Here is a 56832-nt window from a genome sequence, read left to right as displayed (position 1 = left end):
TAACCGCGATTCCGGCGAAGGCCGGCAGATCACCCTGCGCGGCCTGGGGCCGGACTTCACCCGCACCCAGCTGAACGGCATGGAGGTGCTGGGCAACACGGCGTCGGGCATGGACAACCGCGGCGCCGTCAGCCGCACCCGCAGCTTCGATTACAGCCTGTTCGCCTCCGAGTTGTTCGACCGCGTGACGGTGGAAAAGTCCTACGCCGCCGAGCAGGATGAGGGCGGCATCGGCGGCACGGTGGGTCTCAGCACCGCCAAGCCCTTTGACTACGACGGCTTCAAGGCCGTGTTTTCCGCCAAAGGCCAGAACAACAGCAACACCGACAGCGTGACGCCCCGCATGGTGGGCCTGCTGTCCAACCGCTGGGGCGACTTCGGCGCGCTGGTGTCGGTGGCCTACAGCACCAACGACAGCAACGAGTATGGCTACCGCAACTGGGGCTGGAGCCAGATCAAGGTGAACCCGGCCAACATCGGCCCGGGCGTCAGCGCCGCCGACGCCGCCAAGATGGAGTCCGGCACCATCTACGCGCCACAGGCCGACACCTATTCCACCTGGTTCGACCACCGCACCCGCCTCGGCAGTACGCTGGCCCTGCAATATGAGCCGGAGAGCGGCCTGAAGCTGGGCTTTGACGCCCTGTATAGCCGCCTGACCAACGACCGCAAGGACTACGCCATGGCGGCGGGCGGCACCAACGCCCTGACCGGCAACGTGTCGGGCACCCAGGTGCTGCAGTCGGCCGTCATCCAGGGCAACACCCTGGTGGCCGCCAACTACACCGGCGTGGACATGCGCAACGAGTACAACACCGAAAGCGACAGCACCGACTTCTATCAGACGGTGCTGCACGGGTCCGACCAGATCACCGACCGGCTGCTGGTGAAGGGGATGGTGGGCTACTCCCGCTCCGACTACGAGCTGCCCTACTTCGACAAGGTGTTCCTGGAGGCGAAGAACCAGGGCATCGGCTTCGACGACCGCACCACCATGCCGGTCAACACCTACAGCTTCAACACCACCGACCCGTCGCTGTGGAACCTCATGCGCCTGGACACCCAGGCCAACAAGATCGTCAATTCCTACAAGAACGCCAAGCTGGACTTCGAATACGCGCTGAGCGACAGCTCCACCATCAAGACCGGCTTCGAATACAAGCGCTTCGAGGATGAAGGCGCGCAGTACAACAACAAGGTCTTCTACAACGTCCCGGCGGACAGGGCGGTCCCGGCCAGCACCAAGTATACGGTGCCCTACGACACCCTGGTGCCCTACGTCGTCGGCGACGTGGACGCCATCTACAAGCTGATCGGCCAGACGCGGGACATTGAAAACGCCAAGTTCCTGTCGCCGGGCTCGGACTACCATGTCACGGAAGACACCAAGGGCGGCTATATCCAGTACGACCTGGACACGGACGTCATGGAGCGGCGGCTGAAGGCCAATGTCGGCCTGCGCTACTACTCCACCGACCTGACCTCCGCCGGCTCGGTCAATTCCGGCGGCGTGCTGCAGCCGGTGACGGTGCCGCACACTTACAGTGGCGTCCTGCCGGCCGCCAACCTGGCTTATTTCGTGGAGCCCGATCTGGTGGCGCGCCTCAGCGCCAACCGCAACATCAGCCGCCCGGCCCTGTCCGACCTGCAGGCCGCCGGCACCATCACCACCGCCCCCTTCGGCGGCAGCCTGACCATCGGCAACCCGGACCTGAAGCCCTTCACCGCCGACGCGGTGGAAGGCGCGCTGGAATACTACGACGGCAAGGTCGGCTTCGTATCCATCGGCGCCTTTTACAAGAAGCTGAACTCCTTCATCAGCGCCACCACGGTGACGGAGCCGTATTCCGCCACCGGCTATCCGCTGTCCTTCCTGCTGCCGGGGCAGACGGGCGCCACGCCCTACAACGTTTCCCAGCCGGTGAACGTCTCCGGCGCCAGCATCAAGGGCGTGGAAGTGGCGGTTCAGCGCGACTTCGACTTTCTGCCGGCTCCCTTCAACCACCTGGGCATGGTCGCCAACGGCACCTTCGCCGACGGCAGTTCGCCCGCCATCATCAACGGCAAGTCATACGACCTGCCGCTGGTCAACCTGTCGCGCTTCTCGGCCAACGCCACGCTGTACTACGAGACCGAAACCTGGGGCGTGCGCATCTCAGAGGCCTACCGCAGCCAGTACCTGGACAGCATCGGCGGCAACGGCAACGTGGGTGAGGCCTATGAGCCGACCAACAACGTCGACTTCTCCGCCCACTACAACGTCACCCCGCACATCAAGGTGACGCTGGAGGGCCTGAACCTGACCGATGAGCACATCGTGCAGTTCACCGACCTGACCGCCCATCGCATCGAGGTGAACACTTCCAGCGGCCGCACCTTCCTGTGGGGCGTGACCTGCGAGTTCTAAACTCTGGAACCAATCTGGCAGTTTGGTTCATGAGGGGCGTCGGCGGGTAACCGCCGGCGTCCTTTTCCCGTCGCGCAGGGTGGCTTCGCGGCATCGGGGACACTTGCCGCCGCACCGGTCCCCCGGCACAGTGCGGGACATGACCGACCCCGCGCCCCTGCACCTGACGCTCGACGACGACGGCATCGCCTACGCCACGCTGGACGCGCCCGGCCGCGCCAACCTGCTGGATGACACCCTGATCGCGGCGCTGGACGAACTGGCCGCCGTCCTGGAGGACCGGGAGGAGGTGCGCGGCCTGGTCATCGCCTCGGCCAAGGGGCATTTCCTGCTGGGGCGGGAGCCGCTGGGCCTGCTGGCCCTGGCGGATGCGGCCCCTGGCCTGTCCGACGACGCGCTGCTGGCCGCGATCGCCCCCTATGGTGACGTCCTGCGGCGGCTGGAGGGGACGGCCAAGCCCATCGCGGCGGCGCTCAGCGGCTCCGCCCTGGGGCCCGGGCTGGAACTGGCGCTGGCCTGCGGCTACCGCGTGTCCACCGACCACCCCGCCGCGCAATTCGGCTTTCCCGACCAGCGCCTGGGCCTGATGCCCATGGCCGGCGGCACCCAGCGCCTGCCCCGCCTGCTGGGCTGGGTGGGGGCGCACGACCTGCTGTCCGGCGGCCATATGGTGACGGCGCCGGCGGCGCTGGAGTTGAAGCTGGTGAACGAAGTGGTTCCGGCCAGCCACGTGCGCAGCGCCGCCAAGGCGTGGGTGCGCGCCCGGCTGGGCAACGTGGTGGAGGCGCCCTTCATCGTCGGGCAGAAGCGCAAGCCCATCGCCGTGGCCTCCGCCACCGCCGCCATCGAGACGGCGGTCAGCCAGGGCCTGGGCCTGTCGCTCGACGAGGGCCTGGCCCTGGAGCGGGCGCTGGCCGCCGGCCTGCTGCGCCGGGGGGAGGTGGCGGCCCTGGTCCGCACCCTGGTGGTGGCGAAGGGGGAGGCGGACAAGGCCGCCTGGCGGCCGGCCCTGCCGGCGGCGGAATTGTCGCGCGTGGCCGTGCTGGGCCGGGGGCCGGCGGCCGACGCCGTGGCCCTGGCGGCCCGCCGCGCCGGACTGGACGTGCATGCCGTGGCCGATGCCGAAGGCTTGGACGACCTGACGCCCGCCAGGCTGGGTGAGCGCAAGATCGAAATTCTGTTCGACGCCAGCCGCGAGGATGTGGCGGCCAAGCGCGCCCTGCTGGCGAAGGCCGAGGCGGCGCTGGGCGAGGACGCGTTGCTGGTGCTGACCGGGCCGCGCCTGCGCGTCGGCGCCGTGGCGCAGGGCCTCGCCTGGCCCGACCGCCTAGTGGGCTTGTACCTGCCGGCCGATGGCGGGGTGGCGGAGGTGGTGGCGGGGCCCGCCACCTCGGCGCCCGCTCTGTCCATCGCCGTGGATGCCGCGCGGCGCCTGGGCCGCACGCCCTTCCGGGTGGAGGATGGCGAGGGCCGTTTCCTGGCCCGGCTGACCGCCGCCTATTTCCGCGCCGCCCTGGACGTCGGGCCCACGGTGGGGGCCGCCGACGTTGACGCCGCCGCCCGCGCCGCCGGCCTGGCGGAGGGCCCCTGGGCCCTGGCCCGTCGGCTGGGCTACGCCACGGTGACGAATCTTGTGGGGGAGGAGGGGGCCGTGGGCGTGCTGGCGGCCCTGAAGCGTCCGCCCGACGATCCCGCCCCGGCGGACACGGGCCCGCGCCTAATGGCGGCCGTACGGACCGCCATGGTGACGGCCTTGGCCGAGGGCGTGGTGAACGACGCCGTCGCCGCCGACCTGATGGCCGTGCTGGGCTTCGGCTGGCCCGCCGCCACCGGCGGCCCCCTGGGCAGCTTCGCCCGGCGTTAATCAATCCCCTCAAGAAACAGGAAGGGCCGAGCGAACGTGTCACCCGGCCCCGCTTGTTCAGCCTTTGGCCCGGCGCTTACGCGGCGCGGCGGCGGCTGTAGAGGAAATAGACGAAGAAGCCGATGACCATCCAGATGACCAGACGCAGCCAGGTGTCGCCGGGCAGGCCATACATCAGGTAGCCGCAAACCAGCACGCCCAGGGGGCAGACCAGCCAGAAGAGCGGTGTCTTGAACGGACGCGCCATGGCCGGCTGGGTGATGCGCAGCACCAGCACGCAGCCGCAGACGATGGCGAAGGCCAGCAGCGTGCCGATGGAAACCAGCTCACCCAGGATGTCGATGGGGAACAGGCCGGCCAGCAGGGCGGCCAGCACGCCGGTCACCACCGTGGCCACGTGCGGTGTGCGGTAGGTGGGGTGCACCTTGCTCAGCACCGGCGGCAGCAGCTTGTCGCGCGACATGGCGTACAGCACGCGGCTTTGGCCCAGCATCATGACCAGCATGACGGTGGTCAGGCCGGCCACGGCGCCGATGTCCACCGGCAGGGCCAGCCAATGCAACTGCCGCACCGCCTCGATGGCGATGACCACGGGGTGTGGCACGTTCAGCTCGGTGTAGGGCACCAGGCCGGTCAGCACCAGCGACATCAGGATGTACAGCACGGTGCAGAACGCCAGGGATCCCAGGATGCCGATAGGCATGTCCCGCTGCGGCCGCACCGCTTCCTGCGCGGTGGTGGAAACGGCGTCGAAGCCGATGTAGGCGAAGAAGATCACGCCGGCGCCACGCAGCACGCCGCCCCAGCCGTAGTGGGCGCCCTTGTCGTCGACCACCTCGGCCGGGATCAGGGGCGACCAGTGGGCGGGCACCACGTAGAACAGGCCGAAGCCGATGACCAGGAACACCACCAGCAGCTTCAGCAGGACGATGATGCCGTTGACCCGGGCGGAATTGCGGATGCCGACGTAGAGCAGCAGGGTGATGAGGCCAACCATGAGCACGGCCGGCAGGTTCAGCACGGCGCCCGTGGTCTGGAAATGGAAGCCGTCCTTCACCGTCAGCGGGGCGGAGGTCAGCGCCTCCGGTATGACGATGCCCACCTGTTTCAGCAGGTTGACGAAATAGCCCGACCATCCGACGGCCACGGTGCCCGACGCGAACAGGTATTCCAGCGCCAGGTCCCAGCCGATGATCCAGGCCAGGAACTGGCCTACCGTGACATAGGCGTAGGTGTAGGCGCTGCCGGCCACCGGCACCATGGCCGAGAACTCGGCATAGCACAGGCCGGCGAACAGGCAGGCGGTGGCCGCCAGCACGAAGGACAGGACGATGCCGGGGCCGGCGTACTGGGCGGCGGCGGAGCCGGTCAGGACGAAGATGCCGGCGCCGATGATGGCGCCGATGCCCAGCGCGGTCAGGTTCCAGGCGTTCAGGCTGCGTGCCAGGGTCGGGCGGCTTTCATCGCCGTCACCGTCGGCGCTGGCCTCCTCGATAGTCTTTTTCGTCCAAAGGCTCAAAACCACCTCTCCCGTATCTCTGCCCGACCGGCCGGCGGGCGGTTGGCGCCCAGGCACGACCGGCATGATGTGATGCCCCGCGTATTGCTTGCCCGCGCGTCGCTTGCCGCGCATTGCTTGCATGTCGATGTACCGCGCTGGCGGGGGCGCTGTCACCTTAAACGGCGGCCAAAAATGTTGATGGGCTAAGCTTTTCCGGAAGCGGCCCTCCGCCGACAGGTTTATGCGCGTTCCCGACCCTGGTGGACGGGTTCGCCATCTCCTGTCCAGGTGGCCTAGTCATTTCGTGCGCATCGGCGCACCAACGGGATGGGTTCGGTTTCGAAACAATTTCCGCGAATTGACACCCGGGGCCCCGCCGCCGGAAGATCACCCCCGCCTGTACCGGTCCACGCTCCCGCCCGGCGGTCGCCTTGTCCGTCCCGCCTTCTCCCCGAGTCCCCTGTGGAAGGGGGCCCCCCTGACCCTATGCGGATGCGCGCCTTATAGGTTTGGGAAGGCCTGGGTACGCCTGATACCATCCCTGGTGCCGGACGGTGTTCCGGGCCCCGCCTTCTGGAGTTTCCCTGTCTTGCGTGCCGACGCGCCCAATCCTTGGAAGAAGCAGCCCGACAAGGGCCAGCTCTATACCCGCATCATCGGGGACATCCGCCAGCTGGAGCAGTCGGTGGCGGCGCTGCAGCGCACCTGCCAGATGGTGGCGCAGACCAAGGAGCTGAACGCCTTCCGCAAGCTGTGGGTGGAGGTGGGCGACACCCTGTCCTTCATCACCGTGCTGGCGTCGCGCGGCGAAAGCCTGGATGAGAGCAAGCGCCCCGCCACCCTGATCCGTCTGGCCCAATTGCGCCAGACGGTGACGGAACTGCACATCCGCTCGGTCGAGCCCGTGCTGCAGGCCATGGTCGACAAGGCGGAGCCCATGGGCCTGGGCACCGGCTACGTCATGGAAAAGTGGGTGACCCACATGGACATGACGGCGCAGGACGTGGCGCAGGCGGTCGCCGATCTGGAGCGGCTGCACGTCGATGTGCGTCACGCCGCCGAATTGGCCGAGGCCGTGCCGGCGGGGGAGGCGGCGACCCCCTTGCTGAAGCTGGACGCGGTGGAGGCTTCCTATGAGGCGGCCATGGCCGGCTATGGCCGCCTGACCGGCGCCATCGCCCGGTCGCGCGCGCTGGCACAAATCATCGTCCAGTCGGCTCCGGTCCTGCGCGACTTCACGAACGACAGGCAGGAACAGACGGTGAGGGCCTATCTGCGCGGTCCCGGCGATGTCGGCGCCCTGCCGGCGCCTGGCGGCGGGCCGGCGACCGGCACGCTGTACCTGACCCGCAAGGAAGGGAAGCTGTACGTCGATCCCGACCTGTCGTCGGACGCGGTGAAGTCATTGCGGGGCGGTGGCTATATGGAAGACCTGTCCAAACGCGTTGATCTGCCGCGCCACAAGCTGACCACCCTGCTGGCCGGCCGCGACGGCATCAATTTCACCTTCCTGTCCAAGCTGAAGGCGGGGGTCGAGGGCGTCACCGGCGCCAACGGCGTGAAGGTCGAGGTCCTGCAGGCCTGAAATCAGCGGGGGACGGCGCGACGCTTCCCCCATTGCCATCGCCGTCCAGGTCTGCCCCTATGCCAGGGCACCGTGAGGTACCGATGGCGAAACCCGTGAGCGTCCCTTTCTCCACCAGCGACACCGATCCCCTGGCCGGCGTGGACAACCCGCTGGCCTTGGACCGGCAGCTGTGCTTCGCCCTCTATCAGGCGACCAACCGCATCACCCGCGCCTACCGCCCCCTGCTGGAGGCGCTGGGCCTGACCTATCCGCAGTATCTGGCGCTGATGGTGCTGTGGGAGGGGGCGCCCATGACGGTGGGGGACATGGGCGGCCGCCTGGATCTGGACTCCGGCACCCTGACGCCCCTGCTGAAGCGCATGGAGGCGGCGGGCCTGGTGGCGCGGCGGCGCGACCAGGCGGACGAGCGCCGCGTGCTGGTCGACCTGACCCCCGCCGCCTGGGCGCTGCGTGACAAGGCGCTGTCCATCCCCGGCGCCATGCTGTGCCGTTTCCCCGTGCCGCTGGACGAGGTGGCGGACCTGCGCGACCGCCTGCATCAGCTTGCCGCCGCCCTGGGCGAGGGCTGAAGACTTATACGCGCGGCATTTGATCGTGACCACTCAAACGCCCCCCAGGTGCCGGGCGCCAGCATCCGCTGGCTCGTGTCTTGGCTATCCTCGCTCCGCTCCCGCGGTGCTCGCTCCGGCGGACGCGGTCGCGTCCTACAACGGCACGAGTCACAATCCCGTGCCGTTGTATTACGTCACGGGGACCAACCTGATCTCGAACAGCTTGGGCCAGCGCTTGCCGGTCACGAACAGCCGGTCGCCCTTGGCGTCGTAGGCGATACCGTTCAGCACGTTGTCGATGTTCTGTGTCCGGCCCGAGAGGGACTCCAGCGGGGCCAGGTCGATCCAGCCGGTGACGGCGCCGGTGGCCGGGTTGATGCGGGCGATCAGGTTGGTCTGCCAGATGTTGGCCAGGATCTCGCCCTTCACGAACTCCAGCTCATTCAGGTTGCGGATGGGATAGCCGTTGTCGGTGACGGTGATGCGCCCCGTTTCCGCCAGCGTCTCCGGGTCCAGGAAGCGCAGCTCCGGCGTGCCGTCGCTCATGATCAGGCGGTGGCCGTCCTGGGTCAGGGCCCAGCCTTCGCCCCGGTAATGGAACTCCTGCCGCGCCTTGAAATCGCCCAGGCCATAGACGAAGCCGATTTCCGTGCGATAGGTCAGCTGCACCAGCCGGTCCTTCCAGTTGACGATGCCCTCGCCGAAGTACTGGGGGTTCAGCTCCCGGCTCTGCACCACCTTGCCGGTGACGAGATCCACCTTGCGGATGGTGGAGTGCTGTTCCAGCCCCGTGCTCTCGTAGAGGAAACCGTCGAGGTAGAAGAGGCCTTCGGTGAAGGCCTGCGGATCGTGCGGGTAGGTGTGCACAACCTCCACCCCGTATTTCCGCGGCGCCTGTTGGGCGTGCGCGGTGAGCGGCAGGACGGCCAGGACAAGACCCGACAGCAGGGCGCGAAAACGGGGCAGGGGCATGGGACTCGGGCTCACGCGGCGGGCGGGGAAGCTTTATAACGGATGGGGCCGGGTTGGTCGGCGGTCACGGCGCCGCAGGCTCGTCGGAATTCGTCGCTTCGGCCAGCGGATCCGGCGGTTCTTCCGACGGGGTCTCGCCATCGGCGGGGGTTTCCGGCTTCAAACCCTGGCCCGTGACCTCGATGCCCCATTCCTCCACCAGGGCCTGGCGCTGCTCGTCCAGCTCCCGGATCCTGGCCTGGTCGCGGGCCACGGCCCAGCCGGCCACCAGGGGCGGGATGCCGAAATACAGCAGCCAGCCCACGCCGGCGGCTGAATACATGACCAGCCAGGTCACCGGCTGCACCAACAGGCTGGCGGCATAGTCCATGGTGTGGCCGTGCTGCCAAAGCTGGATGCAGAAGGGCATGACGCCGCAGAGGTTCAGGCCCCCGACGGTGACCGCCGCCGGCCGGTCCGGATCGCGGTCGACGATCCAGGCCACGAGGGTGGGCACCATGCCGATGACGGTCAGCACCGAGGTCGGCAGGACCAACGCGCCCAGGGGCAGCAGCAGCACGGCGGCGGCCAGCAGGCCGCCATAGCTGCGGCGACGGGGGGATGAGGCGCTGTTCATGACACCACCCTGGCTCACTTCACGCCCGCCATCAAGGTGACGATCAAGGCCAGGCCGGCGAGGGAGATGCCGCTGGCCACCATGGCGGCCACCCGCTTGCCCCGGCCGACCGCCACGTCGCTGCGGTCGCCCAGCGTCTCCTCGATCTTGTTGATGCGGGCCGTCAGGCTTTCATGCCGGCGCATGGCGTCCAGAAAGCCGTGATGGTCCTGGGTCAGGGCCTTGGGGTCGTCGACGATGCTGAGCAAGGCGTCCAGCACGCCCTCGCGCGCCGCCTTCTGCGCCGCCACGCGTACCTCCTCGCGCTTTTTCAGGTTGCGGAAGCGCTTGAACGACGGGTCCAGGATGCCGGTCATCCACAGGGCCAGGCCCGGTACCTTGGGCGGGCCCGCCCGGCGCTGGGTGTCGGCCAGGATGGCCAGCACGCCCACCGGCCGCCGCGCCGTCTCCGCCGCCAGCGTGGCCAGCAGGCGCTCGTTCAGCTTGGGATTGCGGGTGGCGATGAAGGCGGCGACGTGCCGGTCCATGGGGTCGCGCCCCGGCCCCGCGCTGGCCCCGGCGGCGTCCAGCGCCGCCATAAGGTCGCCCAGGGTGAGGGGATAATGGTCGGCAACCGCCGGGCTGAGGCAGGGCGCCACCGGGTTCAAGCCGTAGAGCGCCCGCTCGATACCGAATCCGGGGCTGGTGTTCTCCAGCACGGCGCGGACGGCGTCGAACTGCTGGATCATCAGCACCTGCTCGGCCTTGTATTCGGACTGCACGCTGATCCAGAAGGCCGGCAGCTGGCCCACGATCATTTCCGCCAGGGCTTGCCCGCCCTCGCCGGTGGCCAGCGCTTCCGCCAGCGCGGTGCCGAATCCGTCGGGCATGATGGCCCGGCCCTTGTAGCGCAACGGACCGGGCGGATCGAGGGCGGTGCAGACACGCGCCACCAGCCGTTCCTCCACGTTCGAGGCGCGGCCGCCGGACGTGGCGCTGCGCACGGCGTTGGCCACCGCCTCCGCCCGGGGCTCGTCGTTCAGGGAACGGCGCAGCCAGCGGTCCAGCTCCCCCGCTCGATCACCTGGGCGGCGGCGATGGGCGACTTGGAAAAGGCCCAGGCGGCGCCGCGCACGTGCCAGATCTCCCGGCCCTGGAACTCCATGGGCCGGGGGGCGCGCTTGGGCAGCTGCGCCTGCTTGGGGCTGAGGCGCCGGCCCTGCATCCACATGTCCAGGTCGTTCAGGGTCCAGCGCTGGCGGGCGTCGTCGGTGATGAGGCCGCGCAGCGGCTCCACCAGCGACTGGGGGATGCGCGTGCCGCTGGTCAGGGCCGAATAGGTGCCCTTGTCCATGCGGGCCTGCAGCAGCGTCTGGTCGTCCAGCCCCCGGCCAGGCGTGCGGCCCAGATAGAGCGACAGCAGGGTGACGCCCAGGGCGTAGAGGTCGTCGGCGATGGTGCCGTTACCCCGGCCGGAGCGGTCGGCCAGGGCCCGGTCCAGCGGCTCGAACACCAGGGGCTGGGCATAGCCGGGCGGCAGGCTGACGCAATCGCCCAGCACGACGGCGGCGGCGGCGGACTCGCGGATGAACAGGTTGGTGGGGTTGAGGGCGCCGCAGCTCAGGCTGCGCTGGGCGATGTCACGCAGCACGGCGGTCAGCTGCGGCAGGACCACCCGCACCAGGGCGTCGTCGGCGATGCCCTCGATGACATCGTCCAGCCGCTCCATGATGCGGCGGCCGGACGGGCGCTCGAAGACGCAGACGAAGCGCCGGCGGTGCTCCGGCGACCAGTCGACCACCCCCCAATCCATGAGATGCAGCAGGTTGTTGTTCTCGATGGCACGAAAGCTGCTCATCGCCTCGATGCGGGGCGGCACCGGCTGCTCGCAGACGATGGCGAACAGTTCCGTCTTCTTCTCCCGCACGCGGTGGGCCAGGTAGGCGCGGCCGCCGGGCGTGTCGAAGGCGGGCAGGGGCGCGCTGGGCTGGATCTCCGCCCGTCCCCCAGATCGACGGGGCCCAGGTCAGGAACCGGGAACTCTCTGTCTGCCGCCGCCATAACACCCCGTCCGGCCGGCGCCCCGCCGGCCCTGTCATCCCGGCCGCGTGCACGACCCCATCCTGGTGATCATGCCCGATCGGGGTGGGGGCGAACAAGACGGCCGGCCGGAATAGACAATCGGATCAAAGCGATTGGCCAGATGGTTGCGGAAATCTAGGCGGAATGGCAATTCAAGGTGTGGGGCGGGACGGCCTGGGCGCCGGGTCGCGGTTCCGCCCGGCGCGCCCAAGGATTGCGATGGATCAATCCGCCGGGCCTGGCGCCTGGCGCATGATGTCTGGCATGTATCGTCCGGTGGCAACATCGTTGCCTTGGCGAATCGCGGTATTGATTTCCGCCCACATGGCCGCAGAATTGGGGCCTTATTGATCAGGATGCCTTTCGATGCTTTTTTCAAGCGATGAGTTCCCCGGCGACGCGCCGGCCCCGTCGGGCCCAGGCGCTTTCGCCGTGGAACGTCGCTGGGCGCCGTTGGTGCTGGTGGTCGCGCTGGCCGGCCTGTCGTTCGCGGGACTGTTCGCGGCCGGCCTGGGCCGGGAATCCGGCATGGGCACCCCCATGGTCATGGCCCTGGGCGCCCTGGGCATAGTCGCCGGCCTGACGCTGGCGGCCCTGGTGCACGGCCGGGTGCGCCGGCATGAGTCCCTGCGTAGCCTGGTGCGCCAGCGGACCTGGGAGCTGGAGCAGGCCCGCACCCTGGCGGAGGAGCAGGCGGCCGCCCTGGCGCTCAGCAATCGCGACCTGCGCGTGGCCGCCCGGGTGATCGAGCACAGCGTCGACGGCATCATCGTCACCGACGCCGGGAACCGCATCATCCTGGTCAACCGCGCCTTCACCGACATCTCGGGCTACAGCGCCGAAGAGGTCCTGGGCCAGGATCCGGGCCTGCTGAATTCCGGCCGCCAGGGCCCGGAATTCTACCGCGTCATGTGGCGGGCGCTGCGGGATGAGGGCGCCTGGGCCGGGGAGATCTGGAACCGCCGCAAGGACGGCACCGTCTACCCGGAATGGCTGCGCATCACCCTGTTGCGGGACGAGGATGGCGCCGTCAGCCACCATATCGCCGTCTTCAGCGACCTGACCGCCAAGAAGGAGGCGGAGGAGCGGAACCGCCATCTGGCCTTCCATGACGCGTTGACGGGCCTGGCCAACCGAGCCCTGCTGATCGGACGGGTGCGCCTGGCGCTGGCCAACGCCAAGCGGACGGGGGAGCCGGTGGCCCTGCTGCTGCTGGATCTGGACCATTTCAAGCTGCTGAACGACACCCGCGGCCACCCCACCGGCGACGCCGCCATCGTGGCGGCGGGGAACGTATCCGCCGCACCGTGCGGCCGGGAGACACCGTGGCCCGGCTGGGCGGGGATGAGTTCGCCGTCATCCTCACCGGCGCCTCCCTGGCCGGCCCGGCGCTGACCGGTTCCGACGCGCGGGAGGAGGCGCGGGCCGCCGTGGCCCAGGTGGCGGGCCGGCTGGTGACCGCCTTCCAGCATCCCCTGACGCTTGAAGGGAGGGGCGGGGGCGAGGTGCGCCTGGCCTGTTCCGTTGGCGTGGCCTTGGCCCCAGGCGACGGCGACACCTGGGAGGCGCTGCTGCGCCATGCCGACGTGGCGCTCTATGCCGCCAAGCATGCCGGCCGCGACCGCTATCACTTCTTCACGCCGGAGATCGGCGACCGGGTGCGTGACCGCACCTGGATCGAGGAGGGCTTGCGCGTTTCCCTGGGCGTGGCCACCGGGGCGGGCGGCGAGGGCGTCGTGGAGGGCTTCACCTTGGCTTTCCAGCCGCAGTACCGCCCGGCGCCGGCCGGTGTGGGCGGGACCCTGATGGGGGCGGAGGCGCTGGTGCGCTGGAACCATCCGGAGGATTTGAGCCCCGTCTCGCCCGCCCGCTTCATCCCGGTGGCGGAGGAGACGGGCCTGATCGTGCCGCTGGGCGACTGGGTGTTCCGCACCGCCTGCCGCACCGCGCGCAGGGTGCGGGAACAGGGCGTCGCCGGTTTCAAGATGGCGGTCAACCTGTCGGCCGTGCAGCTGCGCGACAAGGGCTGCGGCGACCGCCTGCTGCAGATACTGACGGAGGAGGGCTGCGCCCCCGGCGACATCGCGCTGGAGATCACGGAAAGCGCCCTGATGGGCGATGCCGAGGGCAACCTCCAGGCGGTGCACGACCTGCGCGCCAACGGATTCCGCTTCGCCATCGACGATTTCGGGACCGGCTATTCCTCGCTGGCCTACCTGCGCAAGTTCGCGGCGGCCTATGTGAAGATCGACAAGTCCTTCGTCGATGGGCTGCCCGACGACGACGCCAGCCGCCAGATCGTGGCCGCCGTCATCGCCATGGCCCACCACCTGGGCCTGGAAACCATCGCCGAAGGCATCGAGACCGAGGCCCAGCTGGATTGCCTGCGCGAACTGGGCTGCGACATCATCCAGGGCTATCTGCTGGGCCGCCCTATGCCGGAGGCGCAGCTTATGGCCCTGCTGGAGCCGGTGGCGGTGCCGGCCTAATTCGCGAGATCCACGCCCGCCTTCCAGTCCGTGCCCGCCTTGTAGATGCCCAGGCGCTTCATCTCGGTGGTGAAGCTGTCCCATCGGGCGGCGGTCATGCGGCCGATGGCGTCGGCGGCGGCCGGTGTGCCCTCCACGATGCCGTCGTCCAGCAGGGCCTTGCGGCCATAGGCCAGGGTCTCGGCGTCCATGTCGGGGTTGGATTTGCGGATCAGGGCGTCGGCGGCGTCCGCGTCGCCGTGCAGGTAACGGCGCCAGCCTTCCGCCGTGGCGGCGACGAAGGCCTTCACCGCCGCCGGATGCTGGTCGATATAGGCCTGGTTGAACATCACCAGGCCGCTGTAGCCGTCATAGCCCTGGTCGGCCAGCAGGAAGACCTTCACGTCCGCGCCGGCCTTCTTCGCGATCAGCGGCTCGCTGGTGGCGTAGCCCTGGGCCGCCGCGGCGGGGGTGGTGAGGAAGGGCGCCAGGTTGCCGGTGTAGCGGCGGATCTGGCTGTCCTCGAACGGGTACTTGCTCTTCAGCCAGCGCCACAGGGTGTTGATGCTGGGGTCGCCCAGGAAGACGGGGCGACCCTTCAGGTCCGCCAGGCTGCTGGTGTTCCGGGCGTGGGCCATAAGGATCGTGGGGTCCTTCTGGAACATGGAGGCCACCGCCTTCACCTTGGCGCCGGCCTCCACCAGGTTCAGCACGTAGAAGGCGTTGGAGCCGATGGTGCCGTCGATCTTGCCGGCGGCCAGCATCTGCTGCGCGCTCATCACCGGGCCGCCAGGCACGATGGTCACGTCCAGCCCGGCCTTCTGGTACAGGCCCTCGGCCACCGCCTGGAAATAGCCGCCGTGCTCCGCCTCCGCCTGCCAATCCAGCATGAACACCAGCTTCTCCGCGGCACGGGCCGGGTGGCTCAGGGCCGGGGCGGTCAGCAGGGCGGCCAGCGCCAGGCCGGCCTTCAGGAAAGCGCGGCGGACGGGACGGGCAGGCATGGAGGTTCCCTCATCGTCTGGGGATTGGTTAACGGGGCAGAGCATACCCACAGCGCCCGGAGGACGGAAGCGTGGGCGGCGGCAATGGATGTTGCGCGGGGGGAAGGGGGACCTATAAGACTCAAAGGACCGTTTCAACGTATCGCCGGAAAGCCGTTCCCGCCCATGCCGTGCCGCCTGTTCCACCCCCTGGTCGCCCCCTTCCGTGCCGGTGTCCGGTCATGAGCCGCTGGCTGCTGGTGACGGGTGGGGCCAAGCGCCTGGGGCGCCTCATTGCGCTGACGGCGGCGGGGGCGGGCTGGGATGTGGCCCTGCACTGCAACGCCTCGGTGGACGCCGCGACGGCCACGGCGGAGGAGGTGCGGGCGCTGGGCCGCCAGGCCCTGGTGGTGCGGGCCGATCTGGCCGACCCCGCCCAGGTGGAAACCCTGGTGGCGCGCACGGCCGCCGCCGCCGGCCGGCCCTTGCAGGGCTTGGTCAACTCCGCCTCCCTCTTCGAATGGGACGATGCCGCCAGCCTGACGGCGCAGGGTTTCCTAGCGCACCAGACGGTCAACACCCTGGCGCCGGTGCTGCTGATCCGCGCCCTGCACCAGGGGTTGTCCCATGGGCACGAGGTGGGGCAGCGGGGGGCGGTGGTCAATATCCTGGATTTCAAGCTGGCGAATCCCAACCCGGACCACCTGTCCTACACCCTGTCCAAATACGCCCTGGCCGGCGCCTCACGCCTGCTGGCGCGGTCCCTGGCACCCACGGTGCGGGTCAACACCGTGTCCCCCGGCTACGTCCTGCCGGCCCCCGGCCAGGATGAGGCGGAATTCCAGCGCCTGAGCCGCCGCAATCCCCTGGACCGCGTGCCTGACGCGCAGCAGGTGGCCGACGCCGTGGTCTTCCTGCTGAACCATGACACCATCACCGACCAGGACATCGCGGTCGACTGCGGCCTGCGCTTCCTGAACCTGGCGCGCGACGTCGGCCTGGCCTGAGGGCCGCCGATCACCGAACCGACATGCTTTGGAGAGGAGGACGGATGGTGGGCGCGGTAGGGATTGAACCTACGACCCCCGCCGTGTGAAGGCGATGCTCTCCCGCTGAGCTACGCGCCCATCCGTTCAACTGTAAGCAACATCAGTGCGTTACGGGGCGGGGTATAGAGGGATCGGGCCGCCGACACAAGCGTTTTTCGATGTTCACTGTGACATAGGTGTGACGCGCTGGGGGCATCGTTGCGACCGTCGCCTTGCAAGCCATTGGAACACCAGGAAAGGCAGGCGTAGGGCCGCTGATGGGGCCGAACACCACAACCGCAGGGAGGGTGCTTTTAGCAGCCTCACGGGGGCCTCCGCCGGACGGCACTGTGACAAAAGGGCGAAACGGTCGCACGGCGGGGGTCGTTTATGGCGCGAGACGCTTGCCCCGCAGTTGGGCCACACCAAGCCGCCCAAGGTCATGAGCGGCCATTGTTGGGGGTAACGAAACGTTATCCCATGGCACGCGCTGGTGCCCGCCTTGACGACGATGAAAAGATGACCCTCGACAATACCGAGGGTTTCGCAGCCGCCCAGCTAGGCGACGCCAACCCTGGAAAGGCTGTCCGGGATCACTGCTAGGGTGGTCTAAAACGGACCCCCCTTCAGGCCCCTTGCGGGCCCGTCTGGACGACGTCGAAAAAGATGGCGTCGCTTTAACCGACACCCTAGGCGTCCTTAAGGTGAGCACCACGTTCGCCGAGGAACTTCCCGCCAATGTCTGACCTAATACCCTTCAATTTCGAGGACCACCTGGTTCGCGTGATCAAGCGCGAGGGGGAGCCTTGGTTTGTCCTGGCGGATGTCTGCCGGGTCCTGGAAATTGCCAACCCGTCCCACGCAGCCACGCGGCTGGACGACGACGAAAAGACGACCCTAGCTAATAGCGAGGGTCGGGCCGGAAGCGGCGCCCAGGCGTTCACCATCATCAACGAAAGCGGCCTCTACAGCCTGGTGCTGACCAGCCGCAAGCCCGCCGCCAAACGCTTCAAGAAGTGGGCCACCGGCGAGGTTTTCCCCGCGATCCGCAAGACCGGCGGGTACATGGTCGCGGCGCCTGAGGAAACCCCGGAACAGCTTGCCTTGAGGGCCTTGACGGTCCTTCAAGCCACCGTCGAGAGGCAGAAAGCCGAACTGGCGGCGGCCCTGCCCAAGGTCGAGGTTCACGACCGCATCATTGAGGCGGACGGTAGCCTGACCGTGACGGAGGCCGCGAAGGCGCTTCAGGTGGCCCCCAGGGGGTCGTGAAACGCTACCCCCTTTAAGGTCGTCGCCAGCGGGGCGAGTATGTGAAGGTGGCCCAGCGTCGCTAGGGCATCCGCCCATCCAACGGGTCCCCAGGGGCGCCGCTAGGCCACTTCGTCCAACTCGGAAGGCATCTTGGCAAATCCCGTGGTGCGGGTGCCTCTGCCCCCGGCCTCAGTGACGCCCCATTCTCTCAAGCGGGCGATGACCTTGGGATGCTGCCGGACCTTGCTGTGGAACGATCTGGGGGGATAGCCGATGGCCCGGGCTATCGCGGTGTAGGGAAGCAAACCTCCCGGGGCGCCGTTATCCAGCCAATCCCGGATGACCTGAAGCGCCTCCCCGGCCTTGCCACCGATTTCCAAGGTGCTGGGATACCATTGCCGGATATCGACACCGGGGAAGGTCCGCCGCAGGTTGCCGACCACATCGCCCTTCTTGGCGATTACATAAGCCGTGCAGGGTGGACACGCGCCGTTGTCGTTCCGTCTGACCACAGCCCGGCAGAGGGCCTGTAGCACCATATGCCTGTACTCGCCCTCCTCGACAGCCGCCCGGTCATCTTCAGGGCACCGTTGGCGGTTCGGCGGAATATCGGCACAGGCATGCCAGCGGCCTTCATAATCCATGTCCCGTTGGTACATGGCGCCGACCAGGATCACGTTACGGATGTGCCCATACCTGTTGGTGCCGTGGTGGCGACCCCAGGTTAGAAACTCGACTCTGTCGGGCTTGTCCAAGGTCACCCGGATGGCCTCCGCGAAGTCGAAGCCGTCTTCTTCCTTGTGGTGGACCACCAACCAATCCTCATCCGGGCGGCTGTTGATCACAGACGCCACGGCATCGGCATAGGTGGGCACGTCGGCCTTGATGGTTTCCCGGCCGCCACCCTTGGGCCAGTGATGAATGGTCAGGTGACCATAATCCTTGGCGGCCCCTTCAAGGCGCTTCAGGTTGCCTCGGTGGCGCTCCCAAAGGGCATAGGTTTCACGCACACGCCCGGAAGCGTCCAGTATGACCACGGGGGCGATGTCGGCGGGAATTGGTGTGGCCTTCCCCAGCAGGAAGCGCTTGTTCTGGTGATGGCGGACCACGCAGTGTTGCCCTGAAAGGGCCGTCAACTGCTGAAGGATATCCCGGTCATCGCTGGACAACCGATGCCCATGTCGTCGCAGGATGTCCTTCAGCGCCAGCCCGAAGGGCGATGCCAGGTCCGGGACGGGGTAGACGGTGCCGTCATCTAGTCTCTTGGCGACATCCCGCAAGTCGTCCAGGGCATCGGTCGTGTCGGCGCTGCGGTCCCGCAAGGTCTTTAGGACGCGCGCGATGGCGTCCAGGTCCACGGCCAGGCCTTCAGCAACGTCGAAGGTCTCATCCCAGATGCGGACTTGGCGGGGGTGGCCCTGATAGTGAAAGTCGGAAACCTCCCCAAAGGAGGCCTGACCGGCACACCGCACCCTGACCATGGCTTGAGTCGTGAACAGCACACGGGCCTGATGCGGGGGTGTTGGGCTCAGGTCGTCCAGGTCCACCCAATCAGCGGCCCTCGGGCCTTCCGGGGCCTTGCCAGCAAGCACCGCGAAACTCTCAGGCGGTAGACCGGCATCCTTCAGGATATCGCGGATTTCCTCCCGGCGGGCCATGCAGACCAGCGCGGCCACCCCTGGGTGCTGGTTACTGGCACACAGCGCTTGCAGGAAGGACACAACGGCTGTGGTCTTCCCAAGACCAGGATCAAGGGAGGATAGATAATAGCATGACGATGAAATCCCGTTCGCCATATCCACCATGGTATCCATGAGGTCGTGAAGGGCGTTCGCCTGGTCAAGGGAGGGGGATTGGCCGTACCGGGACAGGGTGTCCTGAAGGTTCTTCCGGGCCTGCACGCGCAACGGACTATCGACCGCCAAAATTAGACTCCCTATTTTCTATAGAATCATAGGTAACGGGGTGTCTAATGGCCCGGGCGCGACTGTCCCCAGGGGGCCAAAAGACGGTATTTGCAGGAGTGTCGCCAAAGGGGGGCGCTTTTAGCATGCCGCCAGCGATGCCCACAACGACCATGGGCAGTCCCCTGGTTACCTATAGGTTTACAGGCGGCAAAGGGCTTATTTGGGCGATGGTAGAGCGGTGAAGATGACGCCAAGTGTCACGCCATCGGACGTTTAACCATTCCGGTAAAGGCCCTTTGAGGTCATGACGGCAACCTAAATGCCATGATCTTCTATTGTCATGGTGTGTGTGTTTTCCCCGAATGGGGTGTGTTTTAACACCCCTTCATTGAGGGTTGGCCTTCAGTATCGTCGTGTTACGGCGTAAGGCCTTCATGGATATCACGACCATGCTTGGGGGCCTTGTGTTATGGACGCTGGCGAGTGACTGGCTTTGGCCCCTTAGGCTTCTTCAAGTGCCCGATAAACGCTGGCGCGACTGATCCCAAGGGTCTTGGCTATATCGCTTCCCCCCATACCTTCAGCTTTCAGGCGGCGGACCTGATCCGCCTTGGCCATGGCGGTGGGTTTGCGCCCCTTGTATTTCCCGGCATCCTTGGCCTTGGCGATGCCTTCGCGCTGGCGCTCAAGCATGATGGAGCGTTCAAATTCCGCAACACCCCCCAGGACCGTCAGCATGAGTTTGCCCGTAGCCGTGCTGGTGTCTATGCCCATGGAAAGCACACGCAGGGCCGCGCCCTTCTTCGTGAGGGTCGCCACGATTTCCATGAGGTGGGCGACCGAACGCGCTAGACGGTCCAGCTTGGTGACCACCAACACGTCACCGTCCCGCACGTAGTCCAAGGCCTGCGCCAGTTGTTCGCGGGCGGTGACATCCACGGATGACACCTGTTCAACAAACACCCGCTCACACCCCACCGCCTGAAGGTCCCGCTGCTGGGCTTCAAGTCCGGCGGTCTGGTCCAAGGTCGAAGTACGTGCGTAACCGATCAACATCCCCAAGCCCCATGTCTCAATAGGTTCTAGGAGATGTCTACATCACCGTCTCAGAATTGACAATACCACTTATATGAGACACCACAACGCCACCGCCGCAACGTCTCACATGGGCTTGCCTCAATGAGACTGTGTGTCCGGCATAACGTGCCCGCCGAAAATCCAAAACTGGCCCCCAGGGGGTTCGGGAAAATCCTCTTTCAAACTTCCTTCGGAGTTTACCGAGATTGTTGTTGTTTCTCCCTAGCCGAGTTGATGTCTGGTCATCTGGATGACCAAGTGCCTTTCTTGTGCTTGACGGGGTTCGAGATACTGAGAATGGGAAAATTTCTGGCAGTCTTGCTCCGCGATCATTTCGAGGTCACTTGGGAGTTGACTTGCCCATTCAAGCTGGAGGAGCATTGCATGCCCCCCTTTAAGGGGGCGTTGCGGGATAGTCGACCGAATGTACACGGCTTATTTTGACAAGTCAGGACAGCATGACGAAGCTGGCCATATGGTTCGGATTTCGGTGGCGGGCTGTATAGCATCAGATGAACAGTGGGCCGCTCTTTCGTCCCAATGGGCATCAGCTATCAGCCACTGCGGCATTTCCATGTTTCATATGGCGGAATTTGAGTCGGGACGGGGAGAGTTCTCGGGAAAAATCAACGGTAGGACTGGAGAAGGGAAGGCGCTGCTCGGGCAGTTGCTCGACATAATGGTGGAGCATGTCCCTCTATTCGTCGGTACTTTCCGGGACTTCGAGAAGGTTGGTGGGCCAATTCACGCCGAATATAGGAAAGGCGTGTCGGATATCCTCAAGACACTCGCGCTGAACTCCGAAGTACGTAGTGGCTATCCGATAAGGGTCGTATTCGCCAAGCATCAAGCCTATTCCGCTGGTGATGTCAGCAGCTTCCGCGCGACGATTGATCACGAGAAAGTACGATTCAGCGATGTCGGGGTGGGTGAGCCTCGGGATACGGTCCCCCTACAGGCAGCCGACATATTCGCTTATGAGTTCAGTAGACATGTCCGGTATAGTGATCGGCCAATGAGATTCCCTTTTAGTTATATAATCACAGGAGCTCGGGCTAAGGGCGGGAAGGTAATGATGGAGCTCTATCCCTAACTCTTAGAGTTTCGCGGCCATCCGCGTTTTTGCTTGGTACCTGGGGCAGGCTATTCCCACCCCAGGAACACCGTGCAGCTTGCTAGCTAAAGCTGCATTCCGCCCGCATGAGGGCCGACTTCTGAAACGTGCCACCGGCCCGCGCCGCAGACCATAGGACTTCCCCCCGCTTATCCGGCCCGATCCTGAAGGTGTAGACCTCGACGGTTTCAGAACCGCTGTAGAAGGCCTGGACGATCACAATGCGGTTGAGGGTGTTGGCCGCAAGGATGCTCACGATGGCCCCGTCTTGGATGGCACTGCGGGTGCCGTAGCTGTCCTTAAAGATCAGGTCCGGCTTATCCTCTATGGCGCCTGGTTTGTCGGCCAGCATGACCAGGGACACCGCCCCGCCGTCTATGCCGTCATCATGCCAGCCGGTGTCCGGGCCCTTCATCTGGGGGCTGGGGAAGAAGTAGGCGGTGCCCTTCGATGGTCCACAGGTGGCGATCACCGTTGCCGCTTGGGCGGGGTAGGTTGCCAGGGATGCCCATAGCGCCGCTGCGGTGGCCGCCAGATAGGTTCCGCGCATCACCGGGCACCTCCGGCCGTCTCCAAGCCCATGAGCTTGTCGGCCAGCGTTTCGGGCCGTAGGTGGGTGTAACGCAGCAGCATGCGCGGGTCGCGGTGTCCGCTGATGGCGGCAACCTCGGGCATCGTCAGGCCCTTCTCAAAGAACCGCGAGATGGCCTCGTGGCGCAGGTCGTGGAATCGCAGGTCCTTCACCCGGGCGCGCTTGCGGACACGTTCCCAGGCCAGTCGGACGGCGTTCGCGGACAGGGGGAAGGGGCCTGGGCCACCGTTGGCCTTTAGGGCGTTCAGGATGCGCAGGGCGCCAGCGGACAGGGGGATGGTGCGGGGCATGCCGGTCTTGGTCACTGGAATGTGTAGCGTGCGGCCTTGGACGTGTTCCCAGCGGATCGCCAGGATTTCCGACCGACGCATGCCGGTTTCCATGGCGAAGCGGATGACCTGGGGGATCAGGGGATTGCGACAGCCCGCGAAGGCGTCTTCCAGGCGCTTTGCTTCGCCCGCACCCGCCAAGCGTCGTGTCCGCGCATCGGCCACCTTGGGGCGCCGGATGAGGGCCACGGGATTTTCCGCGATGGGGTGGTCCCAGTCCCGCCGGGCAACCTCTAGGACGTGGCTGAGGATGTTCAGTTCGCGGTTGATGGTGGATGCGCTGACGGCCTTCTGGCGGCCCTCCACATAGTTCCGAATGTCGATGTGGGACAGCTTCACCAGGGTCAGCTTGCCCAGCGCCGTGGCCTCCAGGGCCTTCAGCCGGGCGGCTTCCTGCGGGGCCCCACGCTTGGCCGGTGTGATTTCCTCACAATACCGCCGCATGAGCATTCCGAAGGTCACCGTGGTCAGCGGTGTGGGGTCCTGGGGAAGGTCGTTGCCATCCGCCTTGACTTCCATTTGCCGGGCCCAGGCCTCAGCATGCGATTTCAACTTGAAGGTTTTGGAAAGGGGACGCTGGTCCTGCCGCCGAATTTGGGCTTGCCAGCCGTCGCCGCGCTTACGAATAGTCGCCATGATCGCCTCACGGGTGTGACACCAGTGTGACGCGCTGACGTTGCCGAGGGGGTTTCCTAGGGTCGGGACATCAAGCTAACCGCTTGATAAGCCTAGAGAAAACGGATGGTGGGCGCGGTAGGGATTGAACCTACGACCCCCGCCGTGTGAAGGCGATGCTCTCCCGCTGAGCTACGCGCCCATCCGTCGTGGGGGCGGTTTGTAGAGGGACGGGGGGCCTGTGTCAATATGCTTGTTCGGGGCGGATGATAAATCCATTCTGGGGCCTAGCCGCCGCCCCGACGGGCCGGCGGCGTCGGTTTCCAAGGGAAGGGATGGGTATGCGCGTCGCCTTGTGCCTGAGCGGCCAGCCGCGGACCTGGCGCCACTGCGTCGACAGTCTCCACCGCTTCGTGGCCGGCCACGAGGTCACCACCTTCCTGCACCTGTGGGACGAGGTGCCGGAAGCGGAGCGGACGGAGATGCTGGCGGCCTACAGGCCCGCGGCCCATCTGGTGACGGCCCGCCCGCCCTTCGCGGCTGAGAAGCGGCGCATGGCCGAGCGTTGGCACTACCGCCCGCCCTTTTCGATCTTCGACATGTTCCATGCGGTCAGCCTCAGCCTGAACCTGGCGCTCGGATACAAAGGACCCGACGGCAAGACGGCGCCCTTCGACGCCATCCTGCGCGTGCGCTACGACAGCCGTTTCGACGAGACGCTGCCCGAGGACTGGTTCCGCACGCCGGGGCTGGTCACACCGGCCAGCTGGACGCCGGAGGACGGCTACAACGACCAGTTCGCCTTCGGACGCCCCGCGTTCATGCGCCTCTACGCCGCCTTCGCCACCTGGCTGCCCCGGGGGATGGAGGGCCATGACCGGGCGATGTTTCAGCCGGAGGCGGCGCTGCGCCAGTATCTGGACAAGGTTGCCATGGTGCCGGTGCGCCAGGCGCCCCTGCGCATCACCCTGGTGCGTGAAGGGCAGGAGGATCTGCCCTTCGACAGGCTGACGGACCTGCCCATGGTGCACGCCCAGAAGGCGGCGGCGTGGAAGCGGTACGCGATGGCCGACCTGCCAGCCGACCTGGTGGAAAAGCTGGACTTTTCCCACTACGCCGAGGCGCCGCTGGTGGTGGACCAGCAGTTGACGGACATGCTGGCGCCCATGGACGAGGCCGCCCGCCACGCCCTGCTGCGCGCCCCCTGGGCGGAACGCATCCTGGCCGTGGACGCCTTCCTGGCCGGCCAGGTGTCGCAGCGCTCCGGCAACGGCACCCTGACGGGGGAGGAGTATGAACGGCTGCGCCTGCTGTGCGCCGGCCTGATCTACCGTATGCCGCCGGATGGCACGATGGACGCCGACAGCGCCATCCTGCACGTCCTGTCCTGCAACGTGGTGGATGCCACCCGGGTTGCCGATTGGCTGAAGGTGGTGGGCGATCCCGGGCGGGAAGCCTTTCAGCGGCGGCTGGGGCGGCTGACCATCCTGGCGGCGGCCATCGCCCATGCCGACCCTTTCCAGCAGGATTTCCGTCTGGGATGGCGGCTGAACTGATCCTCAGGCCACCGGTTCCAAGGCCCGCAGCGCGGCCAGGGCGCCGGGCGTATCCACGTCCAGGTGCACGCCGCCGTCGGCCGGCACCTCCACCACCCGGTCGGCATGGGCCGCCAGCAGGCCGCGGGCACCCTGGTCGCCGGTGATGGCGGCCATGGCGGGGATCAGGTCGGCCGGCCACAGCACCGGGTTGCCCCGGCGCCCCTCCGCCACGGGAACGACGATGGCCTGGCCCGCCGCCTCATCGAAGCGGGCCAGCAGGCGGCGGTGCGTGTCCGCCGTGACGCGTGGCATGTCGCCCAGGCAGACCAGCACCCCCGCGCCGCCGCCGGCCACGCCGGCGAGGCCGGCCTTGAGGGAGGCGCTGAGGCCCTGGGCATGGTCCGCCGCCTCGATGAAGCGCACGTCCAGGCCACGTAGGGCGGCGCGCACCTCCGCCGCCTGGTGGCCCAGCACCACGGTGACCCGGCCGGGGTTGGCCGCCAGCGCCGCGATCACCGCGTGGCGCACCAGGGGCTGGCTGGCATAATCCGCCAACAGCTTGTTGGCGCCCATGCGCCGGGCGGATCCGGCGGCCAGCACCAGCGTGGTGACGGGACGTTCCGCAGGCGCCGGTACGGCGCGCTGCCGGGGCAGGGGGCGGCTGGGGATATCGGCCAGCAGACCGCCCACGCCCATGTCCATGATGTCGCCGGGCGTGACTGCCAGCCCCGCGGCCACGCGCTGCAGGATCCAGTCGAAGCCGTTGACGCGGGGCGACCGCGCGCAGCCCGGCAGGCCCAGCACCGGCACGTCACCCAGGCGGGCCAGCAGCATGAGGTTACCCGGATCCACCGGCATGCCGAAATGCAGCACCTGGCCGCCCGCCCGCTCGATGCCCGTGGGCAGCACGTCGCGCCGGTCGGTGATGGCCGAGGCGCCGATGACCAGAGCCAAGTCCAGGTTCAGGGCTGACAGTTCCGCCAGAGCCTCGGCCACGGCGGCGGAATCGTGGGCCGTGCGCCGTTCCGCCGCCAGGACGCCCCCCACCTGGGCCAAGCGGGCCCCGGTGACGCTCGTCGTCTTATCCAGGGTGGCGACCTTCAGGCCCGGCAGGCGGGTCTGCACCAGCCCGGCCCGGATGCCGCGCCAGCGGGCCAGGCGTAGGGCGGGGGCATCACCCTTTGCCGCCTGTTCCACACGGATCGCCAGATCCTCGGGAATGGCGAAGGGAATGATCTTGATGGTGGCGGCCATGGCGCCCCGGTCGAGGGGGGAGAAGGCCGCCACCGTGGCGACGGTGACCGCCTCATCCACATGGTTCAGATGAGTCAGGCGGCTGGAATTGATCACCAGCAGGCCGGGGGCCTCCGCCATCAGATTCACCCGGCCGGTCGCCGCCGGAGTCAGGGACAGGCCGGGGCCGGCGATGGCGCGCGCCACACGGGTCGCGGCCGCGTCCTCCGCCATGTCGCCCGCGTCCAGCCGCACGGCGACCACCTCCGTCACGCCGGCGGCGGCCAGGTCGGCCAAGTCGGCGGCCGCCAGCCGGCGGCCCTTGGGATAGCGCAACGCGCCGACCTTCAGGCTGTGGGCCAGCACGGCCCCCTCGGCATCGGCGACGGGCAGCGGGCCGAAGCGCATGGCGTCAGTGCCCCGGCGCCTGGCACGGGCGCTTGGCGGCCTTGGCGCCCCGCAGGGCCAGGGTCATCTCCGCCAGGATGGACACGGCGATCTCCGCCGGGGTCAGGGCGCCGATGTCCAGGCCCACGGGGCCGTGGATGCGCTCCAGCGCCGTGGGCCCGAAGTCGGCCATCCGTTCCAGGCGGCGCTGGTGGGTCTTGCGGCTGCCCAGCGCGCCTATGAAGAAGGCGTCGCTTTCCAGGGCGGCGCGCAGGCCGGGCTCATCCAGCTTGGCGTCGTGGGTCAGGGTGACGACGGCCGTGCGCCGGTCGGGCGCCAGGGCGGCCACGGCGTCGTCCGGCCATTCCCGCACCAGGGTGACGCCATCGCCGGCGGGGAAGCGGGCGGCGCTGGCGAAGGCGGCGCGCGGATCGATCACGGTCACCTCGTAGCCCGCCAGCCGCGCCATGGGCGTCAGCGCCTGGGCGATGTGCACGGCGCCCACCAGGATCAGCCGCAGGGGCGGGTTCCACACCTGGGCGAACCACTCACCGTCGACCTCCTCCGGCGTGATCAGGGCGAACCGGTCCTGGACCAGGGCCTCCAGCACCCGCGCGCGCACCGCCTCCGGCAGGGCGCTTTCGCCTTGCTGCCGCTCCGCGTCCACCAGGGTCTGCTGCCCGGTGGCGAGATCGGTCACCAGGGCCGCCGGCCGCTTGGCGTCGGCCGCCGCCAGCAGGGCCGATAGCAGCCGGCGGCGCGAGGCGCCGTGCCCCGGGCCTATGGGCGCCACATAGATGCGCACGGTGCCGCCGCAGGCCAGCCCCACCTCCCACGCCCGCTCATCCGGCACACCGAAGGTCAGCAGCCGCGGCTCACCGTCCTCCAGGGCGCGCAAGGCCTCTTCGACCACCGCCCCCTCCACGCAGCCGCCGGAGACGGAGCCTATCATGCCGCCCCGGGCGTCCACGGCCAGCTTGCTGCCCACCGGGCGGGGGGAGGAGCCCCAGGTGGCGATGACCGTGGCGATGGCCGCCGCCTGGCCCTGGGCCAGCCAACCCTCCACCGTTCTCAGGATGGACAGCTCATCCACCGGGGCGCTGACCCGCGCGGCGTCCTGGGGCAGGGCCGGTGACGAGGAGGGGGAAGGGGAGTTGATGGTCATGGATTACCAACGCGGTTTTGGGGGCGCGATTCAGGGCCCCTCCCAAATAGGACGCATGTCCCCGAATTGCCAGCCTGGGCGATGGCGACAGGGGCTGGGATGGTATCGTCGGTGAGGTCGGCTCAGCGGATCAGCACGATCAGCAGCAGCAGGACCAGCACCAGGATGGGGATCCAGATCATGGGGCGCAGGCCCGCGTGGCCGACCGGATGCGCCATGGTCGGGGCCGGCTGCGCGGCATCCGCCGGAGGTTCGGGGGCGGCGGGCTCCGGCGGGAGGGAGATGCCGGCGGATCCCAGGGCTTCGGCCTCCGTCGGCCGCACCTGGTGCTCGATGGCCCGGGCATGGGTCTCCGGTTCCAGTGGCAGGGTGGCCGGTTCTGGCGTTCGCGCGGCCTGTTCGTCGCGCGCGGCGCCGTCCTGGGCCGCCGCGACCAGGGTCGGCGCCATGGCCTCCGCCAGGGGGGCCAGTTCGACCAGGGGAATGGATTCGGCGGGCGCTGGCTGGTTGGGGAACGGTGCCTCGGCCGGAGCCGGTTCCGTTTTCGGTTTCCGGGTGCGCTTTGGGAGCGTTTCCGCCCCGGCCACCGTGACGTCGGCCGCCTTCTTGGCGCGGGTGCGCTTGGGCTTGGCGTCGGCCTCCGGTACCGCTTCGGCGATGGCGGCGGCGTCCACGGCGGGCTCCGCCAGCGCCACATCGGCGATCAGCGCGGGGTTGACGGCGGCGGCGGTGGCCAGCAGGTCGGCCAGACGGGCGAAAAAGGCGCGCGTGTCGGCTTCGGCGCCCGCGTCGATGGCGGCGTTGACGATCAGGCGGGTTTGGCCCTCCCCGGTGTCCATCAGGCGCACGGCGGCCTGCTGGCCGTCGCCGTGCAGGACGCAGCCATGCGGCGGCTCCAGGTCGGACAGGGTGATGGTGCTGTCATAGCCCGGCGGCACGCTTCGCCGCAGCACGTCGGCGTTGTTCAACGCCGCCCACACCAGGTCCTGCGGGGCCGCGACCAAGTATTCGCCGGTGAAGTCCATCCTGGACGTCCTTGTTCTGCCGTTTCCCGCGACCGTACTGGGCATGGGCCCTGGGGGCAAGCCTCCGTCCGGTCTGGCGCCAGCCCCTTGGGCGGCCACCCGGGGCAGAGGCTCGGCCCGCGTGACCCGTCAACTTTCATCCGGGGCGGCGGGTTCCCCCAAGGGCCGGTGGCTCATTACTGCGGGGTCTGAACCCATCTCGGGTACCTCCAATGGATATAGGCTTCCCGCCGGCCGTTTCCGGGAAATGGAGAGATGGGATTTCTGCGTTAAAGCCGAGGGTCTTTCACGAAAGTCAGTAACGGTATGGCCGATATTGACGGAATTCGGCTGTAAACATGATCATCTACTGAGGGTGCCGCAGCCTTCTCTTGAGGGGGCGCCCGATTCGCTGTACCGTGAAGGCATCATGATCGTCGCACCTGTGCCCGTTCTGGACCTCGGTCCCGCCCAGCCGCCGGCGGCGACGCTGCATGTCGACCGCGTGGGCGCGGTGCAGGAGCGGGAGGCGCGGCAGCGTGACCGCCGCCGCCGCCAAACTCCGGAGGAGGGGCGGCGCCACGGCCGCTCCCTGTTCGACGACATCGTGGATGAGGCCGACCCCACCGGCGCGCTGGAGCCGGATCATGAGGAACGGCTGCGCCAGAACCTGCGGGGCCTGGTGCGCAGCGGGACGCGTGTGGCGCCGCCCGCCGCCGGCCAGGAACTGGCCCACGTGGTGGACCACCTCGCTCCGCAACATGCCGGCCTCAGCGACGCGGAGCGGCTGGAAAACGCCCGGTTGGCCGATGCCTTGCGCCAGTGTCTGGCGGTGCATAGTGACGGGGCCCGCAAGATTTCCACCTACCTGCAGGCCCTCATGGCCCAGAGCGGTGAGATCCACCATGTGGAACTCACCGTCTGAGGGCGGCTATCAGGCTGCTTGGCGGCTGACGCTGTCGCGCCGACCAGGAGGCCTCCGTCTCCTCACGCGGCCGTCGCGCGGGTCAGGGTGATGGCGTGTTCCGGGCAGGCGCTGACGCACAGACCGCAGGCGCGGCACTGGTCGGCCCGCACGGCGAAGGCCTGATGGTAGCCGTGGAAGAAGCCTTTCACCCGACCGCGCAGGCTCAGCTCCCCACGATCCGCCGCCGGCAGCACGCCGATCTCGAACACGTCATAGGGGCAGACGCGCACGCAATCGTCCTTTCCCTCGCAGCGGTTGCGATCGATGCGCGGGACGATGACACCAGGGGCCTGCTTGCAAGAGGCGTTGTCGGCCAAGGCGCTTCTCCATAAACACGAGTGATTGCTCGCATCATTGTACGGGGCCGTCCCGTGCCCGAAAACTCGCGTCCGGAATGTCTCCCGCCGGGGCGCCCGATCCCAAGGGAACAGCCGCGCCAGGCCCGGTCGCGCACACCGGTGGACGCCATCCTGGACGCGACCGCTCGCGTTCCGGTACGCGACGGCCACGCCGCCCCGACCACCAACGCGGTGGCGGTGATGGCCTATCTGGGGGGCGTGGGCGGGCTTCGCCTCGGATAGCAATACATCAGGATATCTATGCGGAGGATGGGGCGGCACCCACCATAACCTTGTAGTCCCGCGAGGATGCCCCGGCCGGCGCCGGCGCCGGCGGGACCGGGGGAGGGGTCTGGTGTCCGCCATGCTGAAATCCGTGCGCATCGCCGTGCTGTTGAACGCCGTTCTGGGTATCCTGTTGGCCGTGCTGGTGGTGGTGCTGGGCATCGCCACGGAGGGCGCCTATGCCGACTATCGCCGCGCCGTGCGGACGGCCCGCATGGGCGACGCGGTCGGGGACGTCTTCCGCGCCCTGCAGAACACCCGGCTGGAACGCGGCGCCTTCAAGCGCCTGATCCCGGAAAAGACCACGGCGTCGCCCGCCGCCTTGGCCGAGGTGTCAGCCTTGCGCGCCAAGTCCAATCCCGCCATGGACAAGGTGCTGGCGGAATGCGCCGACCTGGATTGCGGCGCAGGCGCCAGCGCCGCCGAGTTGACGGCCGCGCGCCAAACCCTGAACGACGTGCGCGCCGTGGCCGACAACGCCGTGACCCAGCCGCAGGACCAGCGTCCGGCCGATCTGTTCAAGACCTGGAACGCGGCCGCCGACGGCCTGGTCGCCAAGCTGGAGGCGGTGGGCACCGCCCTGGGCGCCCGCATCAGCCACGAAAGCCCGGCCTTCGCCAGCCTGATCGCGTTGAAGGACGCCTCCTACGTCACGCGCGACGCCGCCGGTCTGGAACGCAACATCCTGATGTTCGTGCTGCAGGGCCAGACCTACACCCCGGCCATGCAGATCCAGTCCGCCGGTTTGCGCGGTCAACTGGACGCGGGCTGGCGCCTGACCAAGGCGCTGAGCCTGCGCGAGGACGTACCTGACAGCGTGCGCCAGGCCATGACGGCGGCCGAGGCGGCCTACTTCAAGGAGGTCATGAGCCTACACGAGCAGATCGAGAAGGCGGTGCTGGCCGGCACGCCGTCGCCCGTCTCGCTGGACCAATGGATGGAGCGCAGCAACGCCTCGTTCGAGGTGCTGGCCGCGGTGCCCATGGCGGCGCTGGACGCCGCCCGCGATCTGGCCCGGCATGAGGGCAAGGCGGCCCTGCGCCGGCTGATCGTCGACGGGGTGCTGCTGCTCCTGTGCCTGGGCCTGGGCGCCGGTGGTGTGATCATGGTGGCCCGGCGCGTGACCCGGCCCATGACGGCCATGACCGGCGTCATGCTGCGCGTGGCCCGTGGCGACCTGGAGGCGGAAATACCCTACGCCGACAACCAGGATGAGATCGGCGACCTGGCCGGCGCCCTGGGCACCTTCCGCGCCAACGCGCTGGAGCGCCAGCGGCTGGAGGACGCGCAGCGGGCGGAACAGGCGGGGCGCGAGCGTCGTGCCCGCGCCGTGGACGCCCTGGTGGGCGAGTTCGACGCCCAGGTGCGCGAAGTCCTGCAATCGGTCGAGGCCTCGTCCCACCAGCTGACCCAGATCGCCGGCGCCCTGGGCGGCATGGCGGACGCCACCTCCGCTCAGGTCACGGCGGCGGCCGAGGCGGCGGAGCAGACCTCGGGCAACGTGCAGACCGTCTCGGCGGCGGCGGAGCAGATGGAAAGCTCCGTCCGCGAGATCGGGCAGCAGGTGGCCCATTCCAGTTCCATGGCCTCCCAAGCGGTGGATGAGGCGGAACAGACCAACGGCACCGTCGCCAGCCTGGCGGAGGCGGCGCAGCGCATCGGCGACGTGGTCAAGATGATCAATGACATCGCCAGCCAGACCAACCTGTTGGCCCTGAACGCCACCATCGAGGCGGCGCGGGCGGGAGAGGCCGGCAAGGGCTTCGCCGTGGTGGCGCATGAGGTGAAGCAGCTGGCCGGCCAGACGGCCAAGGCCACCGATGAGATCGGCGCCCAGATCACCGCCATTCAAAGGGCGACGGACCAGGCGGTGGGCGCCATCGGCACCATCGGCCATTCCATCCGCAACATGAGCGAGGTATCGACCGCCATCGCCGCCGCGGTGGAGGAACAGGCCGCCGCCACGGGGGAGATCAGCCGCAACGTCCGCCAGGCGGCCGATGCCACCCGCGACGTCTCGCGCAACGTGGCCGATGTCTCGGCCGCGGTGGGAGAGACGGGCCGTACCGTGGCCGACATGCACGGCGCGGCGCAGGGCCTGACCGGCGACGCCGATCGTTTGCGCGAGGCGGTGGACCGCTTCCTGGCGGGTATCCGGGCCGCTTAAGGTGACAAGAGCACACGGGGGTTCGGGCCGTCGGTGAAACGGGCTTGGACCCCCGTTTCCGACACGGCCGCCGTCCACGGAGTCCAGCGGCCGTCGCGCGCCGGCTTCAGTTCCAGGCGGCGCGCATCAGGCGCCGCCGATGTGCAACAGCATCATGCCGCTGGCCGACCGCACCGCCTGCCCCAGCATCTCCATCCCCCGGCGTTTCCACCCGCAAGGCCGGGTTTTTCCAGGAGACGGGACCCTGGCCCAGGGCCAGGCTGTCGACAGGGCTGTCCAGGTGCCAGGTGGCCTCCAGGCCGTCACCCTCCGGGCCGGGGTGATGACGGCGGTGATGGCGGCGACCCAGGCTTGGCCATCGAAAAGCAGAAGCAGGGTCAGCAGGACCGCAGGGGCAAATCGGGGGCGCGGCATCGCTGGCATTCCTGTCGCGGCGTCAGGCGTGGCCGCGCCTTAACCCAAGACGGGGATTTAAGAAATCGAAAGACGACCTGCACCATTTCTAAAATTTCCCAGCGGTCGATCTGTCCTACACTCCCCCTTACGACATCCCTTCACCCCGATTTCCCATTGCCGGCGGCAGATCCATTGCCGCCGCCAGCCGGAGGCATGACATGGGCGTGGTATCGTTGAAGCAAGCCGACAGCACCAAGGTAGGAGAGCTGGCCATCCGCCGCCTGCAGCCCGCCATCGGGGCGGAGATCAGTGGCGTGGACCTGTCCCGCCCCTTGGACGATGCCACGCGCGACGCCATCAAGGCCGCCGTGCTGCGCCACAAGGTGGTGTTCTTCCGCGACCAGGACATCACCCGCGACCAGCAGGTGGCCTTCGCCGCGCGCTTCGGCCCCATCTACACCCACCCCACCACCGCCGGCGTGGACAAGAACCCGCAGGTGCACGGCATCACGGCGGCGGACTTCGCCAAGTACGAGCAGGAACGGGCGGCCGCCGCGGCCAAGGCCGGCAAGGCGGTGACGCCGTATGAGGACAAGTATCACACCGACACCAGCTGGCGCCTGGTGCCGGCCTGGGGCGCCGTGCTGCGCGGCGTCACCATTCCGGAGGTGGGCGGCGACACCATCTGGGTGGATGCGGAGGCCGCCTACAACGGCCTGCCGGAGGAGGTGAAGCGCCGGCTGGACGGCCTGCACGTCACCCACGACTTCCGCGAGGCGCTGAACCGGGCGGGCAAGGACTATCCCATCGTCGCCCACCCCGTGGCCCGCCGCCATCCCGAGACGGGCGCTACCGTCCTGTGGGTCAACTACTCGCAAAAGCCGCAGATCCTAGGCGTGGACCTGGCGGAAAGCCGGGAGCTGCTGGACGTCATCCTCGCCCAGTACAAGCGGCCGGAATACCAGGTGCGCTTCTCCTGGCGGCCCAATTCCGTGGCCTTCTGGGACAACCGCGCCGCCGTGCACTACGCCGTGCGCAATTACGGCGACTTCCCCCGCGTGGTGGAGCGCGTGCTGATCGCCGACCAGGCCCATTATGCGGACCTTTAAGCGCCTGGTCCTGGCGGCGCTGCTGGCGGTCTTGGCGACACAGGCCAGGGCCGCCGAACCGGCCCCTTTGCGCGTGGGCGACCAGCGCGGCGCCGTCCAGGTGCTGCTGAAGGCGGCGGGGGAATTGGAGCAGGTGCCCTACCGCATCGAGTGGGCGCTCTTCCCTGTGGGCGCGCCGTTGGTGGAGGCGCTGAACGCCGACGCCATCGACTTCGGCTATGTCGGCGATGCCACCACGACCTTCGCCCTGGCCGCCGGCGCCCGCCTGAAGACCATCAACGTCTGGGACTTCGGGCAGGGGGGTGCCGCCATCGTGGTGCCGGACCAGGCGCCCATCCGCACGGTGGCCGATCTGCGCGGCCGTCGCGTCGGCTTGGTACGTGGCTCGCCCGGCCATCTGCTGGTGGTGGCGGCGCTGAAGCAGGCGGGCGTGCCCCTGGCCGAGGTCACCCTGGTCTACCTGTCGGCGGCGGACGCCAAGGCGGCGCTGGCCAGCGGGTCCATCGACGCCTGGGCCATCTGGGACCCCTACGTCGCCGCCGCCCAGCTACAGGACCATATGCGCATCCTGATCGGCAGCCAGGGCACCGTGCGCGAGGTGGAATGCGGCGTCGCCAGCGACAGCGCCATCGCCACCAAGCGCGCCCAGCTGACCGACTTCATCGCCCGCGTCCGCCGCGCCTACCAGTGGGCGCAGGCCCACCGCAAGGAACAGGCGGAGGCCTATGCCCGTGACACCGGCACGCCCATCGAGGTGGCCACCCTGACCTTTTCCCGCCAGCAGGTGACGGTGCTGCCCGCCGTGACGGACGACGCCGTGGCCGTGCACCAGGCCGTGGCCGACCTGTACTTCGAAGCCGGCGTCATCCCCCGTCCCGTGGACGTGGCGCCCACCTACGACCGCAGCTTCTCGCTGAACCCCTGAATTTCGCGGAGACCGATCCCCATGAGCGTTGCCTCCCTCGTTCCGGCCTTCGCCCAGCGCCGGGAACGCACCCACCACCCGGTCGCCGACCTGCTCCGCCGTCGCTACGGCAGCGCTGTGCCGCTGGAGGCGGAGGCGCTGGGCCCGGACCAGTGGAACGACCTGCTGACCGGCCTGCTGTCGCACAAGTCGGTGCGGGCCTACCGGCCCGACCCGTTGCCCCAGGGTACGCTGGAAACGCTGGTGGCGGCGGCGCAGTCGGCGCCCACCTCGTCGAACCTGCAGGCGTGGAGCGTGGTGGCGGTGACCGATCCGGAACGCAAAAGCCGCTTCGCCGCCTGGGCGGCCAACCAGGCGCATATCGAGCAGGCACCCCTGTTCCTGGTCTGGCTGGCCGACCTGTCGCGCCTGGACACCCTGGCCAAGACCAAGGTGGGGGAGGCGGCGGGCCTGGACTATCTGGAAACCCTGATCGTGGCCATCACGGACGCCACCCTGGCGGCTCAGAACGCCGTGGTGGCGGCGGAATCGCTGGGCCTGGGCACTGTTTATATCGGCGCCATTCGCAATGAGACGGAGGCGGTGGCGCGGGAGCTGAACCTACCGCCCAAGGTGCTGCCCTTGTTCGGCTTGTGCGTGGGCTATGCCGACCCCGCGAGGCCCACGGGTGTGAAACCCCGCCTGCCGCAGAGCGTGGTGTTGCATCATGAGCGCTACGACGCAACCGGCGCCGACGCCGCCATCAGCGCCTATGACGGCCAGGTACGCGCCTTTTACGCGGCGCAGGGCATCGCCACCCCCGACTGGAGCGAGACGGTGACCAACCGCGTGCGCGGGCCGGCGGCGTTGAGCGGGCGCCACCGCCTGCGCCAGACCCTGCTGGACTTCGGCTTCCCCCTGCGTTGAGACCCCTGCCCATGTCGCTTCATCTGGAAACCGATGTCCTGATCATCGGCGGCGGCCTGGCCGGGTGCTGGGCCGCCGTGGCGGCCGCGCGGGCCGGGGCCGGGGTCATTCTGGCGGACAAGGGCTATTGCGGCACCAGCGGCGTCACCGCCACCGCCGGGCCCAATCACTGGTGGGTGCCGCCGGACCCGGAGAAGCGCGCCCAGGCGGTGCGGGACCGGGACGCGCGTGCCTTCGGCCTGGCCGATCCGCGCTGGATGGCGCGCATCATCGACACCACCTGGCGCACCCTGCCCACCCTGGCCGGCTATTACCGGCATTCCCTCACCGCCGGCGGCGTGCCGCACTACCAGTCCCTGCGGGGGCCGGAATACCTGCGCGCCCTGCGCCGCTATGCCGAGGCCTCGGGCGTGCGCATCCTGGACCACAGCCCGGCCCTGGAACTGCTGCTGCACGCCGATGGCTCCGTCGCCGGCGCCCGGGGGCTGCGGCGGCAGGGGGAGGGCGGGGACTGGACCGTGCGCGCCGCCGGCGTGGTGGTCGCCACCGGTGGATGCGCCTTCCTGTCCAAGCTTCTGGGCAGCCGCACCAACACCGGCGACGGCCACCTGATGGCGGCGGAGGCGGGCGCCCGGCTGTCGGGCATGGAGTTTTCCACCTACCACACGGTGGCGGAACGGCATTCCACCCAAACCCGATCCGCCTCCTACGCCTTCGCCGACTATTTCGATGCCGATGGACGGCAGATCGACACCGGCGGCGACTCCGACGTGACGCTGCCGTTGGCCCGCGCCCTGCTGGCCGGCCCGGTCTATGCCACGCTGGCCCGCATGCCGGCGGACCTGCGGGCCATTCTGCCGCAGATCCAGCCGGCCATCCTGCTGCCCTTCCAGCGCCAGGGCATCGACCCCTTCACCCAGCGCTTCCCCGTCACCTTGCATGGCGAGGGCACGGTGCGCGGCACCGGCGGCCTGCGCCTGGTGGATGAGGACTGCCAGACCGACGTGCCCGGCCTCTACGCCGCCGGCGACGCCGCCACGCGCGAGCTGATCGCCGGCGCCATTTCCGGTGGCGGCGCGCAGAATTCCGCCTGGGCGGTGTCGTCGGGCACCTGGTCCGGCCAGGCCGCCGCCCGCCTGGCCCAGGCCCGGGGCCGGCGCGCGCATCATGGGGTGGAGGCCGCCGGCGGGGCTGGCCTGCGCCCTGCGGCGGGCGCGCTGAAGGACGCGGCGGCGCTGACCCGCCACCTGTCGGACGGCGTGCGGGCGGAGATGCTGCCCTATGACAAGATCCTGTTCCGGCGCGGGCCCGTCCTGGCCCAGTCGCTGGCGACCTTGGACAGCCTGTGGCGCGATGCCCGCGACCGCCTGGCGCCTGGTTCCGACCCTACCGCCCGGGTACGGGCGCGCGAGGCGGCGGCCCTGGTCGCCTGCGCCCGCTGGAGCACCGCCACGGCCCTGGCGCGGGGGGAGACGCGCGGCCTGCACCGGCGTGAGGATGCGCCCGGCCTCAACCCCGCCCTGGCCCACCGTCTGCTGTCCGGCGGCCTGGACACCGTCTGGGTGCGGGCCGACGGCGCGGCCCAGCGCAGTAACGTGGCCTGAGGGGAACGACCATGATCGAACTGGTGGTCGACGACCGCTGCACCCGTTGCGACACCTGCGTCCAGGTCTGTCCCACGAACGTCTTCGAGCGCGGCACAGATGGCCTGCCCCTCATCGCCCGGCAGGAGGACTGCCAGACCTGCTTCCTGTGTGAGCTGTATTGCCAGGCCGACGCCCTGTATGTCGCGCCCAATTGTGATGAGCCGGTGGCGGTGGATGCGGCATCCATCGTGGCGTCCGGCCTGCTGGGTCAGTTCCGCCGCGATTCCGGGTGGAACGAATGGGAAGACGACCCCGCCCACGCCAACCTGCACTGGCGCATGGGCGAGCTGTTCGCGCGGGCGCGGACGGGCTGAGGGCCGTTACGCCCGCTTGCCGCCGAAGGTCAGGGTCAGGAACAGGATCAGTGCCGCCAGGCCTGGCCAGAACAGCAGATGGTTCAGCCCCTCCCAATGCGCCATGTCGCGCACGGAGGTATAGGGGTTCACGAACAGGTCGATCTTGTCGCCGAGGCTGAGGTCGCCAGCCTTGAAGCGGTCGGGGGATTGGCCGAAGATCTGGCCGATGGCGCCGGCCATGTCGGCCAGGGCGCGAGATGGCGCGCGGATGCGGTCCACCGCCTGCTGGTAGGCCAGCACATGGTTGCCGATCAGGCCGATGATGGCCACCCACTTGGCCACCTGGCGCAATCCACCCGCTTCCGTTGCCATGATCCCCATCCCCATCAGAATTCAGCGCAGGCTAGACGGCGCCTTACGGAAGCGCAAAAGCAAAACGGCGCGGTCCCGAAGAACCGCGCCGCCCTGTTACTCAGACGATCCGGAGAAGGATCAGGCCTCGGTCTCTTCCGTGGCCTCGTCGGCGGCTTCCACCACCTCTTCCTCGTCCTCATCATCACGCTGGCCGGCGACCATGCCACCGCGGGCGGCCTGCAGGCCGGCCTCTTCGGTGGTGCGGGCGACGTTCACGGTGATGCTCACCGACACTTCCGGATGCAGGACCAGGCGGACCTTGAACAGGCCCAGGGTCTTGATCGGCGTGTCGATGGCGACCTGGCTGCGCTCCACGGCGGTGCCGGCGGCGGTGACCGCCTCGGCAACGTCACGGGCGCTCACCGAACCGTACAGGATGCCGGTTTCGGCAGACTGGCGGATGATGATGACCGACAGGTCGTTGATCTTGGACGCGACCTTCTCGGCCTCGACCTTGCGCTCGGCGTTCTGCGCTTCCAGCTTGGCCTTCTGGCTCTCGAAGAAAGCCAGGTTGTCCTTGGAGGCGCGCAGCGCCTTCTTCTGGGGCAGCAGGTAGTTGCGGGCGAAGCCGGGCTTCACCGTGACCACTTCGCCCATGCGGCCGAGCTTCTCGACACGCTCCAGCAGAATGACTTCCATCGTTCCTACTCCTTACTTCACGATGTAAGGCAGCAGGGCGAGGAAGCGGGCGCGCTTAATGGCGCGGGCCAGCTCACGCTGCTTCTTGGCCGAAACCGCGGTGATGCGGCTGGGCACGATCTTGCCCCGCTCGGAGATGAAGCGCGACAGCAGCTTCACGTCCTTGTAGTCGATCGCCGGAGCGTTCGGAACCGGAGAAGGGGCAGGTCTTGCGACGACGGAAGAACGGACGACGGCCACCGCCGCCACCGGCCGGACGCGGCGCGCCGGCGTTACCCTGGGTGCCGAAGCTCATGCCCGGTCTCCTTCAGAAGAGGCTTCCATGCGGCGGGGCGGACGGGGGCCGCGATCGCCGCGGTCACCACGATCCTCGAAGCGGCGCGGACCGCGCTCGCCACGCTCGCCGCGTTCACCACGCTCGCCGCGATCGCCCTTGTTGGACAGCATCGCGGTCTGACCTTCCTCGATCTTCTCGATGCGGATGGTCATGAAGCGCAGGACGTCTTCGTTCAGGCCCATGTTACGCTCCATCTCGGCGACGGCGGCCGGGGCGGAGTCGTGGGCGAAGTAGACGTAGTGGCCCTTGCGGTTCTTCTTGATCTTGTAGGTGAGGGTCTTCAGACCCCACTGCTCGACCTTGGCGACCTGGCCACCGTTCTCCTTCAGGATACCGGTGAAGGTTTCGGTCAGGCCTTCCACCTGGGCGGACGTGATGTCCTGCCGTGCGATCAGCACGGTCTCATACAAAGCCATTTGATACTCCTCATGGCTGTTACGTGGTCCGCCGCTGTTCCCGCCCGGGGCGCCGGATCATTCCGGGGACCAGGGGGTGGGCCAGCCGCACGGACCTAGCCGGCGCCATGGCAAAGGCACCGGCAAGGAGCGGTTGAAGCGCGGGCTTATATAGGAACGCCGTCCGCCGGGCAAGGGAAAAGGTGGTCGGCGCGCGCGCCCGTCAGGGCATACAGGCGTTGCGCCGCCAGGGCGACGCAGCCGGCCGCCGCCGGCCCCTGCGGCGCGGCCGGGATGACGGCCATGGCGTTGAACCATGGACGCGCGCCGGCGCCCAGCATGGACCAGTCATGGTCGGTGCCCAGGCGCCAGCACGGCACGCCCAGCGCCCCCGCCAGTTCCCCCACCGCCGTGGGGGCGGTGATCACCAGGTCCAGCCCCGCCATCAGGGCCGCCACCCCCTCCATATCCTCGCGCAAATCCAGGTCCGGCCAGCGATGCAGGATGACGCCCAGCGCCTGCTCCACGGGCCGCAACTCATCCTCCGGCGCGCTGTATTGCAGCGTGACGGGGATGACGCCGGGCAGGGTCAGCACCGGCGCGTAGTCCGCCAGCGTGGTGTAGCCGCCATCGCGGTCGCCGCGCCGGATGCCGCTGCGCCAGCTGATGCCGACGCGCAAGCCTGGGCCCAACCGGTCCAGCCGTTCCCGCCACAGCGCGGCCAGATCCGCCCTGGGCGCTAGAAAGGGCGCGCCGGCGTGCCAATCGCTGAGCGTGGGACGCAGCAATCCGGGCAGGCTGCCCATGGGCAGATGCAGGTCCATGTCGGCGACCGTGGGCGCGCCGGGGCCGGAGGTCGCCGCGCGCACCACCGCGCCCGGCAGGGCCCGGCCAAACAGCCCCACCAGGCGGGGGGCGCATTCCACCACCAGTTGCCCGCCCTCCGCCGTCACCCGTTGACGCAGATCGGGCAGCAGGCTGGCGAACAGGATCTCGTCGCCCAAGCCCTGTTCACCCCACACCAGCAGGCGCTTGCCCGCCAAGCCCTCGCCCCGCCATTGCGGCGCGGGGAAGGGGCGCCAGAAGGGCGCCAACTGCCGCCCCCGCCAGCGCGCCTCGTAATCCGGCCAGCCACTGGCCAGGTCACCGGCGGCCAGGCGGGTGGTTCCCAGACAATAGCGGGCGTCGGCATGGTCCGGATCGGCGTGCAGCGCGCGGCGGTACAGCGCCTCCGCCTCATCCTGGCGGGCCAGCGCCTGCACCGTGGTGGCCAGATTATGGATGATGTCCGCGTCATGGGGCGCCAGGGCCAAGGCCGCCCGGAACTGGCGCTCCGCTTCTATCAAACGGCCCAGGCGTTGCAGCAGGGTGCCCAATGTGTCCAGCGTGGCGGCGTGGCCGGGGCGCAGGGCCTGCGCCCGCTCGGCATGGGACAGCGCCTCGCGCACCAGGGCCGGGTCGCGCATCAACAGATCACTGGCCAGCAGGCGGGCCAGGTTCAGGTGGGCGTCGGCGTCGCCGGGGGCCAGCGCCGCCGCCTGGCGCAGGCAGGCCGTCGCCTCCGCCATCCGGCCTTGCGCTTGCAGCACCGCGCCCAGATTGTTCAGGGCATCGGCGTGGGCGGCGTCCAGTGTCAGGACCTGGCGCAATTCCGCCTCCGCCCCGGCCAGGTCGCCCAGGGCCTTCAGCGTCTTGCCCAGGTTGACCCGGGCCAGGACCAGGCCCGGGTTCAGGGCCAGGGCGCGGCGATAATGGCCGGCCGCCTCCTCCAGGCGGCCTTGGGCCTGGCGGGCCGATCCCAAGCCGTTATGGGCGTTGGCATAGTCGGGCTTCAGCGCGAGGGCCTGGCCATAGTGTGTCGCCGCGTCGTCCAGGCGGCCCAAGTCCTTCAGGGCGTTGCCCAGGGTGTTCCGCGTTTCCGCCTGATCCGGTTTCAGGGCCAGGGCCCGCTGAAGAGGGGCTACGGCGTCGGCGGTGCGCCGCAGGGTCAGCAGCACGGTGCCCAGGGCGGCCTGCATGTGGGCGGCGTCGGCCTTGGCGGCCACGGCTTCGCCCAGCAGATCGGCGGCGGCCTCATTCCGGCCGGTCTGGTGGTGGACCATACCCAGCAGGTACAGCGCGTCGGCATGGCGGGGGGCTTGGGCCAGCACCTGGCGGTAGGCCGCCTCCGCCTCCGCCAGACGGCCGGCCTGGTGATGCTGCGTCGCCTGGCTGAACAGCGGCTGCGCCGCCACGGGCGCGGGGGGCGTGCCCTGCTTCTTGTCCAGGCGGCGCTGGTTGCGGTTCATCTCTCGTCCCGACATGGTTGCAGGCCCGACATGGTTGCAGGCCGCAGACTAGCCCGCCGACGGGCCTCGCGTCGATGACGCCGCGGGGTTGGGCGATGCCGGCTCCGCCCAAGGAAGTATGCCCACAGATATGCACGCTATGGTCGCAGCCGTGTCACATCCTGGGCGCATCATCACCCCTCTCGTCGTGATGGAGGTCGCCCATGTCTCAGGTTCCCGCGCGCGCCTGGTGCAACAACGAGGTGGCCTATCTGGCGTGGCGTCCCATGGGTAGCCCCACGGCCCGCATCGACGGCCTGCTGGGCTTCATGATCACGCGTGTGCATGAGGATGGGGAGCGTCGGCTGCTGCCCACCTGGGTCGCGTTCAAGGACCAGTCCAATCCCGATTGGCAGCAGCAGGACAGCGGCGTCTGGCCCATCCAGAAATTCTCCTGGCGCGACCTGACCCTGAGGCGCAGTCGGGACAGCCTGTCGGTGCGCCGGCCTTTCACCTGCCATTACGAGATCATCCCCGTCGGCTTCGAGGCCCCAGGCCGTGAACCGGTGGCCGGCTGGATCAAGCGGACGGAGACGTTCAGCAGCGCGCAACCCGGCGCCTACACCGGTACGCCGCGGCCGCTGTTCATCTGCGGCGACGCGGTGATGACCAATCCCATCACCGTCACCTGGACCTATGGCGCTTTCACCGCTGTCTTCACCAACGGCATCCTGTCGACGCAGAACCTGCGCCAGCAATTGCACACCCCTGCCGGCCAGGCGCCCAGCAAGGGCTATGTGCTGGACCAGGTGAAACAGCCGGGCAACGCCATCCGCGCCTTCCTGACCGGCGACGTGCTGCCCACCCTGACCGATTTCCTGGGCCAGGTGGGGCCGGGCGACAAGGTCTACGCCGCCCTTTACGAGCTGTCGGACCCGGAGCTGGTAGCCGGCCTGACCGGCCTGGGTGATCGCCTGCACCTGATCCTGTCCACGGCGGGGGAGGCGACCAAGACCAACCCCGTCTGGGACCGCACCAACCAGGCGGCCCGCCAGGCCCTGCACGGCACAGCGGGCGAGGTCATAGACCGGCTGTTCAACAACAGCGCCCACATCGGCCATAACAAGTTCCTGGTACGCACGGACGTCGGCGACCGGCCGCTGGCCCTGCTGACCGGCAGCACCAACTGGACGCCCACGGGCCTGTGCACCCAGTCCAACAACACCATCATCACCCAGGACGCCACCCTGGCGCAGGCCTATCTGGACTATTGGAACCGCCTGAAGATGGACACGGCGTCCTTCCCCGTGCAGGCGGATACGGGCGCCCCGAACCACAACGTCCAGCAAAAGCCTTTGCGCCGGGCGGACGGCCACGCCTATCCGGATGCGGACAGCAACCCCCGCGTCTGGTGCGCGCCCACCACCCTGGCCACCACCAAGACCGCGGCCACCCCACCGGACCTGGCCGACGTGTTCCAACTGATGGACCAGGCGCGGCACGCCATCTATTTCCTGACCTTCTACCCCTCCGTCGAAGGCAAGCAGAGCATCATCGAGGCGGCGGTGGACCTGGGCAAGCAGCGGCCCGACCTGATGGTCATGGGCGCCGTCAGCAGCCCGCAGGCCCTGCCCATCGAGGGGGACGCCAACGGCGTCGATGACACGGGTGACGACACGGACGCCCAGGGCGCCAAGATCCCCAAGCCTTCCGTCTACGCGCCCAAGGACGCGCCGCGGGTGCTGGTGGTGCGCGCCGCCGCCATCGACACGCCCACGGGCGATCTGCAGCCCGAGCTGCTGACCGCCGGCGCGGCCATCATCCATGACAAGATCGTGGTGATCGACCCCTTCTCCCCCGACTGCGTCGTCATCACTGGCAGCCACAACCTGGGCTACAAGGCCTCCTACGCCAACGACGACAACCTGCTGATCATCCAAGGCAATCAGCCCCTGGCCCAGGCCTACGCCGTCCATGTCCTTGACGTCTATGAGCACTACCGCCAGCGCGCCATCCTGGAAGAGCGGGAGCGGGACGCCCTGCTGAAGGGACAGCCGGCCCCCAGCACGCCACAGGGTGGCTTCCTCGCCACCACCGATCAGTGGCAGGACGCCCACCTCAGTGGCGACAAGGGCACGGAGCTGGACTACTTCCTCAGCTAGGGGCACGCCGGCGGCGGACCAGCAGCAGCGCGGTCCCGGCCACCAGCACGGCCAGGACCGCCACCCCGCCGGCCAGCGCCTTGCGCTGGTTCTGGTGGATCCAGCGATGCGCCTGCCGGGCGGGCGCCCGCCACCATTCCCTGGCGGCGGCGTCGAAGTCCGGCGCCGGGCAGGCATGGCCGAAATGGGCGGCCCAGGGCTGGTAGGGGCCGGTCTTGAGGTAACGCTGATAAAGGGCGGCCACACGTCCCTGCGCTTGCTTGTCGCGCTCGATGATGCGGCCGACGACGGAGCGCCAATAGGGGTCCTGGATGGTGGCGGGATCGTCCGTCCAGGTCCCGATCATCTGATCCTTGGCATAGTTCACCGCCCAGCACAGCGTGGCGGCATAGGCTTGGCTGGTATGGGGCAACTGGTCCGCCGCATGCTCGGCCGCGTCGGTCGCCATGAAGCGATAGTGGAACCGTTGATCGGGCTGCGGCGCGCTGTCGGCGAAGCGCTTGCGTTCCCCATCGGTGATGAAGGCGGCGCCGGCGGGCGGCAGCGTGGCCTGGCCGATGCCGACGTCATAAGCGCCTTGCAAGGCGGCCTCGTCCGGCGCGCCCTCCGTCCCCATGATCTCCATGCCTCGGGATCGGGCCAACTGCGCCATCTGGAACCAGGCGCGGGCGCGGCTGCTGGCCCACCAGGCGCCGCCGGCGTCATCCCGCGCGTTGACATAGGCCCGCGCGTCCTTGGCCACATCCGGGTTGTGATAGTAGGCCAGCGCCTCCTTGCCCCGTCCCGCCCGCATCAGCCGGCGGGCCAGCAGGCTGCGCAACGCCAGGGGCGCACCCTGGTAGCGCAGCCGATCAGCGGCCTCGTCGTACTTGTAGCCCACGCCCATGGTGTCCAGCAGGGTGTTGGGCCACTGCCTGTTATCGACCTTCAGCGTCCAGTTGGTGACGACGCTGGCCGGCACCTTGGCGTCGACATAGGCCTTCAGCTCATCGACGGTCAGCACGCGCTCCGCGATGTGCGCCACGTCGCCCCAATAGGTGTCGGCCATGGGCATCAGCTGGTCCAGCGCCGCCACGTACTCCCCCCGCGCCAGGGCCACGGTGCCGCCTTCACCGGCAAGACGGCTGCGCTCGGCCGCCGATATGGCGCTCCCCTGGGGGCCGTCGCCGGTGGCGGGGAAGGCGGCGGACGCCTGGGCGTAGAGCTTGGCCGCCTGCGCCAGGTCGCCTTTCTGCAGGGCCAGCTTGGCCTGGACCCAGCTGGCCAGCGGTCCCGGCTTCATCGCCGCCAGGCGGCCGGCCAGTTCATAGTCGCCCTTGCGGTAGGCCAGGGCCGCCAACTGGTCGGCGGCCGGCGCCGGCTCGCCGGCGTCCCCGATGTGGGCCTCCGTCAAGGCGGTGGTCAGCGCCGCCAGATGCGGAGTTGGTGGGGCCTTGTACGTCTCGCCGGAATCATGCCGGCTGGCGTCCCACGCCTTGGCCTGGCGCGGCAGATCCTCCTCGAACGCCAGCACATGCGTGGCCAGCAGGCGCTGCACCAGTGGGTCGGTGATGGCGGCCTTCAAGGGCTCGGCATGCTCCAGCAGGTGTAGGGCGATGATGTTGAGGGAGGACACGCCATTATAGGAATCATGCGCTGCCTGCTGGGCGTAGAGGCCGATGGCCTGGGACAGAGCCGCCACGTCCAGCGGTTCGGTCGCCTCCAGCCGCAGGGTGGCCGGCAGGCTGCCTGCCACCGTGCCATCGTCCGTTTCCGTTGTCGTCACCAGGGAGAGCCCCGCCTGCGCCAGGCGCACGCGCGCCTCCTCGCCCAGGCTGGCCACGCCCAGGCCCAGCGGGTCGGGGGCGCCGGCCTGGGCCAAGGCGCGCGTCTTGGCGAAGGCGTCCGCCGCCGCGTCCGCCTGGTCACGCCGCATGGCCACGCGGCCCAGCATATAGGCCGCCCAGACGGCGCGGGGCGACGCTTCCGCCGCCGGCAGGTCCAGCACCGCCCGGAGGCGGGCGGCGGCCTGGTCCAGCCGGCCGGCCTTATAATCCACGGCGGCGGCGGTGTAGAGCCGGGCCGTGGCCGGTAGCTTCTCCCCCAGGGCGTAGGCCTTGTCGCCGTCGCCGGCCGCGCGCATCGCGCTGATCAGGTTGGCCGCTTCTGGGCTCAGGCCAGTCGTTTCGGCATCGGTGCGCAGCTTGGTGCGCGTGTCATCGGTCGCCCAGCGGTTCTCCACCGCCTTCATCGTGTCGGTGGGCGCGGCCACCAGATGCGCCGCTTCCCAGGCGAAGGGGTTGGCCGGCGTCTGGGCCAGGGTCACCTCTCGCCGGTCCAGCAACTGCCAGGGGAAGTCCGGCCCGCAGGCGATGGCGATGCCGGCGGCACCGGTCAGCAACAGGACGGACAGGGTAAGGACGCGATGGCTAGGGGCGGACATGGATCACCGGCGGTGAGGGGACTCGGGGCAGCGCAGCCAGCCCACCGCCCGGCGCTCCCCGGGCGGCAGCAGGCCGGGGGACAGGCGCACCAGGCGGGGTTGGGGGGCCAGGGGATCGCGGGCATAGCCGCTAGCGCCGTCACCCAGGGGACAGCCAGCCGGCAGGTCCAGGCCGTCGGGCAACTCGGCATCGGCGGCACCGTCATTGATCAGCACCAGGGATGACAGGCCGGGCGTCGCCGTGGGCTCCGCCACCGCGAAGATATGACCGATGGGCGTCTGCCCCCGCGCCACCGCCGCCCAAGTGGCCAGGGACCAGGCACGGCGATCCTCGGCGGTGGGCAGTCGGAACCAGGCGATGCCTTTGAGGTTGGGCGGCGCCTTGACGCGCAGATCGTTCAGGAAGGCCGCCACGTCGGCGGGCCGGGCCATCAGCTCCGCGGCATGCGCGCCGCCGGCCAGCAGGGGCGTTTCCCCCTCCACCGTCGCCAGGCTGTCGTCGGCGTTCCAGCTGACCCGCGCGCCATAATCGGGCAGGGCCACGCGGAAGGGTGTCGTGAAGCGCTGGCCGTAGGCCGCGACCCAGCGGCCGGCCTGCGCCGGATTGAACAGGCCGTCGGTGGGGGCGGCCACGGCATGGACCTGCAGCAGCACCTCATCTGGCACCGCCACCACGTCCGCCAGTGCCGGGGCCGGCAGCCAGGCGGGCAGGGCGGTGATGGACAAGTGTGCGCCGCCCAGCCGCGCGCGAAGGTCCTTCAGGAACCGGGCGTAGGAGGACAGGCGGGCGGTGGGGCAGTCATGGTCGATCTCCAGCCCCGCCACGGCAACTCCGGCCTGGCGCCAGCGCTGCAGTGGGGCCAGGGCCGTCGCCACCAAGGCGGCGGGATCGGTCTCGCCCAAGCGGCCGTCGATGCGCACCACCAGGATGACGGGCCGTCCGGCCAGGTGCGCCCGCAGGAACTCCAGCCGTCCGTCGTTCAGCAGCGCCGGGGCGGCATGGCCGTCCGCCGACACCTCCGCCGCCAGCACGCGCCAGGTGGCCACATCGGGTGCCGCCTGGTCCATGGCCCGGCCCAGCGCGGACGTCCAGGCGCGTTGCCAGATGTAGACGTCGTTGGGCAAAGGGGCCGAATGGGGCACCGGGCGGGGCGGCATCAGGCCGGCCACCGCAACGCCGGCACCCATCAGGATCAGGGCGGCCAGGATGATCCGGGGCCTGGGAAGGGGCATGGCCGGGGGCGGGCGGCAGGGTAGGCGGGACGGACGCATTCTACCGTCGCGCCGGCCCCGCCGAAACGGAATTTCCCAAGCCGCCAAAGGTGGCGCCTGAAGCCAACCTCAAACCCGCCGCCTGATGACCTCACCAGAGGGGGCGACTGTCAGGGGATAATCGGCGTCACGGGATCTATAACAGCTTCAGGTAGGCCTCCTGGCCATGTGAGATGCCGGAATGTCCACTCGAACCAGAGAACTGCCAAGATATCCTGGGTCCAAGCCCAGTAACTGCTCGAGTTTGCCAACGTCTCCAGCGGATTTGGCAATCGCTTCATTTGCTGCCGAAGGCGGAAGGACCCATGTTTCAGTTTTTCCGATGATGCCGGTGGGCGCGGATGATTGAATCCGAACAGATCCTTATCAGAAAAATCTAATTCTTCTGGGCGTTTACCCTATTCCTGAAGGCGATCAATGCCGGCGGTTCGCCGCCCGTGACCTCTATTTGGAATTTGGAATAAGCATGCTCGAGGTCGCGATATTTCCGTAGAGTACCTTCATCGAAATAATAGTCCCCAGGTATATGTTCGAGCGGTGTCAGAATCCTTCCCGCCTTCGCATCGTCCAGATAGGGTGCCAAAGCACTGAGCAAACGCGCCGCCTCCGCATCGGCGGAGGCATAGCGACGCAAAAGGTCCTCTAACGACACCGCGTACTGCTGAATAAGTGCCTGGTTCATCTATTTCCCCTAATTCCCAATAGAACCTATGTGAACAGGATCGCTCCATAAACCTCTATTTGGCACCAAATACTGCGTGGCGCCACCCGCCCGCTGGACCAAGCCACCCAACTCACTGGTTGGAGCGACCGTATTTACCCATACGGGCACCGCACCTGCATTCGGCGAGATTTGATATATATCATAGACGGCAGCGTCGCTCTTCAGCGGTAATCCGAAATACTCGGACAAACCTTTGCCTGAGGCAGCCGCCTCTTTAAGACCGTCCGCCGTCGTAAAGAACGGAGAATAGGGAGTGACCGTTTCCCCCTGCGGCACAATCTTCAACAGAGGCGAGGTCACATTTTCCACCGTCGGCAAATCAGAGCCAGACTGCAATAAAACCCTAGCCCTGCGAAATATCTCCTCAATATCTGCCTTCGGGTCGGCGGACCGAAGTTGGTCTAACAATCCTTGTCCGTTCGCCGTTTCCAAGTATTTATTTACCTCCTTCAAGCTAAGCCCTTGAGGCTTGAAGGTGTTAACGTCATTAATTTCCTTGGCGTAGCGCTCCCGCAGCGCTTTCATATCAAGCTTCGGGGGCTTAGGCGGGAGCGACGGTTCCGCTTTGACTGCCTCCGCCACCTTCTTCGGCGGCAACGGCGGGTCGGCTGGCGGGGGTGGCGGTTCCTCAACCACCGGGCGCTTGCCGCCCGACGCAGGCTTCACCTTGGCGATCAGGGCGATGAGGGCGTTGATGGTCAGGATGGTGAGGCCGGCGGCGGTGCGCTTGGCGGCTTCGTCCAAATCGTGCTGGGTCTTGGCGGTGGTGGCCAGAGCGATGCCGTGGCCCAGGTCGTTCAGGCCCTGGAACACCGACCAACCCACCATGGCGTAGCCCACGCCCAGCAGGATGACGTCGATGGCCTCGCCATAGCCCGCCAGGTGGCCGCCGGCCCACACCACCAGGAAGCCGGCCAGCCAATACAGTGTCTCGCGGGTGAACAGGCTTTTGGCCGCCTGCTGCATCTCGCGCGGCAGCAGGGGCACGCAGCGGCGCAGGGTGGCGACCACGCGGTCGGTCACCGACCATTGCGCCGGCTGGCCCGGCGGATCCTCGTCCCCCTGGCCATGCCGGGGCAGATCCACGGGTGGGGGCGAAAGCGGGGCGATGGCGCGGGGGATGAGGAAGGCGCTGAGGCTGCCCATGGCCAGGTCGCGCATCGCCTGGTCGATGAGCTGCGTGTCGCTGACGCGAAAATCCACGCCCTGCACCACCCGGCGCAGGCGCAGGCGGCCGATTGCGTCCAGGCCGTGCAAATACCGGATGACGCGGGCGTCCCGCCAGATGGGGCCGCTGGCGGCCCCGCCCAAGGCATGACGCCGCATGCCGGCGGGAATGGCGCGCGTGGGGCCGATCAGCAGGCGGCCCTCGGGAATCTCGGCATCCATCCAGTCAGCCATGGACAGGCCGGCCGCACCGCCGCCGCTGATGAAACTGTCAGGCACCGTCCCTTCCCCTGCGTTCAAGCCGGACCACCGCACGGCCCAGGGGGTGAATTAAGACGATCGCCTGCACGGGAAAGGGGCATATCCCAACAGGCCATAGTCCATGGCCTGGCCCAGGGCCGGCGGTCAGGCGCGCTGTCTCAGCGCTTCAGGTTGACGATGGCGACACCGCCCAACGCCATCAGGCCGCCGATGACGCCCAGCAGGGTCGGCACCTCGCCCAGCCAGACATAGCCCAGCAGCATGGCCAAGGGCGGCGCGCAGTACAGGAAGTTGCTGGCGCGGGCGGCGGGCATGCGCGACAGCACGATGGTCCAGGTGGCGTAGGCGACCAGGCTGGGCATGACGCCCAGGTACAGGGCGGCCATCAGGCCAGGCAGGGGGGCGGTCTGGGCCTGGGCGTAGGCGCCGGGCAGCCAGGGCGACAGGGCCAGGGCGCCGATCACCATGTTGTTGGCCGACACGGTCAGCGGCTTGTGCCGGGCGAACAGTGGCTTCTGCACCACGGTGGTGATGGAGTTGCATAGGGCGGCCCCCAGCACCAGCAGGGCGCCCCAGCCCAGCTGCAGGCCGGTGCCGCTGCCCACCGCCTCATTAAGGGCGATCAGGCCGATGCCGCTGAAGGACACGGCGGTGCCGATCCACCCCCAGCGGCCGAATTGCTCCCCCAGCAGGAAGGACGCGAACACGGCGGTGATGATGGGGTTGATGTTGATGATGAAGGCGGCCGCGCCGGAGGACACGGTGCGCTCCCCCATGTTCAGCAGCGCCGTGTACAGCGCCACGAACAGCAGGCCGCCGGTGGCGAAGCGCCACACCTCATCCAGGCGCGGCAGGGCCGGCCGGCTGACGAGCAGGTAGAGGGCCGCCGGCACCGCCGCGATGGAGAATCGCGCCGCGCCCAGTTCCAGCGGGCCGAAAGCCTTCAGGCCGGCGCGGATGGCGGCGAAGGCCGAGGCCCAGATGACGATGGTGACGACCACGATGGCCAGGGTGCCGCCGTCCAGCCGGTTCCCCCTGGCTGGGGTGACGCTGACGATCGCGGCGGAGTCACAGGTGGGGGCGAGTGGCGTGGCGGACATCGGACAAATCCCGGACAGGAGAGCGACAGGGGCACCAGTACGCCTGGGGCGCAACTGATTGACAATCGATGAAATCGGCAGCCAACTGTGAGTATGGATCACAGCTCGCACCCTTTGCCGCCCCTGGACGCGCTGCGCGCTTTCGAGGCGGCGGCCCGCACGGGCAGCTTTTCCGCCGCGGCGGAATCCCTGAACGTCACCCACGGCGCCGTCAGCCGGCAGATCGCCAAGCTTGAGCAGTGGCTGGGCCTGCGCCTGTTCCACCGCCAGGCGCGCGGCGTGGTGGTGACGCCGGACGGCCAGCGGCTGTTCCAGCGCACCAGTGAGGCCTTCGCCCTGATCGCCGACACCTCCAACCGCTGGACGGAACCCCGAGGGACGGCCGTGGTGCGGCTGACTTCGCTGCCCTCGATCTGCGGGCTGTGGCTCATGCCCCGGCTCGCAGACCTGGAGGGTAGGGAGTCGGACCCCGGCGGGGCACTCCGGATCTTGCTATCGGTGGACCATCGCGCGCTGGATTTGGCGGATGAAGGCATGGATTTGGCCATCCGCTGTGGCTGGGGCGCCATGCCCGGCCGCGTGTCGCTGAAACTGTTCGAGGAATGGTGCTATCCCCTGGCGGCGCCCGGCCTGGTGGCCGAGATCGGGGAGGGGGATCCGGAACGCCTGCTGGCCTTCCCCCTGATCCACAACTCCGACGCGTCGGGCTGGCGCACCTGGTTCGCCGCCCATGGCCTGGATTACAAGCCGCGCCCACAGGACCGGCGGTTCGAGGATTACAACCTGGTGCTGGACGCCTGTGTCTGCGGCCTGGGCATCGCGCTGGCCCGGCCGCCGCTGGTGCGGTCCAAGCTGCGCAGCGGCCGGGTGGTGCCGGTGGACCCGCGCACGGTGCTGAACCCCACCAGCTATTGGCTGGACCGTCCGCCGGGGCGCATGCGCAACGCCGCCGTGGAATTGGCGCGTCGCGTCGCGGCGGAGGCCGAGGTGGCGCCCGAGGCGCTGGAGGCCTTTCTCAATCCCGAAACGCCGGAAGGCCACGGCCGGCCTTTCATCCCCTGGACTGCCGCCTGACAGCGCGGGGCCCGCCGCCTGAAAGCCTGAAAACACAGGCGCAGCCCACGTCAACCGATGGCCCCTTCCATCAATGATGATTGACAGATTGATTGCAGGCGGTATGCATGGCGCGACTTGCGGTGCCGACGTCAGGCTGCGGCGGGGTTTTCCGTCGTGGGCCGTGTATGGGGTACGGGGCATCGCACCGGAATTGAGCTTCCAGGGTATTCGCAGATGATTCGCGCTTTCGTGTTTCCCGGCCAGGGCAGCCAGGCCGTGGGTATGGGCCGGGACTTGGCCGACGCCTTCGCCACCGCCCGCGACGTGTTCGGCGAGGTGGACGAGGCGCTGAAGCAGAAGCTGTCCGCCCTGATGTTCGAGGGCCCACTGGACGAGCTGACCCTGACCGAGAACGCCCAGCCGGCCCTGATGGCCGTGTCCGTGGCCGTGGCCCGGGTGCTGGAAAAGGACGGCGGGCTGGACCTGGCCAAGGCCGCCCGCTTCGTCGCCGGCCACTCGCTGGGTGAATACTCCGCCCTATGCGCCGCCGGGGCCCTGACCCTGGCCGACACCGCCCGCCTGCTGAAGCTGCGCGGGCAGAGCATGCAGCGCGCCGTGCCGGTGGGCGTGGGCGCCATGGCCGCCATCATCGGCGCCGATTTCGAGGCCGCCCGCGCGATCGCCCAGGACGCCGCCCAGGGCGAGGTCTGCACCGCCGCCAACGACAACGCCCCCGGCCAGGTGGTCATCAGCGGCCACAAGACGGCCGTGGAGCGCGCCATCGCCATCGCGGCCGAGCGCGGGTTCAAGCGCGCCGTGCTGCTGCCGGTGTCCGCCCCCTTCCATTGCCCGCTGATGCAGCCGGCGGCCGACGCCATGGCCGAGGCCCTGGCCGGCACCGCCATCCAGGCGCCGCGCGTGCCGCTGGTGGCCAACGTCATCGCCAGCACCGTCACCGACCCCGCCGAGATCCGCCGCCTGCTGGTGGAGCAGGTCACCGGCTCCGTCCGCTGGCGCGAAAGCGTGCTGTTCATGAAGGAACAGGGCGTGGAGCAATTGGTGGAGCTGGGTGCCGGCAAGGTGCTGGCCGGCATGGCCAAGCGCATCGACAAGGACATGACGGCCGTGTCGCTGGGCCTGCCCGCCGACATCGACGCCTTCCTCAAGGCCTGAGCCTGAACCCCTCCTGAGAGAACGATAGGGACCATCCCATGTTCGATTTGACCGGCAAGACCGCGCTCGTCACCGGCGCCTCGGGCGGCATCGGCGCCGCCATCGCTCGCACCCTGCACCAGGCCGGCGCCACCGTGGCCCTGTCCGGCACCAAGGTCGAGGCCCTGGAGGCCCTGGCCGCCGAGCTGGGCGACCGCGCCGTGGTCGTGTCCGCCAACCTGTCCGATCCGGAGGCCGTTGAGGCCCTGGCCAAGGACGCGGAGGCCAAGCTGGGCCAAGTGGACATCCTGGTGAACAACGCCGGCCTGACCCGCGACGGCCTGATCCTGCGCATGAAGGATGAGGACTGGGCGTCGGTCATCGACGTGAACCTGACCGCAGCCTTCCGCCTGTCACGCGCGCTGGTGAAGGGCATGATGAAGCGCCGCTGGGGCCGCATCATCGGCATCACCTCCATCGTCGGTGTCACCGGCAACCCCGGCCAGGTCAACTATGCGGCCAGCAAGGCCGGCATGATCGGCATGACCAAGGCCCTGGCCGCCGAGGTCGCCTCGCGCAACATCACCGCCAACTGCGTGGCGCCCGGCTTCATCGCCACCGCGATGACCGATGTGCTGCCCGACGCGCAGAAGGAAAAGCTGACCGCCGGCGTGCCGGCCGGTCGCCTGGGCACGCCGGATGAAATCGCGTCCGCCGTGCTCTACCTGGCCTCCACCGAGGCCGGCTACGTCACCGGCCAGACGCTGCACGTCAACGGCGGCATGGCCATGATCTGATCGGGTTCCCGTGGGGCTTGGGGGCTTGTCCTTTCGCGGGATGCCCCTAAGTATCGGCGGGGCCCAGCCTTAACAAGGTGTCCCAGTGCCTGCGGGCGCTAGGCAAGATGCGCCTAGCTGTGGTATCTGACGGCACTTTTCCAAAGGATGGGCGCTCGAATTCGTCCTGCCGGACGTGCCCACGCCGATCAGAACAAGTCAGTCAAACAACCCCAACTTTGAAATTCGGGAAGGTATAGGAAATGAGCGACATCGCCGAACGGGTGAAGAAGATCGTCGTCGAGCACCTGGGTGTGGAAGAGGGCAAGGTCACCGACACCGCCAGCTTCATCGACGATCTGGGTGCCGACAGCCTCGACACCGTTGAACTCGTCATGGCCTTCGAGGAAGAGTTCGGGATCGAGATCCCGGACGATGCGGCGGAGAAGATCCTGACCGTGAAGGACGCCATCGACTTCATTTCCAGCAAGCAGGGCTGATCCCCTACTTTCCCGGAATTCAGGCGCCGCGCCGCCGATACCGCGCTGGCGTGGCGCCTGGAACCGGAAAAGCCCTTGCTGGTTTTTGCGGGGCCTAGGCGAACACCGGATCTTCGGAAACCCTCGAGTCCGATTCCAGGCCCTTACTTCTTCTGGAACTAGGTACAGGTCTGACCCATGCGTCGCGTCGTCATCACCGGTCTCGGGTTGGTTACCCCTCTGGGAACGGGCGTTGAGCACTCGTGGAAACGGCTGCTCGACGGCAAGTCGGGTATCCGCGCCATCGACACCTTCGACGTGTCCGACCTGCCGGCCAAGATCGGCGGCATGGTTCCCCGGGGCGACGGCACCAACGGCACCTTCAACCCCGATCTTTCGGTCCCGCCCAAGGACCAGAAGAAGATGGACGACTTCATCATCTACGGCGTCGCCGCGGCGGCCGAGGCGGTGAAGGACAGCGGTTGGGAGCCGCAGTCGGAAGAGGATCGTGAGCGCACCGGCGTCATGATCGGTTCCGGCATCGGCGGCTTGTCCTCCATTTATGAAACATCGTTGCTGCTGGCCGAAAAGGGCCCGCGCCGCATTTCCCCCTTCTTTATTCCGTCGGCCCTGATCAACCTGGTCTCCGGCCACGTGTCGATCATCCATGGCTTCAAGGGCCCGAACCATTCGGCCGTCACCGCCTGCTCCACCGGTGCGCATGCCATCGGCGACGCCGCCCGCTTGATCATGTGGGACGACTGCGACGTGATGGTCGCCGGCGGCGCCGAGGCGGCGATCAACCGCCTGGGTGTGGCCGGCTTCGCCGCCGCCCGCGCGCTGTCCACCGGCTTCAACGAGACGCCGGAGAGGGCCTCGCGCCCCTATGATAAGGACCGTGACGGCTTCGTGATGGGCGAGGGCGCTGGCGTCGTCGTCCTGGAGGAGCTGGAGCACGCCAAGGCCCGCGGCGCCAAGATTTACGCCGAGGTCGTGGGCTATGGCCTGTCGGGCGACGCCCACCACATCACCGCCCCGGCGGATGACGGCAACGGCGGCTACCGCTCCATGGCCATGGCGCTGAAGCGCGCCGGCATGACCCCGGCCGACATCGACTACGTCAACGCCCACGGCACCTCCACCCCCCTGGGCGACCTGATCGAGCTGGGCGCCGTGAAGCGTCTGTTCGGCGAGGCGCTGAACACCGCCTCCATGTCTTCCACCAAGTCGGCCACCGGCCACCTGCTGGGGGCGGCGGGCGCCATCGAGGCCATCTTCTCGGTGCTCGCCATCCGTGACCAGCAAGTGCCGCCCACGCTGAACCTGGACAACCCGTCCGACGAGTGCGCCGGTGTCGACCTGGTGCCGCACAAGTCCAAGAAGCGCCGTGTGCGGGCCGCCCTGTCGAACTCCTTCGGGTTCGGCGGCACCAACGCCTCGCTGATCGTCAAGGAATACACCGGCTCGTGACCGACAAGGTTCCGGTCCCGGGACCCAAATCCCGACTTGCGTCTTCCCTGGGCCGCCGTCTCCTGCAGGCGGCGGCCCTGGTCGTTCTGGTGTCGGCCGCGCTGGCCTGGGTGGGCTATCACCGCTATGTCGATCCCGGCCCACTGACGCAGGATCGCGTCGTCGTTGTGTCCTCGCGCGGCGGCTTGCAGACCATGGGGCAAACACTGGCGGAGGCCGGCGTCGTGCGCGGCGACATCGACTTCGTCGCGGCCGTGCGCGTCAGCAGCGTGCTGGGCGTGGGCAGCCAGGTGCCGAAGCCCGGTGAATACGCCTTTCCGGCCCATGTCTCGCTGAAGGACGTGGTCGCCCTGCTGCGCAGCGGCAAGACCGTGGTGCATCGCCTGACCATACCCGAAGGCCTGACCTCCGCCCAGATCGTCGCGCTGATCGAGGCGGAGCCCGCCCTGTCCGGCACCATCACGGAAAAGCCGGCGGAAGGCAGCCTGTTGCCCGAAACCTATTTCTTCGGGCTGAACTACGGCCGTGCGCAGATGGTGGAGCGCATGCGGGCCGCGATGCGCAAGGCGGTGGACGAGATCTGGGAGGCCCGCGCGCCGGGTGTGGCCCTGAAGTCGCCGGAGGAGATGGTGACCATGGCCTCGCTGGTGGAAAAGGAAACGGGCGTGCCGGCGGAGCGGCCGCATATCGCCGCCGTCTTTTACAATCGCCTAAAGCTGGGCATGCGCCTGCAGTCGGACCCCACCGTCATCTATATCCTGACCAATGGCGCCGGTCCCCTGGGCCGCACGCTGACCCACGCCGATCTGGCGGTGGAGTCGCCCTACAACACCTATGTCGTGGCCGGCTTGCCGCCCGGCCCCATCGCCAATCCGGGCCGCGAGGCCCTGCGCGCCGTGGCCAATCCCTTGGCCAGCGCCGACCTCTACTTCGTCGCCGACGGCAGCGGCGGCCACGCCTTCGCAACATCCCTGGCCGAGCACAACCGCAACGTCGACAAATGGCGCGACCTGCGGGAAAAGGCGCAGCGGTAGGGGTTATCCGACCAGCGCCACCGGCTCATTGCCGTAGAGCGCCGACAGCAGGTCGGCGGTGGTGATCATGCCCACCAGGCGGCCGGTTTCGTCCACCACCATGGCCTCATGCGCGCCGGCGGTCATGGCGGGCAGGATGTTGACCACGGGCGTGGTGCCCAGGGCCGTCACCGCCGGCCGCACCAGTCGGCGGATGCCGTGGCGGCCGGGGACGGTGGCGGGCTGGGGTGGAATGACGCCCAGCAGGCGCCCGGTCTCGTCCGTCACCGGCACGCCGCGCATATGGTAGTCCGCCATCAGGCCGCGCACGGTCGCCACAGTATCCTCCGGCCCGACGGCCGCAGGTACGCGGGATCGGATGTCGCCACAGCGGATGTCACCGTGGCGGCGCTGGTAGGCGCGCGCCTCCACCTGGCGGA

At 68.5% G+C, this 56832-nt stretch carries 48 protein-coding genes, 2 tRNA genes and 2 pseudogenes (2 of these 52 only partly in view); 24 read left to right on the top strand and 28 right to left on the bottom strand.

All coding sequences use genetic code 11. The features are described from left to right. Window positions 1-2407: the 3' portion of a TonB-dependent receptor gene (locus UAA55_RS17875; protein ID WP_322954395.1), read on the top strand. It extends 530 nt beyond the left edge of the window; the window shows 2407 of its 2937 coding nt (coding positions 531-2937); its start codon lies off the left edge, out of view; the stop codon is at window positions 2405-2407. A gap of 139 nt (window positions 2408-2546) precedes the next feature. After that, window positions 2547-4271 carry an enoyl-CoA hydratase-related protein gene (locus tag UAA55_RS17870; protein WP_322954394.1) on the top strand — a complete coding sequence of 575 codons (1725 nt, stop codon included), beginning with the start codon at window positions 2547-2549 and terminating at the stop codon, window positions 4269-4271. A gap of 76 nt (window positions 4272-4347) precedes the next feature. Here the strand turns inward: UAA55_RS17870 and UAA55_RS17865 are convergent, their stop codons facing one another. Further along, window positions 4348-5796 carry an amino acid permease gene (locus tag UAA55_RS17865; RefSeq protein WP_322954393.1) on the bottom strand — a complete coding sequence of 483 codons (1449 nt, stop codon included), beginning with the start codon at window positions 5794-5796 and terminating at the stop codon, window positions 4348-4350. A gap of 565 nt (window positions 5797-6361) precedes the next feature. Between UAA55_RS17865 and UAA55_RS17860 the strand changes: the two genes are divergently transcribed. Then, on the top strand, window positions 6362-7357 hold the full coding sequence (locus UAA55_RS17860) for a hypothetical protein (RefSeq protein ID WP_322954391.1): 996 nt from the start codon (window positions 6362-6364) through the stop codon (window positions 7355-7357). A gap of 95 nt (window positions 7358-7452) precedes the next feature. Beyond that, window positions 7453-7929 (top strand): MarR family winged helix-turn-helix transcriptional regulator, encoded by a 477-nt coding sequence (locus tag UAA55_RS17855; protein WP_322954389.1) that lies wholly within the window; start codon window positions 7453-7455, stop codon window positions 7927-7929. A 171-nt stretch (window positions 7930-8100) separates the two neighbouring features. Here the strand turns inward: UAA55_RS17855 and UAA55_RS17850 are convergent, their stop codons facing one another. From UAA55_RS17850 to UAA55_RS17835, 4 genes are all read right to left on the bottom strand, one after another. Further along, window positions 8101-8883, bottom strand: coding sequence for a glutaminyl-peptide cyclotransferase (locus UAA55_RS17850; RefSeq protein WP_322954388.1), 783 nt, complete (start codon window positions 8881-8883; stop codon window positions 8101-8103). 64 nt (window positions 8884-8947) lie between these two features. Further along, entirely contained in the window at window positions 8948-9499 is a 552-nt protein-coding gene (locus UAA55_RS17845; RefSeq protein ID WP_322954387.1) for a hypothetical protein, read from the bottom strand. A gap of 14 nt (window positions 9500-9513) precedes the next feature. Beyond that, window positions 9514-10494: a hypothetical protein gene (locus UAA55_RS17840; protein WP_322954385.1), complete on the bottom strand. Its 981-nt coding sequence runs from the start codon at window positions 10492-10494 to the stop codon at window positions 9514-9516. Window positions 10495-10517: 23 nt separating this feature from the next. Next, on the bottom strand, window positions 10518-11405 hold the full coding sequence (locus tag UAA55_RS17835) for a serine/threonine-protein kinase (protein WP_322954384.1): 888 nt from the start codon (window positions 11403-11405) through the stop codon (window positions 10518-10520). 521 nt (window positions 11406-11926) lie between these two features. Between UAA55_RS17835 and UAA55_RS17830 the strand changes: the two are divergent. Further along, window positions 11927-13131 (top strand): annotated as a pseudogene (locus UAA55_RS17830) (diguanylate cyclase domain-containing protein); the annotation flags it as partial. A gap of 15 nt (window positions 13132-13146) precedes the next feature. Continuing rightward, on the top strand, window positions 13147-14049 hold the full coding sequence (locus UAA55_RS17825) for a putative bifunctional diguanylate cyclase/phosphodiesterase (RefSeq protein ID WP_322954485.1): 903 nt from the start codon (window positions 13147-13149) through the stop codon (window positions 14047-14049). On the opposite strand, the gene UAA55_RS17820 is transcribed toward UAA55_RS17825, so the two are convergent. After that, on the bottom strand, window positions 14046-15032 hold the full coding sequence (locus UAA55_RS17820) for an ABC transporter substrate-binding protein (RefSeq protein WP_322954383.1): 987 nt from the start codon (window positions 15030-15032) through the stop codon (window positions 14046-14048). The genes UAA55_RS17825 and UAA55_RS17820 overlap by 4 nt on opposite strands. Window positions 15033-15253: 221 nt before the next feature. Between UAA55_RS17820 and UAA55_RS17815 the strand changes: the two genes are divergently transcribed. Further along, complete coding sequence (locus UAA55_RS17815; protein ID WP_322954382.1) at window positions 15254-16018, top strand: SDR family oxidoreductase; 765 nt, start codon at window positions 15254-15256, stop codon at window positions 16016-16018. A 45-nt stretch (window positions 16019-16063) separates the two neighbouring features. On the opposite strand, the gene UAA55_RS17810 is transcribed toward UAA55_RS17815, so the two are convergent. Next, a tRNA-Val gene (locus UAA55_RS17810) sits at window positions 16064-16138 on the bottom strand. Window positions 16139-16822: 684 nt separating this feature from the next. Between UAA55_RS17810 and UAA55_RS17805 the strand changes: the two genes are divergently transcribed. Further along, the gene (locus UAA55_RS17805) at window positions 16823-17308 is read left to right on the top strand and encodes a BRO family protein (RefSeq protein ID WP_322954381.1); all 486 of its coding nucleotides are present in this window, start codon (window positions 16823-16825) and stop codon (window positions 17306-17308) included. Window positions 17309-17409: 101 nt separating this feature from the next. Here UAA55_RS17805 and UAA55_RS17800 read toward each other — a convergent pair whose 3' ends face one another. Continuing rightward, window positions 17410-19215, bottom strand: coding sequence for a hypothetical protein (locus tag UAA55_RS17800; RefSeq protein ID WP_322954380.1), 1806 nt, complete (start codon window positions 19213-19215; stop codon window positions 17410-17412). 483 nt (window positions 19216-19698) lie between these two features. Then, a complete protein-coding gene (locus UAA55_RS17795; RefSeq protein ID WP_322954379.1) occupies window positions 19699-20253 on the bottom strand; it encodes a recombinase family protein in 555 nt (184 codons plus the stop codon). Between the two features lie 445 nt (window positions 20254-20698). Between UAA55_RS17795 and UAA55_RS17790 the strand changes: the two genes are divergently transcribed. Beyond that, window positions 20699-21367 (top strand): hypothetical protein, encoded by a 669-nt coding sequence (locus tag UAA55_RS17790; protein ID WP_322954378.1) that lies wholly within the window; start codon window positions 20699-20701, stop codon window positions 21365-21367. An 82-nt stretch (window positions 21368-21449) separates the two neighbouring features. On the opposite strand, the gene UAA55_RS17785 is transcribed toward UAA55_RS17790, so the two are convergent. From UAA55_RS17785 to UAA55_RS17775, 3 genes are all read right to left on the bottom strand, one after another. Next, complete coding sequence (locus UAA55_RS17785) at window positions 21450-21938, bottom strand: hypothetical protein (RefSeq protein WP_322954377.1); 489 nt, start codon at window positions 21936-21938, stop codon at window positions 21450-21452. Further along, the gene (locus UAA55_RS17780; RefSeq protein WP_322954376.1) at window positions 21938-22828 is read right to left on the bottom strand and encodes a tyrosine-type recombinase/integrase; all 891 of its coding nucleotides are present in this window, start codon (window positions 22826-22828) and stop codon (window positions 21938-21940) included. The genes UAA55_RS17785 and UAA55_RS17780 overlap by 1 nt, the downstream gene beginning before the upstream one ends. Window positions 22829-23051: 223 nt before the next feature. After that, window positions 23052-23126, bottom strand: a tRNA-Val gene (locus UAA55_RS17775). A 139-nt stretch (window positions 23127-23265) separates the two neighbouring features. Here UAA55_RS17775 and UAA55_RS17770 point away from each other — a divergent pair. Beyond that, window positions 23266-24480, top strand: coding sequence for a hypothetical protein (locus UAA55_RS17770; RefSeq protein ID WP_322954375.1), 1215 nt, complete (start codon window positions 23266-23268; stop codon window positions 24478-24480). Window positions 24481-24483: 3 nt separating this feature from the next. Here UAA55_RS17770 and UAA55_RS17765 read toward each other — a convergent pair whose 3' ends face one another. From UAA55_RS17765 to UAA55_RS17755, 3 genes are all read right to left on the bottom strand, one after another. Next, window positions 24484-26103: a molybdopterin-binding/glycosyltransferase family 2 protein gene (locus tag UAA55_RS17765; RefSeq protein WP_322954374.1), complete on the bottom strand. Its 1620-nt coding sequence runs from the start codon at window positions 26101-26103 to the stop codon at window positions 24484-24486. A 4-nt stretch (window positions 26104-26107) separates the two neighbouring features. Next, window positions 26108-27247, bottom strand: a complete 1140-nt coding sequence (locus tag UAA55_RS17760) for an XdhC family protein (RefSeq protein WP_322954373.1) — start codon at window positions 27245-27247, stop codon at window positions 26108-26110. 122 nt (window positions 27248-27369) lie between these two features. After that, window positions 27370-28272 carry a CoxG family protein gene (locus tag UAA55_RS17755; RefSeq protein WP_322954372.1) on the bottom strand — a complete coding sequence of 301 codons (903 nt, stop codon included), beginning with the start codon at window positions 28270-28272 and terminating at the stop codon, window positions 27370-27372. Window positions 28273-28681: 409 nt separating this feature from the next. Here UAA55_RS17755 and UAA55_RS17750 point away from each other — a divergent pair, with 409 nt between their 5' ends. After that, window positions 28682-29176 (top strand): hypothetical protein, encoded by a 495-nt coding sequence (locus UAA55_RS17750; RefSeq protein ID WP_322954371.1) that lies wholly within the window; start codon window positions 28682-28684, stop codon window positions 29174-29176. Between the two features lie 62 nt (window positions 29177-29238). On the opposite strand, the gene UAA55_RS17745 is transcribed toward UAA55_RS17750, so the two are convergent. Then, window positions 29239-29535 carry a 4Fe-4S dicluster domain-containing protein gene (locus UAA55_RS17745; protein WP_322954370.1) on the bottom strand — a complete coding sequence of 99 codons (297 nt, stop codon included), beginning with the start codon at window positions 29533-29535 and terminating at the stop codon, window positions 29239-29241. A 385-nt stretch (window positions 29536-29920) separates the two neighbouring features. Here UAA55_RS17745 and UAA55_RS17740 point away from each other — a divergent pair, with 385 nt between their 5' ends. Then, window positions 29921-32008 carry a methyl-accepting chemotaxis protein gene (locus UAA55_RS17740; RefSeq protein ID WP_322954484.1) on the top strand — a complete coding sequence of 696 codons (2088 nt, stop codon included), beginning with the start codon at window positions 29921-29923 and terminating at the stop codon, window positions 32006-32008. Window positions 32009-32134: 126 nt separating this feature from the next. Here UAA55_RS17740 and UAA55_RS17735 read toward each other — a convergent pair whose 3' ends face one another. After that, a complete protein-coding gene (locus UAA55_RS17735; protein ID WP_322954369.1) occupies window positions 32135-32422 on the bottom strand; it encodes a hypothetical protein in 288 nt (95 codons plus the stop codon). 200 nt (window positions 32423-32622) lie between these two features. On the opposite strand from UAA55_RS17735, the gene UAA55_RS17730 reads away from it, so the two are divergent. From UAA55_RS17730 to UAA55_RS17710, 5 genes are read left to right on the top strand one after another with little or no spacing between them, the layout of a single operon-like run. Then, window positions 32623-33513, top strand: coding sequence for a TauD/TfdA dioxygenase family protein (locus tag UAA55_RS17730; protein ID WP_322954368.1), 891 nt, complete (start codon window positions 32623-32625; stop codon window positions 33511-33513). Beyond that, window positions 33500-34438 (top strand): aliphatic sulfonate ABC transporter substrate-binding protein, encoded by a 939-nt coding sequence (locus UAA55_RS17725; RefSeq protein ID WP_322954367.1) that lies wholly within the window; start codon window positions 33500-33502, stop codon window positions 34436-34438. The genes UAA55_RS17730 and UAA55_RS17725 overlap by 14 nt, the downstream gene beginning before the upstream one ends. Window positions 34439-34459: 21 nt before the next feature. Beyond that, entirely contained in the window at window positions 34460-35344 is an 885-nt protein-coding gene (locus tag UAA55_RS17720; RefSeq protein ID WP_322954366.1) for an NADPH-dependent oxidoreductase, read from the top strand. 11 nt (window positions 35345-35355) lie between these two features. Continuing rightward, window positions 35356-36948: an FAD-binding protein gene (locus tag UAA55_RS17715; RefSeq protein ID WP_322954363.1), complete on the top strand. Its 1593-nt coding sequence runs from the start codon at window positions 35356-35358 to the stop codon at window positions 36946-36948. Window positions 36949-36959: 11 nt separating this feature from the next. Then, window positions 36960-37304 carry a ferredoxin family protein gene (locus UAA55_RS17710; protein WP_322954362.1) on the top strand — a complete coding sequence of 115 codons (345 nt, stop codon included), beginning with the start codon at window positions 36960-36962 and terminating at the stop codon, window positions 37302-37304. Between the two features lie 6 nt (window positions 37305-37310). Here UAA55_RS17710 and UAA55_RS17705 read toward each other — a convergent pair whose 3' ends face one another. The 5 genes and pseudogenes from UAA55_RS17705 to UAA55_RS17685 form a co-directional block, all read right to left on the bottom strand. Further along, the gene (locus tag UAA55_RS17705; protein WP_322954361.1) at window positions 37311-37658 is read right to left on the bottom strand and encodes a hypothetical protein; all 348 of its coding nucleotides are present in this window, start codon (window positions 37656-37658) and stop codon (window positions 37311-37313) included. Between the two features lie 120 nt (window positions 37659-37778). Next, window positions 37779-38339, bottom strand: coding sequence for a 50S ribosomal protein L9 (rplI, locus tag UAA55_RS17700; RefSeq protein ID WP_322954359.1), 561 nt, complete (start codon window positions 38337-38339; stop codon window positions 37779-37781). Between the two features lie 12 nt (window positions 38340-38351). Then, window positions 38352-38634 (bottom strand): annotated as a pseudogene (gene rpsR / locus UAA55_RS17695) (30S ribosomal protein S18). Beyond that, window positions 38631-39092, bottom strand: a complete 462-nt coding sequence (gene rpsF, locus UAA55_RS17690) for a 30S ribosomal protein S6 (RefSeq protein ID WP_322954358.1) — start codon at window positions 39090-39092, stop codon at window positions 38631-38633. The pseudogene rpsR and the gene rpsF overlap by 4 nt, the downstream one beginning before the upstream one ends. Before the next feature lie 146 nt (window positions 39093-39238). Continuing rightward, complete coding sequence (locus UAA55_RS17685; protein WP_322954357.1) at window positions 39239-41359, bottom strand: tetratricopeptide repeat protein; 2121 nt, start codon at window positions 41357-41359, stop codon at window positions 39239-39241. A 203-nt stretch (window positions 41360-41562) separates the two neighbouring features. Here UAA55_RS17685 and UAA55_RS17680 point away from each other — a divergent pair, with 203 nt between their 5' ends. Then, window positions 41563-43500 carry a phospholipase D-like domain-containing protein gene (locus tag UAA55_RS17680; RefSeq protein WP_322954355.1) on the top strand — a complete coding sequence of 646 codons (1938 nt, stop codon included), beginning with the start codon at window positions 41563-41565 and terminating at the stop codon, window positions 43498-43500. Here the strand turns inward: UAA55_RS17680 and UAA55_RS17675 are convergent. The 5 genes from UAA55_RS17675 to UAA55_RS17655 form a co-directional block, all read right to left on the bottom strand. Then, window positions 43493-45922, bottom strand: a complete 2430-nt coding sequence (locus UAA55_RS17675) for a hypothetical protein (protein WP_322954354.1) — start codon at window positions 45920-45922, stop codon at window positions 43493-43495. The two genes, UAA55_RS17680 and UAA55_RS17675, sit on opposite strands and share 8 nt — an antisense overlap. A gap of 3 nt (window positions 45923-45925) precedes the next feature. Then, complete coding sequence (locus UAA55_RS17670) at window positions 45926-47155, bottom strand: DUF3142 domain-containing protein (RefSeq protein ID WP_322954352.1); 1230 nt, start codon at window positions 47153-47155, stop codon at window positions 45926-45928. 415 nt (window positions 47156-47570) lie between these two features. Further along, entirely contained in the window at window positions 47571-47876 is a 306-nt protein-coding gene (locus UAA55_RS17665; RefSeq protein WP_322954351.1) for a hypothetical protein, read from the bottom strand. Between the two features lie 9 nt (window positions 47877-47885). Then, window positions 47886-49307: a hypothetical protein gene (locus UAA55_RS17660; protein ID WP_322954349.1), complete on the bottom strand. Its 1422-nt coding sequence runs from the start codon at window positions 49305-49307 to the stop codon at window positions 47886-47888. Between the two features lie 197 nt (window positions 49308-49504). Continuing rightward, on the bottom strand, window positions 49505-50446 hold the full coding sequence (locus UAA55_RS17655; RefSeq protein ID WP_322954348.1) for a DMT family transporter: 942 nt from the start codon (window positions 50444-50446) through the stop codon (window positions 49505-49507). Between the two features lie 93 nt (window positions 50447-50539). On the opposite strand from UAA55_RS17655, the gene UAA55_RS17650 reads away from it, so the two are divergent. The 6 genes from UAA55_RS17650 (at window position 50540) to mltG (ending at window position 56413) form a co-directional block, all read left to right on the top strand. Continuing rightward, window positions 50540-51520 carry a LysR family transcriptional regulator gene (locus UAA55_RS17650; RefSeq protein ID WP_322954483.1) on the top strand — a complete coding sequence of 327 codons (981 nt, stop codon included), beginning with the start codon at window positions 50540-50542 and terminating at the stop codon, window positions 51518-51520. 216 nt (window positions 51521-51736) lie between these two features. Further along, entirely contained in the window at window positions 51737-52675 is a 939-nt protein-coding gene (gene fabD / locus UAA55_RS17645; RefSeq protein ID WP_145730643.1) for an ACP S-malonyltransferase, read from the top strand. A 38-nt stretch (window positions 52676-52713) separates the two neighbouring features. Next, entirely contained in the window at window positions 52714-53451 is a 738-nt protein-coding gene (fabG, locus tag UAA55_RS17640; protein WP_322954346.1) for a 3-oxoacyl-[acyl-carrier-protein] reductase, read from the top strand. 242 nt (window positions 53452-53693) lie between these two features. Continuing rightward, the gene (locus tag UAA55_RS17635) at window positions 53694-53930 is read left to right on the top strand and encodes an acyl carrier protein (protein WP_004272228.1); all 237 of its coding nucleotides are present in this window, start codon (window positions 53694-53696) and stop codon (window positions 53928-53930) included. A gap of 177 nt (window positions 53931-54107) precedes the next feature. Beyond that, window positions 54108-55379, top strand: coding sequence for a beta-ketoacyl-ACP synthase II (fabF, locus tag UAA55_RS17630; RefSeq protein ID WP_322954344.1), 1272 nt, complete (start codon window positions 54108-54110; stop codon window positions 55377-55379). After that, the gene (gene mltG, locus UAA55_RS17625) at window positions 55376-56413 is read left to right on the top strand and encodes an endolytic transglycosylase MltG (protein ID WP_322954342.1); all 1038 of its coding nucleotides are present in this window, start codon (window positions 55376-55378) and stop codon (window positions 56411-56413) included. Before fabF ends, mltG begins: the two co-directional genes overlap by 4 nt. Before the next feature lie 3 nt (window positions 56414-56416). Here the strand turns inward: mltG and UAA55_RS17620 are convergent, their stop codons facing one another. Further along, window positions 56417-56832 carry the 3' portion of an HPP family protein gene (locus UAA55_RS17620; RefSeq protein WP_322954340.1) on the bottom strand. Its footprint extends 643 nt past the window's final position, so only the last 416 of its 1059 coding nucleotides appear in the window; its start codon lies off the right edge, out of view — the gene reads right to left on this strand; it ends in the stop codon at window positions 56417-56419.

Source organism: Nitrospirillum guanabarense (assembly GCF_034653355.1).
Classification (GTDB): domain Bacteria; phylum Pseudomonadota; class Alphaproteobacteria; order Azospirillales; family Azospirillaceae; genus Nitrospirillum.
Note: the sequence above shows the minus strand (reverse complement) of the source record. Positions and strands in the feature narration are given on the sequence as shown.

What these genes read in the sequence shown, in the direction of transcription:
- UAA55_RS17870 (WP_322954394.1), top strand. Translation starts at nt 2,547, where the DNA reads ATGACCGACCCCGCGCCCCTGCACCTGACGCTCGACGACGACGGCATC.
- UAA55_RS17850 (WP_322954388.1), bottom strand. Translation starts at nt 8,883, where the DNA reads ATGCCCCTGCCCCGTTTTCGCGCCCTGCTGTCGGGTCTTGTCCTGGCC.
- UAA55_RS17845 (WP_322954387.1), bottom strand. Translation starts at nt 9,499, where the DNA reads ATGAACAGCGCCTCATCCCCCCGTCGCCGCAGCTATGGCGGCCTGCTG.
- UAA55_RS17820 (WP_322954383.1), bottom strand. Translation starts at nt 15,032, where the DNA reads ATGCCTGCCCGTCCCGTCCGCCGCGCTTTCCTGAAGGCCGGCCTGGCG.
- UAA55_RS17815 (WP_322954382.1), top strand. Translation starts at nt 15,254, where the DNA reads ATGAGCCGCTGGCTGCTGGTGACGGGTGGGGCCAAGCGCCTGGGGCGC.
- UAA55_RS17795 (WP_322954379.1), bottom strand. Translation starts at nt 20,253, where the DNA reads ATGTTGATCGGTTACGCACGTACTTCGACCTTGGACCAGACCGCCGGA.
- UAA55_RS17790 (WP_322954378.1), top strand. Translation starts at nt 20,699, where the DNA reads ATGTACACGGCTTATTTTGACAAGTCAGGACAGCATGACGAAGCTGGC.
- UAA55_RS17785 (WP_322954377.1), bottom strand. Translation starts at nt 21,938, where the DNA reads ATGCGCGGAACCTATCTGGCGGCCACCGCAGCGGCGCTATGGGCATCC.
- UAA55_RS17780 (WP_322954376.1), bottom strand. Translation starts at nt 22,828, where the DNA reads ATGGAAGTCAAGGCGGATGGCAACGACCTTCCCCAGGACCCCACACCG.
- UAA55_RS17770 (WP_322954375.1), top strand. Translation starts at nt 23,266, where the DNA reads ATGCGCGTCGCCTTGTGCCTGAGCGGCCAGCCGCGGACCTGGCGCCAC.
- UAA55_RS17765 (WP_322954374.1), bottom strand. Translation starts at nt 26,103, where the DNA reads ATGCGCTTCGGCCCGCTGCCCGTCGCCGATGCCGAGGGGGCCGTGCTG.
- UAA55_RS17760 (WP_322954373.1), bottom strand. Translation starts at nt 27,247, where the DNA reads ATGACCATCAACTCCCCTTCCCCCTCCTCGTCACCGGCCCTGCCCCAG.
- UAA55_RS17755 (WP_322954372.1), bottom strand. Translation starts at nt 28,272, where the DNA reads ATGGACTTCACCGGCGAATACTTGGTCGCGGCCCCGCAGGACCTGGTG.
- UAA55_RS17750 (WP_322954371.1), top strand. Translation starts at nt 28,682, where the DNA reads ATGATCGTCGCACCTGTGCCCGTTCTGGACCTCGGTCCCGCCCAGCCG.
- UAA55_RS17740 (WP_322954484.1), top strand. Translation starts at nt 29,921, where the DNA reads ATGCTGAAATCCGTGCGCATCGCCGTGCTGTTGAACGCCGTTCTGGGT.
- UAA55_RS17735 (WP_322954369.1), bottom strand. Translation starts at nt 32,422, where the DNA reads ATGCCGCGCCCCCGATTTGCCCCTGCGGTCCTGCTGACCCTGCTTCTG.
- UAA55_RS17730 (WP_322954368.1), top strand. Translation starts at nt 32,623, where the DNA reads ATGGGCGTGGTATCGTTGAAGCAAGCCGACAGCACCAAGGTAGGAGAG.
- UAA55_RS17725 (WP_322954367.1), top strand. Translation starts at nt 33,500, where the DNA reads ATGCGGACCTTTAAGCGCCTGGTCCTGGCGGCGCTGCTGGCGGTCTTG.
- UAA55_RS17720 (WP_322954366.1), top strand. Translation starts at nt 34,460, where the DNA reads ATGAGCGTTGCCTCCCTCGTTCCGGCCTTCGCCCAGCGCCGGGAACGC.
- UAA55_RS17715 (WP_322954363.1), top strand. Translation starts at nt 35,356, where the DNA reads ATGTCGCTTCATCTGGAAACCGATGTCCTGATCATCGGCGGCGGCCTG.
- UAA55_RS17710 (WP_322954362.1), top strand. Translation starts at nt 36,960, where the DNA reads ATGATCGAACTGGTGGTCGACGACCGCTGCACCCGTTGCGACACCTGC.
- UAA55_RS17705 (WP_322954361.1), bottom strand. Translation starts at nt 37,658, where the DNA reads ATGGCAACGGAAGCGGGTGGATTGCGCCAGGTGGCCAAGTGGGTGGCC.
- rplI (WP_322954359.1), bottom strand. Translation starts at nt 38,339, where the DNA reads ATGGAAGTCATTCTGCTGGAGCGTGTCGAGAAGCTCGGCCGCATGGGC.
- rpsF (WP_322954358.1), bottom strand. Translation starts at nt 39,092, where the DNA reads ATGGCTTTGTATGAGACCGTGCTGATCGCACGGCAGGACATCACGTCC.
- UAA55_RS17685 (WP_322954357.1), bottom strand. Translation starts at nt 41,359, where the DNA reads ATGAACCGCAACCAGCGCCGCCTGGACAAGAAGCAGGGCACGCCCCCC.
- UAA55_RS17680 (WP_322954355.1), top strand. Translation starts at nt 41,563, where the DNA reads ATGTCTCAGGTTCCCGCGCGCGCCTGGTGCAACAACGAGGTGGCCTAT.
- UAA55_RS17675 (WP_322954354.1), bottom strand. Translation starts at nt 45,922, where the DNA reads ATGTCCGCCCCTAGCCATCGCGTCCTTACCCTGTCCGTCCTGTTGCTG.
- UAA55_RS17670 (WP_322954352.1), bottom strand. Translation starts at nt 47,155, where the DNA reads ATGCCCCTTCCCAGGCCCCGGATCATCCTGGCCGCCCTGATCCTGATG.
- UAA55_RS17665 (WP_322954351.1), bottom strand. Translation starts at nt 47,876, where the DNA reads ATGAACCAGGCACTTATTCAGCAGTACGCGGTGTCGTTAGAGGACCTT.
- UAA55_RS17660 (WP_322954349.1), bottom strand. Translation starts at nt 49,307, where the DNA reads ATGGATGCCGAGATTCCCGAGGGCCGCCTGCTGATCGGCCCCACGCGC.
- UAA55_RS17655 (WP_322954348.1), bottom strand. Translation starts at nt 50,446, where the DNA reads ATGTCCGCCACGCCACTCGCCCCCACCTGTGACTCCGCCGCGATCGTC.
- UAA55_RS17650 (WP_322954483.1), top strand. Translation starts at nt 50,540, where the DNA reads ATGGATCACAGCTCGCACCCTTTGCCGCCCCTGGACGCGCTGCGCGCT.
- fabD (WP_145730643.1), top strand. Translation starts at nt 51,737, where the DNA reads ATGATTCGCGCTTTCGTGTTTCCCGGCCAGGGCAGCCAGGCCGTGGGT.
- fabG (WP_322954346.1), top strand. Translation starts at nt 52,714, where the DNA reads ATGTTCGATTTGACCGGCAAGACCGCGCTCGTCACCGGCGCCTCGGGC.
- UAA55_RS17635 (WP_004272228.1), top strand. Translation starts at nt 53,694, where the DNA reads ATGAGCGACATCGCCGAACGGGTGAAGAAGATCGTCGTCGAGCACCTG.
- fabF (WP_322954344.1), top strand. Translation starts at nt 54,108, where the DNA reads ATGCGTCGCGTCGTCATCACCGGTCTCGGGTTGGTTACCCCTCTGGGA.